The following is a 56,291-nucleotide window of genomic DNA, read 5'->3' as shown; positions in this document are numbered from 1 at the left end:
GGCCGCGCCGAGGTGTGTCGGCACTTCATATTGCACAGCCGAGGCATGATTTAGGCCATCAATAGGCTTGATGCTTGTGGTGATCGTGAGCTTCGGATCGGTGACTCCGGGATAGCCGATATCCTCAAGTTCCTTCAGGGCCGATGAGAAGCAGGACTCGAGGCGCTTCCCGAACGCGGCCTGCGCTTCGTGCAGTGCCTGAAGGGCCTCCAGATCCTTCGGCTCGGGCTGATCAAACGGGTCCAGATGCTGCGTGTAATAGTTTCTGAGCTGCGTGGACAGCTTCTTTCCGCCTTTCGACTTGTTCTCGTCGCTTGCGTCGTCTGCATTCGCAGAGGTAGTAGCGAAGCCGAAGCCCCGCTGAGCGCTGATTTCGTCGATCCGGATGATCTTTTTGAGAGGATCGCCCTCAATTGGCTCACTGCCACTTGGCAAAGCCTGTGGCAACGCAATACCGTTCTTTGGCAGTACAAGCTTGTCTGGGTCAAGGAGGTATGCCCTGACCTCGAAAAGCGCTCTCAATTTCAGCGACAGAAAGTCCATCATGGACCTCGGCCACAAAGCAAATCCCTCTACCAACTTCGCACCATCCGCGTCGTCGCCTTCACTCGATACGGCACTCATGACGCTGGCTGCCGCAAGCTTGGCTGTCAGGTACTCTTGTCGGAGGGCCTGCACATCTTTCGGCTCATATCGGAGCCGAACGCCGATATGCGCACCGGCCCAATCCAGCGTCGGGAGTATCTTTTGGACATAGTGAAGCTCCTTCATGGGAACGTTCAGCCATATATCGAGATGCGGCAGGACGGTGTCCCAATCGAAAGCCGGTGCATCCTCATCAGGAATAACTTTCGCCCACGCTCCACCGAGGTTGTCGAGCTTCGCCCAATTTGACAGGGTGAAGTCGTTGATCGAAAAATCTGTCCGGTCGACAAGAAATCGGCGCAGGGCGACCATCGCTGAGGTCTTGCCGCTATTGTTCGCCCCAACGAAAACTGTCGTCTCAGCAAAGTCCACCCGCACACTTTGCAGTTTGCGGAAATTTCCGATTTCTACGTGTTCAATGTGCATCTGCCCCTCCTGCGCTGCTGACTTAGCACCGCATTGGCCTTGCCGCTCCGTCATAGCAGGCCAATCTGGTGCTTTGTGTTTCTGATCACTACTTTGGGCGTGCGCACTGATTGATTGGCGACGTTACCCAGCCGCGTTGGCTCTACCGAATTCTCACTTTATGAGAAAGCGAGACTAAGGGTCCCAGCAAGAACTATAACTCGATCGCCAAACTCGACTGCCCGTTTCTCAGCTTGAAGCCGAAGCCTGCCTGTCAATGCCGAGGACTGCCTCTGCTAAGGGTTGTCGGATACCTGCCCTCACACACAAGGCTGTCAGGATACAACAGAACGCTGTGGGCAGGTATCCGACAACCCTTAGCAATAGCCGCCATTCGGCTGGTTTGGAGTCACGGTGTTAGGACCCTGATTATTCCCCCGGCCAAATCCCACAATAATCCGCGCGGTAATCGGTGTTCTTCAGGATACTTGTCGCTTCACTTTCTGAGTTTTTATTCTACTTCCAGAGAGCATCCCCCTGCAAATAATGTGGATGAAATGACCTGACTTGCCCACCGCCGTTCGCGTTCGTCGCCTGCGCTCGACCAATTCATGATCACAATCGATGAGCCTGAAACCCGCATGAATCCTGGAGGTGGCCTCTTGAGCGCTCAAGAGGCCAACAGAGAACAAAGAGAGGAAAACGGGGAAAGTGGCACCGGAAACTGGGTCAGGGGCAGGGTGACGCTCAAGAGAAAAACTGCCGGAACCGCGCCAACAGGGGCGTTGCGGGAAAAAAATCCCAACCGATAAGGGTTGGGATTTAAGGTGATGGTGGCAATTCCGAATATGAATCGGCGTCCGCAAGCGCTCAATCAAGCGCGCGGGATCAAGCCGTTGCGCGAGTTTTTCGACCAGAAGTTGTTTCCACCCCAAGGTGCTCAATAACCATCTGCGGCCGGTTCGGGAACTGGGCCACGAGTTCAAACTTGCCGCCCATGCCGGGGGATTTCCCTTGTTAATTAACCCTATGGTTCTCTTTCGTGGTATTTTACAGAAAAATGAGTCAACTTGAGGGTCAGGAGATGAAACAGTGAGTACTCCTTTCGGCAGTCGGCTACGACGATTGCGCCAAGAACGAAAATTGACAATGGAACAACTGGCAGAGGCCGTGGGCGTTTCAAAAAGTTACATCTGGGCCCTGGAAAACAACCCTGAACAGCGTACCCAGCGTACCTCGGTCACTGTGATGAACAATCTTGCCAAGGCCCTGGGTATTACCCTTCAGGACTTGCTGGGTGAAGCACCATCCGAAGCGTTGGGCGGAGAGGCTAATCCGGAGGATGTAATTTTTTTCCGGAATTACATGAGCATGGATGCAGATGATCGCGAGACCTACCGGCAGATGCTGGAGTTTTTCAGGAAGCAAAAAGACAAGTGTGTAAATTAGCGCGCAATTTTTTCCAGGAAACAGCGCATGCTGTTACCAGCAGTATCGATGTAATGCCTTATTTTATGCAGCTTGCGCGGTCTTTGCCAGTTTTCTGGTATTCATAAAAACTGGCAAATCAAGCACGCTGATTTACACCACTGGCTCTACGTTTGGCAGAATTGTTCAAAAATTTAGCGCAGAGATAGTCGTTCCGCCAACTTCGACCAGCGCCGGTCAGTTTGTTTGCTCTTTATCGCGATGGCCAGTGCGCGCATCTGGCCCACCAGCACAACTAATTTTCTGCCACGCGTAATGCCAGTGTAGATCAGGTTGCGCTTGAGCATGGGGTAGTGCTGCGTGGATACCGGAATCACCACGACCGGAAACTCCGACCCTTGGGATTTGTGGATGGTGGTGGCATAGCACAGCGCCAGTTCGTCCAGTTCTCCGAAGGCATAGACGACTTCTCGTCCGTCGAAATTCACGCTGAGTTCCTGCTCTTCCAGATCGATCTTGCCGACATACCCGATGTCGCCGTTGTAGACATCCTTGTCATAATCATTCTCGGTCTGCATGACCTTGTCGCCGTGGCCGAAGCGATACCCAAACTTTTCGATGCCATGATCACCAGGGGGATTGAGCGCCTGCTGCAGCATCTGGTTCAGTCCGCGTGCGCCAGTCAGGCCACGGTTCATGGGACAAAGCACCTGGATCTCACGCACAGGATCGATCTTGTATTTTCTGGGGATCCGGGTCTTGACCAGATCGACGATAGTTTGGGCGATGGTTTCGGGTTCGTCCACCGATACCAGATAAAAATCCGATTCCTCACCTTTCTGCGGCAGACTGGGGAATTCGCCCCGGTTGATCTGGTGGGCGCTACGCACGATACGCGAAGAAGAAGCCTGCCGGAACACTTCGGTGAGTCGAATGACAGGAACCTCACCAGACTCGATCAGGTCGGCAAGAACCTGACCGGGACCGACAGAAGGCAACTGGTCGATGTCGCCGACGAAGATCACCGCTGCTGCACGGGGAATTGCCTTCAACAGTTGATTGGCCAGTAACACATCAATCATGGAGCATTCGTCGGCGACGATCAGGTCGCAATCAAGGGGATGGTCTTCGTTGAATTTGAACTGCCCATTCATTGGGTTGATTTCGAGTAGGCGGTGTAGGGTCTTGGCCTCCATCCCGGTTGTCTCGGCCAATCGCTTTGCGGCCCTGCCAGTCGGTGCGCACAGTAGCGCTCTGATGTGCTTGGCGCGCATGATCGTGAGGATGGCGTTGATCAGCGTGGTCTTCCCCACGCCGGGTCCGCCAGTGATTACCAGCAGTTTTGAAGTCAGCGCAAGTCCCAACGCTTTCTTCTGGCTCTCCGCGAGAGTGACGGAAAGTTTCTGCTCCACCCAGGGAATGGCCTTGCCGACATCAAAGTCCGGCCAGGGTGGATGACCGGTCTTGAGACGGTGGACCTGAGTGGCGATTGAGCATTCGGCATGAAATAGCGGTGCCAGAAATATGCAGTCTCGCCCTTCAATGGTGTCGAGGCAGACCGCTTCTCCGGCAATTTCCTGTATGACGGCCTGCCGGATGATTTCTGCGGGAATCTCGAGGAGTTTTTCTGCGAGGGTGACCAGTTGTTCGTAGGGCAGACCGCAATGCCCTTCAGAAGAGGCTTCGGTCAGCGCATAAGAGATTCCCGCCTGCGCACGAAGCGGAGAATCCCTGGCGATGCCAATTTTCTGTGCAATGGTATCCGCCGAAAGAAAACCGATGCCGCGAATGTCCCGTGCCAGGCGATAGGGATTCTCCTTCACGATATCGATCGCATTCTGGCCATAGGTCTTGAAAATCCGCACGGCGCGCGAGGTGGAGACGCCGTGGGCGTGCAAAAACACCATGATCTCGCGGATGATTTTCTGGTCTGACCAGCCGGATGAAATCTTTCTGGCGCGAATCTCGCCGATACCTTCTACTTCGCGCAACCGTTCCGGCATCTGATCAATGATGTCGAAAACTTCTGCGCCGAAAGCCTTGACTAGCCTGCCTGCATATACCGGACCGATGCCCTTGACCATGCCTGAACCCAGATAGCGCTCTATTCCGGACAAGGTATTGGGGGGAGAGACTTTGACGACGAGGGCGCGAAATTGCCTACCATGTTCTCGGTCTATGGCCCAGTTTCCGGATGCCGAGACATATTCTCCGGGAGAGATCATGGGGGTATGTCCGATCAGGGTGACGAGTTCGCGTTCTCCCTTGACCTTGAGGCGCAGGACGCAGAAGCCGTTTTCGGCGTTGTGGAAGGTGACGCGCTCGACCAGACCGGCCAGGCGCTCATGTTCGCTGGTCGTTTCTTGCGGAATTCTTGGATTCAGCATAGGAGGCGTAGCCGAAAAATACGAAAGGACGGCAAGCGGTGCAGAGTACCGTCTCAATCAATGGAATAACTCATCGGATCCACAGCACTTCTTGAATTTCTTGCCGGAACCGCACGGGCACGGGTCGTTGCGTCCCACTTTGGCATCGCTTCGGCGAAAGGGCTGTGTTTCATCATCGTGTGAAGTACGGATGTTCCCGATACGCGACTCAATTGCCTGCATGCGTTGGGGCTCGAAATAAGTGTGCAGGGCCTCTATGACATCTGGAATGGACTCATAAGCTTCCTGAATCGCGCGTTTCTCGTCGGCACTCTCTGAAAGAATCTCCCAACCCGGCTCGGTTCCCAGGAGCACCATGGGTGCAACCAGTTCGGTGCGATCCTTCATGATGGATCGCCACCAGGGTTCAAGAAATACCGCGGCACCGAGCATGAATCCTTCGCACCAGCCTTCAGCATCGTAAAACTCACTGTTGTCAGGTTGAGGTAGTACAAATAGCAGGGGGCCGAAGCGGTCCTCGTCGATTGTGGTTGCTACCGTGTTGTAATGGCGCATGATCAGGTTCGAGATGCGGCTCGCCTCATCCAGCGTGTCGAATTCGGGAGATTCTTCGCCATTGTCCATATCCCATACCCATGGTAACCAGCGGCTGGGAAGGATTACATCGGGATTGAGTACGACGGCTGCCAGAAAACCATCGAAAGTGGAAATATCCATACAGGATCCCGGCGATTTATCAGAAAGCAGAAAATCATCCAGTTCGTTGATTTCATCATCGGTAAGAGGCTGGTTCACATTCATCGGAGAATCCCTTATCGAATAGTGCTGACGGTTTCGAGTTTTCAGTTCAACACCTGACGGTGGCTGCCGTAGCGCACCGTTACTTCGAATAATACTTCTTCTGAATCCAAGTGCTTTTTTGAGTCTGTGGTTGAGGCGATTCACAGCCTGCCATTCCCTGTTTCGGTCGCCTACGCTCACCCAATTCGTGATCATAACCGATGAGCCGGAAACCCGCATGAATCCTGGACGCGACCTCTTGAGCGCTCAAGAGGCCAACAGAGAACAGAGAGAGGAAAACAAGGAAAGTGGTACCGGAAACTGGGTCGGTTGCAGGGTAACGCTCAAGAGAAAAACTGCCGGAACCCCGCCAACAGGGGCGTTCCGGGCAAAAAAATCCCAACCGATACGGGTTGGGATTTAAGGTAATGGTGGTGTAATCGCCACCCGTTTCAAACCGCGTCTGTAATGCAGTTGCGGAAACCTGTGGGTTGACGCGAAACACTGCGGAATCAGCATGTTACTACCAGCAGCCCTCCTGGTTTTTGCCTTCAATTGGCGCTGCCCACATATTCCGATCGGCCATCAGTTCGATTCCCATTCGCACAATCGAACCCGCGTCCGAGCAGGATAGCAAACCTTGTCGGTAAAGGGCGTCGATTCGAGGATTTGGCTGTTACCGGAACTCCTTTGCGCAGTGTGCGGCCTGAAATGCTCACATAAATAACCAAATTCAACTAAAAAAACCCTTGACTTTATGCAACAAATTGTCAAAAATAGGTTTGTTTTTTTATTGGAGGCGTAAATGCTGGTCGAATTCAAGGTGGTCAACTACCGCTCGATCCGCGAAGAACAGTGCCTCAGCTTCGTGGCGTCAGGCGACAAATGGCTGGAAGGCACCCACTGCGTTGCCACTGGTAAGACAGCTGTGCCTAAACTGTTGCGCTCTGCAGTGATCTATGGTGCCAATGCTAGCGGCAAGACCAACCTGATCTTTGCCTTGATGACCATGCAGCAGCTCGTGCTTAACTCCACGCGCCTGCTGGAGCCCCAGTTCCGCGAGCAATACACACCGTTCCTGCTGGATGTCGATTCGCGTCATCAAGCCACCCAGTTCGAGATCACCATATTGCTGGACGGCGTTCGCTATCAGTATGGGTTCGCCCATGACGCCGAGCGAGTCCGTGGTGAGTGGCTGCTGGTCTACCAGTCCAACAAGGCACAGCGCTGGTTCGAATATCACTATAACCCGGAAACCGGCAAAAACGACTGGGAGCCGTTTTCTGTTCATTTCAAAGGCGAGAAGAAAGGCCAGCGCGAGATATGGAAAGCCAACACTGGCACCCGTGCACTGTTTCTCACGCAAGCCGCTCAGTCCAACAGCCGGCAACTGCAGCCACTGTTCAACTGGTTTGCCAACGACCTGATCGTGCTGCCAGCACGATCAGAATTTAATCTGATACCTACACTGCTACGTCTGGAAGATCCTCATTACAAAGAGTGGGTGCTGCGCTTGATGAATGCTGCCGACATCCACATCAGTGACATCAAGGTGGAAAAACGCAAGAGCCAACAAATCGAATTCAAGTTTGAGCCTGGCAAGCTACCCGAGTTGCGTACCTTTGATGGCGATCTGCCGGATGTCGAGTTCTGCCACAAGACCAGCGACGGGATGGAACAGTGGTTCGACCGTCGCTACGAGTCCTATGGCACGCTGCGGCTACTCGGTTATGCGGCTCCGCTGCTGGATGCCATTGAAAATGGCAAGCTCATCGTGGTGGATGAGTTCGACACTAGTCTGCACCCCTCACTGACACGCTATGTATTGAGAATGTTGCACAAGCCGCACCTGTCCCAAAATGGGGCGCAACTGTGGATGACCACGCACGACACCTCGCTGCTGGACCCAGAACTGCTGCGCCGCGATCAGGTTTGGTTTGTCGAGAAGAAAAAAGACCAAAGCACCGAACTCTACGGCTTAACGGAATTCAGCCCGCGTAAGGACGAGGCCATCGAGCGTGGCTACCTGCAGGGGCGCTATGGCGCTATTCCCTTTCTCAGCGAATTCTTGTTCTGGGGAGGCTGAATGCGGGAGAACCATGCGAAAAACCGACAACTGGTTAAGGAGCGCGTTAAAGCCGGACGCAAGAAAGCAGAAAGGCGCGAATTGGGATCAGCCCTATTGGTCTGCGAAGGCGAGTGCACCGAGCCGTTTTATCTGCACGGCTTGCTCCAGCACCTCGGCATCAACGCGGCAAGTGTTGAGATTATCGAGGGCCAGTCGAAAAGCAATGCCGTGGCCGTGGTCAACCGCGCCAGTCGGCGTTTCGAGCAGATACCGCGTGATCGCGTGTTTGTGCTGGTCGATGCCGAACAGGCCGATTTAGCGCGGGCGCTCAAACTATGCAAGGTGCCCCTGCAGCGTGCCAACAAAAAAAAGGGGCTGCCGATGATCTGCATCGAGCCCATCATTAGTACGCCCTGCTTTGAAGTATGGCTCCTGCTGCATTTTCGTTACTGTGACCAGACATTTAGGCGGTTTGCGGATGTGCTTCCTGAATTACAGGCTAGCCTGCCTGACTACCGCAAGGCCGATCCGCGAATTTTCATGAAAGTCGGAGGGGGCGAAGGCCTAGAAAGAGCCGTGCTGCACGCCGCTCGGCTGCGCGCGGCCTTGGCACAAACCGCTTCAAAAAACCCAGTTACTGACGTGGATAGGCTAGTCGAAGCCCTGCGCGCCATCGCGCCACCCGCCCAGAACTGAGATCGCCGAGATGGATTACGGGATAATTTGCGGATCGCTGAGGATGAAATTACGGGCAGCCACTGCTGGAGATAGTCTGCGAAAATGGAATGTTGATTACTCGCTGGATCACAGCCTGCGCGGCCATGAGTACCGACTTTGGTTGAAAGACCACCTTGCCATTTACGGTGTGCGCAATGCCGTCTTGGCGCCGGGTTACCGCTCGCCAGATACGCAAAAAACCTCGAGCAAGGCTGACTGGTGCGTTGCGCCAATACAGAACAACCGAATTTGACTGGATTCCCTACATGCCCTTAACCCTGCCACAGTTAGAACGCCACCTCTTCAAAGCCGCTGACATTTTGCGCGGCAAGATGGATGCCTCCGAGTTCAAGGAATACATCTTCGGGATGCTGTTCCTCAAGCGCTGCTCCGACGTCTTTGAACAGCGCCGCGCCGAAGTGATCCAGCTCGAAATCGATGCAGGCAAGACGCCTGCCGAAGCTGAAATCTCAGCCGAGAACAAGCGTTGGTACAAGAAGGATGGATATTTCTGGGTGCCGAAGGAGTCGCGCTACAGCTACCTGGTCGGCAACTCGCGTCAGGCCAATGTCGGCAGCCTGCTGAGCAAGGCACTCGCCGGGATTGAAGGCGACAACGTCAGCCTTTACGACGTCCTGGAGCACATCGACTTCACCCGCAAGATCGGCCAGAGCAAGATCCCCGACATCAAGCTGCAGCAGCTCATCACGCATTTCAGTCTGCACCGCCTGCGCAATGAAGACTTCGAGTTCCCAGACCTGCTCGGTGCCGCCTATGAATACCTGATTGGCGAATTCGCCGATTCGGCGGGCAAGAAAGGCGGCGAGTTCTATACGCCACGCTCGGTGGTGCGGATGATGGTGCGGCTGATCAAGCCCAAGCTCCAGCACGATATCTACGACCCTTGCTGTGGCTCCGGCGGCATGCTGATCGCCGCCAAGGAGTACATCGACGAGCACGGCGAAGACGGCCGCAAGGCCAACCTGTTCGGGCAGGAGTTCAACGGCACGGTGTGGTCCATCGCCAAGATGAACATGCTGCTGCACGGCATCAGCACAGCCAACCTTCAAAACGAGGACACCCTGGCCGAGCCGCAGCACGTCGAAGGCGGCGAGTTGATGCACTTCGACCGCGTGCTCACCAATCCTCCGTTCTCCATCCACTGGGGCAATACCGAGAAGGATGCCGACGGCAATGCCGCCTATAAGCCCAAGTTCGAGGCCGAGCGCTTCCCCTACGGGCAGGTGCCGCTGGGCGCCAAGAAGGCCGACCTGATGTTCCTGCAGCACATGCTGGCCGTCACGCGCGACGGCGGCATGGTGGCCACCGTTCTGCCCCACGGTGTGCTGTTCCGGGGCGGTGAGGAAAAAACCATCCGCGCCGGCATCATTGAGGACGACCTGCTCGAAGCCGTCATTGGCGTCGCGCCCAACCTGTTCTACGGCACCGGCATTCCGGCCTGTATTCTGGTGTTGCGCCAGCGAGTGCAGAACGGTGCCAACCGCGTCAGCGGCAAGCCCGCCGAGCGCCAGGGCAAGGTGTTGTTCATCAACGCCGACCGCGAGTTTTTCGAAGGCCGCGCGCAGAACTACCTGCTGCCCGAGCACATTGAGAAGATCGTCACCACCTTCGACGAATTCCGCGCCATCGACGGCTTCTCGGCCATTGTCGATAACGCCACCATCAAGGCCAACGATTACAACCTCAACATCCGCCGCTACGCCGACAACGCCCCGCCGCCTGAGCCGCACGACGTGCGCGCCCATCTGGTAGGCGGCATCCCCAAGGTCGAGGTGGCCGATAAAGCCGCGTTGTTCAGTGCCCACGGCCTGAATGCTATGGACCTGCTGGTGGAAAGGGACGCCAAGTATTTCGACTTCGCGCCCGCCCTCGATACACGGCAGGCACTCAAGCCGACCATCGAAACCAATGCCGGTCTGGTCGCCAAGGAAGCGGCCATCCGCGCCGCCTTCGAGCAATGGTGGCAAGACCACAGCGCCCGCATCACGGCACTCTCTGGGCAGATGGACAACGCTGCCAGCCTGGTGGCCCTGCGCAACGACCTGCTGGCCAGCTTCAGCCAAAGCCTGGAAGCCATCGGCCTGCTCGACCCCTTTCAGGTGCGCGGCATCGTCGCAGGGTTCTGGTACCAGACCAAGTACGAGTTCCTCACCCTGATGGCGCGCGGCGCCAAGGGCGTGGCCGATGCTTGGCGCACCAGCATCGTCACCGCGTTGGAAGACAAGGCCAGCAAGGAAAGCCCGCTGGAGCACAAGCTGGTCAAGTTCCTGATGAGTGATTTCGTCGAGGCCATCACCGAACTGGAAGCCAAGAAGGCCGAACTGGACAGCCAGATCAAGGCCGCCAGCCCCAAGGATGCCGAGGGCGAGGACGGCGAAGCCGCTGAGGCGGTGGAAGACGAAGCCGACGAAGAAAACGTCATGGACGAAGCCCAGCTCAAGGCCTGGAAGAAGGAGCTCACCGCCGTCAAGAAGCAACTCAAGGCCAAGAACGACAGCTTCAAGCAACACATTGCCTCTGCTGTTGACGGGCTGACGCCCGAAGCCGCCGCCGAGTTGCTGCTGACCATTCTGCACAACGACATGCGATCAATAGTCGAGCGCTACATGGCCGCGCAGCGCAAGCAGATCGTGGCCGCTTTCGAGAACTGGTGGGATAAGTACCGCGTTACGCTGACCGAGATAGAAGGCAATCGGGATGACGCAGCAGCGGCGCTTCAGGGGTTCTTGAAGGGGCTCAAGTATGTCTGATCCAATGAACGTCCAACCCCGCCACCAATACGGTGCCTTCCTGAAGCAGTTGCCTGACGACTGGGAGCAGAAAGAGATCACTCAGATAGGGGCCGTTGTTGGCGGCGGCACACCGTCACGCGAGGTGCCATCCTTCTGGCGGGGATCAATCCCATGGGCAACGCCGGGCGAAGTCAGTGGTGAAGATGCCAAACTGCTCCACGATACGAACGACCACATCAGCGCCTCGGGTCTGGCTGGTAGCGGCGCGAACCTGCTGTCTGCCGGGTCACTGCTAGTAACAACGCGCGCAACGCTGGGTGCCCGCGTCATCAATGCTGTGCCCATGGCAACAAACCAAGGCTTCAAGTCTATTGTATTCAAAAGACCCGAGGAAGCCAGCTACTACTTCCACCTCCTTGAAAAGGTGAAGCCCGAACTGGTACGTCGTGCTTCGGGAACCACCTTTTTGGAAATTTCTGCCGCTGAATTTGGCTCCATCAAAGTGCCCAGCCCGTCGCCGAACGAGAAGCAGAAGATCTCCCAGATTCTCGACACCCTCGACACCGCCATCCACGAAACCGACGTGGTCATCGCCAAGCTCAAGGCCGTCAAGCAGGGCATGCTGCACGACCTGCTGACGCGCGGCATAGCCGCCAACAACGAACTGCGCCCGCCCCAGGCCGAGGCGCCGCATCTCTACAAGGAGTCGCCGCTGGGGTGGATTCCGAAGGAGTGGGGTGCGGTTACGTTGAGCGCGTGTTCTTTGAAGATTGCCGACAGAGACCACACGACTCCGCGATATATCGAGGATGGCGTTCTCATCGTTTCTCCGACTAACTTGCTGGATGACGAGGGCATTGACTTTGTGTCTAGCAAGCGAATTTCCCGCCGCGCTCACGAGATCAACTGCAAGAAAACGGACTTGGCTCCGGGAGACATTGTTCTGCATCGCATTGGTGCAGGCTTGGGGCGAGTTAGGCTTGTCACTGCTGAAATGCCGGAGTTCAGCATCCTCCATAGCATGGCGCAGATCAGGCCCAACCTGAATGCAATGACTAGCCATTTCATGCTTTGGGCAATGCGAGCCGAGTCTACGAAGAATCAGATGGGTTTGGGTACCCAAAGCATCGGAGTGCCTGATCTGGGGCTGGACAAGATCAGCAACTTCATCGTTCCTAAGCCTCCGTTGGAAGAGCAGCGGCAGATTGCTGAACGTCTAGTCGCGCTACAAACAAGGATCGATGCCGATTCAAATGACTATGCAAAGCTAGTGACATTGAAGTCCGGACTCATGGACGACCTCCTCACCGGTCGCGTCCGCGTCACACCCCTGCTGGCCGAAGCCGCACAACAACATGGGAGCGCCTGATGGGATGGGAACTTGATGACGTCGAAAAGCCTTTCGTAGCCCAATTGCAGGCGCTGGGTTGGGCACATATCGAGGGCAGTATTGACGACCCGTCGGTGACCGGCCGAACCGGCTTTGCCGAGGTCATCCAGGAGGGGCTGTTACGCGAACAACTGCGCTCGCTGAACCTTGGACCCGACGGTGCGCCCTGGCTGGACGAGGCGCGGCTGCTTGAGGCTGTATCAGCCATCACCCGGCTGGGCACGCACAAGCTAATGGAGGCCAACGAGAAGGCGACATCGCTGTTGATCCGTGGCTTGACGATGGAAGGACTGCCCGGCTGGGACGGCGGGCGCGGCCAGACGATACGCTATATTGACTGGGACACCCCGGCCAACAACCGCTTCACGGTGATCAACCAGTACCGCGTCGATTGCCCGCCCGGCTTCAACAGCGCCAAGCAATTCATCGTGCCCGATCTGGTGCTGCTGGTGAACGGTATCCCGCTGGTGGTGGTGGAGTGCAAGAGCCCGTCCGTCCCCGAGCCGCTGGCCGAGGCCGTTGACCAACTGCGGCGCTACAGCAACCAACGCAAGGCCGCGTTTGAGGTGGACGACAACGAGGGCAACGAGGCGCTGTTTGCCACCAACCAGTTGCTGGTGGCCACCAACTTCGACGAGGCGCGCGTGGGTTGTGTCGGCGCGGACTTTGAGCATTACGCCCAGTGGAAGACGGTGATCGACCCGGATGGCTCTGGAAGTGAGATCGAGGTGGCGCAGGCACTCGGCAAGCCCGCCCTCTCCGAGCAGGAGCGCTTGATCGCCGGGTTGCTCACCCCCTCGCATTTGCTGGATGTGGTGAAGAACTTCATGTTGTTCATGCAGACAGGCGGCCAGACCATCAAGACGGTGTGCCGCTACCAGCAGTACCGGGCGGTGAATCGGGCGATTGCACGCCTCAAGACCGGCCAGACGCGGCTGCAGCACGGCGAACACGACAAGCGCGGCGGCATCATCTGGCATACCCAGGGTTCGGGCAAGAGCCTGACGATGGTGTTCCTGGTGCGCAAGATGCGCGCGGATGCTGACCTAAGGCGCTTCAAGGTCATTGTCGTCACCGACCGCAAGGACTTGCAGGGTCAGTTGTCCGTGACCGCCACGCTAACCGGCGAGGTGGTGGACGTGGCCGAAAGCACGGCGGGCGTGAAAGCGCTGGCGCGGCGCAAAGGACCGGGGCTGATCTTTGCCACGATCCAGAAATACCGCGACCCGGATAGTGCCGGTGATGCGCCGTTGACGGCGGACGATTTGCCAAAAGTTAAAGAACCCAAGGCCGTCTACAAAGCCGACGAAAAGTTTGAGGTACTGAACGAGGACGACAGCATCCTCGTGCTGGTGGACGAGGCGCACCGCACCCAAGCGGGCGACCTGCATGCCAACTTGCTGGCCGGGTTGCCCAACTGCGCGCGCATTGGCTTTACCGGCACGCCGATCATCATGGGGGACAAGAAGCGCACCCACGAGATTTTTGGCGAGTTCATTGACCGCTACACCATCAAGGAAGCCGAGGCCGACGGCGCGACAGTGCCGGTGCTCTACGAGGGCCGCACCGCCAACGGAGCAATCAAGGACGGCACCAGCCTGGACGAACTATTCGAAGACCTATTCCGCCAGCACTCGCCGGAGGAGCTAGAGGCGATCAAGCAGAAGTACGCCACCAAGGGCCATATCTTTGATGCCCCGGCGCTGATCGCCGACAAGGCTCGCGACATCCTTCGTCACTACGTGACCAACATCCTGCCCAACGGCTACAAGGCGCAGGTGGTGGCGTACAGCCGGTTGGCGGCCATTCGTTATTTCGATGCGTTGCGGTCAGCTCGAGATGAGTTGCTGGCTGAGGCCAACGCGCTCTCGCCCGAGGACAAGGTGCTGGATGACGAGGCGCTGTGTCAGCGTCCTGTGAGTGTGCAGGCTGTGGTGCAGGCCTGGCGCTACCGCGACACCCTGGCGCGCATTGAATTCGCGCCCATCATTTCGGGTAGCAACAACGATGACCCGGCGTGGAAGCAGTGGACCGACGGCGCGGCGCACGAGCAGTTGATCAAGCGCTTCAAGAAGCCGCTGTTCAATGCCAAGCCCGAGAAGACCGACCCGCTGGCCTTTTTGGTCGTGAAGTCGATGCTGCTCACCGGCTTTGATGCGCCGATCGAAGGCGTGATGTATCTCGACCGCCCGATCCGCGAGGCGGAGTTGCTGCAGGCGATTGCCCGCGTCAACCGCACCGGATTCGGCAAACGCTGCGGCATCGTGGTGGACTACTACGGCGTGGCCCAGCATTTGAAGGAGGCGCTGGCAGCCTACGCCGATGAGGACGTGGAAGGAGCACTAGCCAGCCTGAAGGACGAGGTGCCGGTGCTGCGCGATCGGCACCTGCGCGTGGTAGACCTGTTCCGACAGCGAGGCATCGAGTCACTGGAGGACACCGAAGCCTGCGTCGAGGCATTGGGCAGCGAGAAGCTGCGCGCCGAGTTCACCGTTAAGCTCAAGGCTTTCTTGGGATCACTGGATACGGTGCTGCCGCGACCGGAAGGGTTGCCCTATTCGCGCGACGCCAAGCGCCTGGCCTACATCTACGCCCGCGCCCGCAACCGCTACAAGGACACGCCGGTATTGGGCAAGGACGTCGGTGCCAAGGTACGCAAGCTGATCGACGACCACGTGATCTCGCTGGGTGTCGATCCGAAGATTCCGCCGATTCAACTGACTGATGCTGCCTTTGAGAAGCACCTGCAGAAAACAGCCCGTGAAGCAGGCGTTGCAGCCAGTCGTGCAGTGGCATCCGAAATGGAACACGCAATCCGTTCGCACATCCGCAAGCACACTGATGAAGACCCGGTGCTGTACCGTAAGCTGTCGGAGCATTTGAACGACATCCTCAAAACTCTGGGTGAAAAGTGGAACGAGGTGATCTCGCAACTGCAGAAGATCATCGACGAGCTGTGCACCGGCAAGGCGGGCAGCGCCGATGCACCAAGTGACTTGCCCGAACACTGCGCGCCATTCCTGCGCACTGTCTTGGACATGGTGTGTGCTGGCCAGATGCCAACCGCAGCCGAGTTGCTGCGCCTAAAGGATGTGACCGTGGAACTGGTGGACCTGCTGGTGCAGGAGCTGCAAGGCAACCGCGATATCTGGAGCCCCCACAAACTCGCGGCACAGGAAGACCTGAACACGCAACTGTTCGTGCACTTGATGCGCCTGCGGCCCCCCTTGGTGGATACCGACAAGGCGGGTGTGCTGGCGGATAAGTTGATGGAGCAGGCGCGCGCCAACCACGACAAGCTGGTGCAGGTGTAAAGCCATGCTGGCATCCCTGAAATCTACCAACCACCACGCGGACAGCACTGCGGCCGAGGCAGAGGCTTGCATCCAGGTGGACGACTTGCAATTCACGATACGGCGCAGTGCCCGGCGCCGGACCATGCAAATCACGGTGGAACGAACTGGGGAGCTGATTCTGAGCGCGCCGCCTGAGGTGGGCATCGACCAACTCCGCGAATTTGTCAGTGACAAGCGCTTCTGGATCTACACTAAGCTGGCCGAGAAGGACCGGCTGCAACGCAAGGTACCACGCCAAGAGTTCGTTGGCGGCGAGGGCTTCCTGTATCTGGGGCGCAGCCATCGGCTGAAATTGGTCGATGACCAAGACACGCCCCTGAAGCTGGTGAATGGCCGCTTTGCGCTGCGCCACGATGCGCAGGCAGGCGCACGGGAGCACTTCATCCGCTGGTATAGCGAAAGGGCTCGCGTCTGGCTATCAGGCCGGGTAGCCGACTACCAGTCACGCATGGAGGTGGCACCTGCTGGCGTGAAGGTGCAGGACCTCGGTTATCGCTGGGGTTCTTGCGGCAAAGGTGACTGGCTGTACTTCCACTGGAAGACGATCTTGCTGCCAGCCCGTATCGCAGAATATGTGGTGGTGCACGAGATTGCCCACCTGTACGAGCCACACCACACCCCTGCTTTCTGGCTGCGCGTTGAGCGCGCAATGCCCGACTATGCGCAGCGAAGGGCCTGGCTGGCCGAACACGGAATTGATGTTGAAGGGATATAAAAAACATGGCGGACTATTTCACCAGTGACCACTTCAAACTGCTGAACAAGTGGAAGGGGCAAAAGCGCGACGAATCCAACCCCGAGCAGAACCGCGCCTACGAGGAATTGAAGAAGGCCTACGAGGTTACCGAGGCTTGGGCCGGCGATGTGAAAACCAAGTTGTTCCCGACGGGTGTGGTCAAGGTTCGCAAGCGCCCGACCAGTCAGGCAAATTCCTTCCTGCCGTACAACTGGGCGCGTATCTACCCGGCAACGGATTCACCGAAGGAGCTGGCTTATACCGTTGGGATTGGGGCGGACGATGGTTTTGTGGTCAAGATCGATACGGTCGGGCTTGATGAGGGCACGCCCGTGCATCGTGGCTACCTTGCACTGCGCGGCAACTATGACAACGCGTCACCCATCGTCGCCATGCTTCCGGCGTCAGAAGGGCTCGGCAAATCGCTGGCTGAATTGGTCGATTGGAGCGTAGAGGCCATTCGCAAATTCCGGGTCAACTATGACGAGGTGGTGAGCAAGCTGGATTTGGGTGAAAAGCTGAGTGATGAAGATTTGCTCAAGCACTTCGACGGCAAGCCCGCCTTCAAGACCTTCCGTGCTTCTTGGTCGCCGCAGGACAAGGCTACCTTTTGCCGGCTGGCCAGAGCCGTTCACGCAGCGGGGCTGGATTGGTGGCACTTGAGCAAAGGGATTCAGGTTCGCTTTGGCCGAAATAACCCTGGCAGAGAGCGTGCGATCGGCGTGCTCGGTATGATCCGTGGCACCCGCACCCGGAAGATATCCTGGACACGCGATGTCGGTGCAGTGCTCAAGTTGAACCGGGAGCCACTGACCGATGATTTGGTGGCGAAAATTGAAGCCACCTTGGTCGCCGAACGCGAAACCTTGGACGAGTGGTTGGGGTTGGAAACCGAACGCCCTGGTCTGTGGCCTGACCAACTTCGGGACGACCCGACGGAATCCGATGAGGAATCCGATGACGAGGCGCCACCAATGGACGCGACTGTCACGCAGCAAGCCTTCAATCGCATTTACTACGGGCCGCCCGGGACAGGCAAGACTTACGAAGTTTCTAAGTTGCTGCGGCGGAACTACGAACAGGCAACGACCTCGGTGTCTGCGGAGGAATGGCAGAGCCAATTTATCGCTGACAGAATTGCTCCGCTGAAATGGTGGGAAGCTGCCGTCCTGGCGTTGGTCGACTTTGGTGGCAAGGCCAACGTGAGCCAGCTATTGGAGCACCCCTTCATCGATGCGCTTGCGACGGCCAAAGGCCGCAAGAACAACCTGCGACAGACAATCTGGATGACGCTGCAGGAACGCACGGTTGATGAGTCTACGACCGTCAAGCAGAAGCTGCGCTTTAGCCCGCAGGTCTTCGACAAGAGCGAGGAGTCTGTCTGGCAGCTCGCCGGTGAATGGGAGGACGCCTGCGCTGACCTCGTTACGTTGCTCAAGGAGTACCGCCGAGCTGGCGCTCAGTCATCGGAAATCCTTCGTCACTACAACTTTGTCACGTTCCACCAATCGTATGGCTATGAGGAGTTCGTGGAAGGCTTGCGTCCGGTGTTAGATGACGATACTGAATCGGGCGCGATCAAGTACGAAATACGCCCAGGTGCATTCAAGGATCTCTGTCGAAAGGCGCGCCTCGCACCGGATCAGCGCTTTGCTATGGTCATCGACGAGATCAATCGGGGCAACATCAGCAAGATTTTCGGCGAGCTGATCACGTTGATCGAACCGGACAAGCGTGAGGGTGCGGAAAACGCCATCTCGGTCACGTTGCCGTACTCTGGCGAATCATTCTCGGTGCCACCCAACCTTGACATCATCGGCACCATGAACACAGCGGACCGGTCCCTGGCCCTGCTTGATACGGCGCTGCGTCGCAGGTTCGACTTTGTGCCTGTACTGCCGGATGCTCGTGATGAGGTGGGTGCGCCACTTTTTGGCCTGAGGGTGACCTCGGGTGAGCAGGTGATCGACATCCCGCGAATGCTATCTGTCATCAATCAGCGCGTTGAGGCACTTTACGACCGCGATCACTGCATCGGCCATGCTTACTTCACATCGCTTGCACAAGTACCTGATGGAGACGAACGGCTGGTGGCGTTGTCACAGGTATTCAGTAATCGCATCGTCCCTTTGCTCGAGGAGTACTTCTTCGAAGACTGGCAAAAAATCCGGCTTGTGCTGGCAGACAACCAGAAGCCCGAGGCGGCTCGGTTTGTGATTGAGAGCCAGGATCATGAAGAGGATCTGGCGCGCTTGTTCGGCAGCGATCACGGCTTGGACACCTATGCCACCAAGCGGCGTTACGTGGTTCAGGATGCGTCGTTCACCAACCCGGATGCCTACATTGGCATCTACCAGACGCTGCCAGCCTGATGAATGGCTTGACGATTTACGAGTTTGACGCACTGGCGGCAGCTGGGGCGGACTTCTCGGGAATCGATGGCGTGCACATGGTTCCGGCCAACGTATTCAGTTGGCTTGAGGGGCAATGCCTGCGCGCTGCAGACGTGGGAGATGCTGTCTGGCTACGATGGGCTCAACGCCGTGGTCGTCGTGTCATTCAGGTGACCAGCTTTGTCGGCGTCATTCGTTCGCCAGACGGATACCAGATAGAGGTGCTGCCGAAAGTCGGCAAGGCCATCGGTGGCGGCGCCGTCGAGGCTCGTCAGTTGCTGATTGAAATGCTGTGCTGTTTGCATGGCTTTCGGCATGTGCTGACCGATAGCGCGAAGCTTTCCGCAGTAAGGATGCCGCTACTGGAAATATTCATCAGCGAGTTTTTGCGCACTGTCGAGCATATCGTAAAACGTGGGCTCCGCAGTGACTATCGCCAGCGTCAGGACAATTTGTTTGCCTTGCGCGGCAAGCTCATGATGTCGCCACACTTGCGGCAGAACCTGTTCCGGGCAGACCGCTTCTTCACAGAGCACGATGAGTTTTCGATGGACCGGCCGGAAAACCGATTGTTACATGCAGCGTTACGCCGCGTTTTGCTTCTGACAGGAACGCAAGCCAACCAGCAACTGGCCCGAGAACTGGATTTCGTTTTTGCGGACATTCCGCCCTCCACGCAAACACGGATCGATTTCCAGCAGGTGCGACTGGATCGCGGTATGGGCCACTACGCCGATGCCCTAGCGTGGACGCGCCTCATCTTAAACGAGGAATCACCTCTGACCGGTTCTGGCCGCCACAGTGCTCCGTCATTGTTGTTTCCGATGGAAGCTGTCTTTGAAGCCTATGTGGCCAAGCATCTTCCGCGACAGCTGACTCCGCCTCTCATTCTGAAGACTCAGGCACGTAGTCATCACTTGGTTCGCCACCGCGAACAGAATTGGTTTCGATTGAAGCCGGACTTGCTGGTTCGAAATTTGGACCGCGATCTACTGGTGCTCGACACCAAGTGGAAGCTGCTTGATGGCCTGAAGGCGAACGGAACGGACAAATACTGTTTGTCACAGAGCGACTTTTACCAGCTGCAAGCCTATGGATTGAGTTATCTGGATGGCACCGGGGATGTTGTGTTGATCTACCCGAGAACGGGCGCCTTCGCCGACCCTTTGCCTGTGTTTGATTTTCCGAAGACCAGCGGAATACGTCTTTGGGTGCTACCGTTTTGTCTCAAGGAGCGCCGACTGAAGGTACCCGGCTCCCTCGGACTGCGGTCGATCTTCGTTGGGGGGAATTGCAATGAAATCCAGACCGAAGAATTCAATGCTGTGCCGATCTGAGCAATACGAACGGGAGATAAGAAAGGCTATGTCACAGTTAAATAGTGGTCTATACTATCGTCATACCAATCAATAAGATAGGTGCTGTGATGAAAGCCGAAGAATTTCATGTTTTGACGGCAGAACTCGAAAAGTTGACGCCGCATCAAAGAAGCATTTTGGTAGATCGGTTGCACAAAATTGAGCACGTTCAGGCAGTCAGCACGCTGGTCGAAAGTCGGGTGCAGGACAAACCGCTGTGCCCCAAGTGTGGTCATGATCACATTGCGCGCTGGGGTTCGGCATCGGGTTTGCAGCGTTACCGCTGCGCTGCGTGCCATGCCACCTTCAACACACTGACCGGAACACCTTTGGCCAGGCTGCGCCACAAGGATAAGTGGCTGGAATATGCGCAGCAAATGGCCGAGGGTCAAAGCCTGCGCCACAGTGCGAAAGTCTGCGAAGTACATCGCAATACCACGTTTCTCTGGCGTCATCGTTTCCTTGCGTTGCCCAATGTCAGACTTCCTGATCCCGACCGGGTTTTGAGTATTTTTTCAGGATTTGAGTTTAGCACTTTATTTTTTCATGAATTGGGAAAATCGGTATAAAATTGGCGTTGTATTTACAACCTGAAAGTTGATATGTTCAAGCAATCACTTCTTCCCGGCTTTCCTGATGGTGCAGATAAAATCGGAACTTCACTGAGCATCCTGACCAAAGAGGATCAAGTGACATATTTTGTGGGTGGTGATAATTATTTTTCACACCCGGCAGGAGATGAGCAAAGCAGACGTTTTGCACTGACGAGCCTTGTTAGGACCCTGATTATTCCACCGGTCAAATCCCACATTAATCCGCGCGGTAATGAGCCTGATTTCCCGGAATGATTCCCCAGGTGGAATAGTGTGGGCAGGTGGTGGAATGCGGGCCAGGGTGATGGCTTCTTGGGAGATGGGGGGGAACTGTGGACGCGCACCCCCCCTATACTGAGGGGGCGACTGGGTTCAGGAGGGTGGCAAGTCGGTGAAGAGGTCGAGTTGTCCTGGATCTGGGGGTGGGGGGTCGGGAATCATGGAGAGGTGGTAGCGGCGGATCTGGGCGAAGCGAGTTCCCTCGAAGATGAAGGCCAGGTTACTGAGGAATTCGGCGATGTGGGAGGCGGCTTCGTCCGAGAGGTTGCAATAAAAGAGATCTGGCAGTTCATCAATGACCATTTGCGTAAGAGACGGAGGTTTTTTTGTCTTGGAGTTGGAGGAACTCATGGCCGGATCTCCTCAAGGGCACTTTCCACATGTGCGGCGCTGACCTGGCGGGTTTTGGCCAGGGCGGCGGCAGACAGGGCATAGTGCGCGGCGCGATTAAGCCGACGCGGTAATCCCTGGGAGGCCTGATAGAGAGATTCGATGGCGGCTTCCTCAAACACAGGAAGGGTGCTGCCGGCTAGTTGCAGGCGATGGCTCAGGTAGGCGGGCAGTTCGTCTCGGGCCAGACCGGTGAGGTGATAGCGCATCACGATCCGCTGGTTGAGGGATTCGTGGACGGCCATGGCCAGGCGGCGGCGAAGTTCGGTCAAGCCTACGAACAGCAAGGTGAGGCGACGCTCGGAATCCATGGCGTAGTTGGTGAGTAGCCGAAGGTCTTCGAGGACATCGTTACGCAGGTGTTGGGCCTCATCGAGGATCAGGACGGGATGCTGGCGCGCTTCGCTGCTCAGGCGCGTTACTTCGGTATGAATCGAGCGATAGGCGGCGGCACGGTTGCGTTCGATGGGCAGTCCCAATTCCCAGGCAATGGATTTGTACATATCCAGGACATTACCGGTGGAGAGGGTGACATAGAACAGGCGGAAGAGACCCGGATGCAGGGAGGCCACGAGTTGGCGGCAGGCGGTGGTCTTGCCGCTCCCCACCTCGCCGGTGATCAGTCCGATTCCGCGCAGTTCGGTGAGATGCAGCAGGCGGGCATGGGCTTCGCGCAGAGTGATGGCTCCGAACAGTTCATCGGGATGTGGTTCGCGCTCGAAGGGATAATGGGTAAAGCCGAAGTGAGTGAGATACATCAGTGGGGCTCCTTGTTGGAATGTGGCAGATTGCGCAGGGCCAGAGGAGTGGACGGGGGGGCTGCGGTCTCTGTGGTTTTGGGGGAGTGGTTACGGCGCACGAAGCAATTGGCATGGACATCTACGGGTTTGGCAAGAGACACGAAGGCATCCTTGTGCCAGACCTCGATTCCGCGGGAGGGAGCCAGGGCGGGGTCGAAGCGCAGGAGGACAGTTTCGCCCACCAGGTGGGCATCGACCTCGAAGATGGTGCCGTTGAGGCTGAGGGTACGGTCACGCTGCACGCGGCGTTTGACCTCGAACAGGAAGGCGTCATCAAGATTGAGAGCGGCCGTGGGTAAACGGACTTGATCGCCACAGAGGGCCCAATGTTCCATAGGGGTCTGGCCCTCGAGGCCGCGATGAGGAGTCTGGTGATATTCGCCTTCCACCCAGGTCCAGAGGCGGCGGTTGAGGGCGTCGAGACTGGAGGTGTCGTCTTGGGTCAGGCGGGTCAGGAACTGGGCACGCAGGGTTCTGAACCAGCGTTCCTGCTTGCCCTTGCCAGCGGGTTGGTAAGGTCGGGCATGGATCAGGGCAATGCCGAGTTTGGCACACACCAGAGCAAGGTGCTGAGAACGGTAGTTGGCCCCATTATCTACGAATAGTCGTTCGGGCAACCCTCTGCGCAGGATGGCCTGCTTGAATACAGGAAGGAAGGCCTGGGTATTTTCGGACAGGGCAAAGGCGCAATAGGGCACCACCCGGGTCGCATCATCGATGAAGGCGATCAAGTAGGTCTTGCGCCGTAGTCCTTTTCCGACCAGTATGGTGGGGCCGTGCATGACATCACTCATCCACATTTGACCGGCGTGAGCATAGGCGAAGCGGCGGCGATCCAGATCCGTGGGGGCATCTCGGTCTTTGTGCATCAGACCGGCGCGACTGAATAGACGGTGGACCGTGGAGCGCGGCAAATCGAGTTCTGCGGGTACGGTGCCCTGCTCCTGTGCGGTCTTGATGATCAGGGGAATGGAGAGTTCGGGCCGTTGTTCCTTGAGATTGAGCAAGACCTCGGCAACAGCATGAGGGAGCGTGCGTGATTGACCCCGGTCGGTCCGGGCGTTCGGGAGCAGGGCATCGAAGCCACCCCGGCGGTAAGCCTTGAGCCAATCGCGCAGAGTTTCAGCAGCGACCCGGGTGCGCTGGCTTCCGGGAATGGTATAAGCGTGTTGGGCCTTGTCGTTCAGGCGAGCCTGAATTCCTTTGCTGCCCGGCGGCAAATGGATGAGATCGGCGATCAGGCCATAGCGAAACAGGGCCATGGTCTGTTGGGAATCGGGTTGCTTCATGAGGAACGCTCCGGTGAGGTGGGTGGAGCGTCCAAATTACCCTGCCAAGGCTGGCGGGTCAGTCCCCATCCGTTGTTGGAAGCGGATTTTGCGTCCACCGCCCTCCGCTCGTGGGGGAATAAAACCCAGTGGACGAGGTAAGTTGGGCAGAGTATCGCGGGCCAGATGACGGGCCTGGACCAGAACGGTGACACAGTCAAGACGGAGGCGGAAATCTGCCACAGTCAGCGCGCACCCCTGGAATATTCCCGGAAACATGCCCGCCAGCAGGGTGAATACGGTGCGCACCGGCATGACCCGGCGGCGGATCCAGCGAACCGCACTGATGAGCGAGGCGCAATCCGGGCGTAGGAGATCGGCGGCGGCCTCTAGGCTTTTTGCCTGATCAACGGTGGCGACCACCCGCTCAATCTCATTGAGAGTTCCAGGAAAGCGAGCAGCCAGATGATCAGGCAGGAGACTGAAGGTGCAATGCCCTTGGGGGCAGTACCAGCGCGGAATCAGGGTCCCTGCCGGCGTGACCCGCCGGTAGGTTCCATGGCGTGCGAAACCACAGCCCCCCTTGGGGTGAAGAGGGCAACACGGCAAACTTGCAGAAAGCCATGCTTGTCGTGTAATGTAGTCCTCGCTGGTGTTCCCCGACGCGAATCGAAGTTGCACCGGCAATAGGCCCGCGAGGATGGATAAACCTCGCGGGCCGTTCCTTTTGTTTTTATGACGATACGGAAAAGTTTACCGATACAGGCACGATCCGTCCAATGACCACTCCGGTCTGCACTCTCCCCGCTCGCATTCCTTCACTACCCCCTACTTCTTTACGGTGGCGTATTACGAGAAAAAATAGCCGGTGGATCGCGATTTAGTGCGGGAGACAACAAGCCTGATGGCAAACGGTCACGTTCGAGCGCGCGACCTTGAAGGATCGCCCTTGCTGATTCCACACCGCACCCTGATGAATTGGACGAAACAGTACCGGCAGGATGGTCCTTGCTCGTTTTATCGCACAATCGGTCGTGCTGCGCCACGCGTGATCACCCCGGATAAAATTGCAGAATGCGCAAGGATTCTTGCAGAGGGTATTCATCCATCGGAAGTTGCCAGACGGGCAGGGATCAATGAGTCGACCTTGCGCAAGGCGCTGAAGCGCAATGCGATTCCACAGTTGCCCTGCGTGCTGGATGAAGGTCTGACCAAGCCTGTCGTTGTCAGCAAAAGTGAGCGCAGCCGTGTCGATGCGGAGGCTGCCAGCGCAATGGGTACGGCCTGCACGCGAGCCGATGAACGTGTTGCCGCAGCCATGGGCTTGGCCGGCTCTGCAAGCGCTCGATTCGAGGTGGGTCATGATGTTCAGATGGCGGGCGGGGCTTTTGACGGCCTTGCCTGCACTGTGCGCGAACGGCTTACTCAGCGGGATAGATCGTCATCTCAAGTTGCCGAAAGGGTTTTATTGTCAAACAGCACGCAAGGTTTTCCACTTTATGACAGAATCAGCATGCTGTAAAAACTCCGATAATGCTTACGCCATAAGCAATTCTTGAAATTTATCGCTGGAAAACACACGCTGATTCATGGAAAAAATTAAACGCTGATTGACACCCTGGTACAACTGTTGAGTCTGGTGGCCGAAGAATCCTTTCCGATGACTGTCGTTGCACCATGGCGCAACGGGCAACCATTGATCGGCGGTTTGGTGGCCCAATGGCTGCGCATGGAATTTACAGGAGTTGCCTTCCGGGATGGTTTCAACCGAAAGTCCTCGATATTCGCCTTCCCAGAACAGCGCGGCGACCCAAGGTTGCGGCTGTAATGCCCCAATCAGCAGCAAACAGCAACAGTTTCAACCATTTCCACCCCAATTGTGCCACCGTCCCGGTGACGCAAGGATGGGCACTGGATGTCTAAAGTTGAGTTGATATAACATCGAACTTTGATTATGCAAACCACTATTAAAGTCAGGTTGTTGGCTGACGGACATTCCTCGCCGAGTAGCTCACTAAAGTTTCATAAAACGAAGGTTTTATAGAACTATTGCTAAGGCCGTCAATAGGGTGTATAAACACCCATGTGCATAAACACTGATTGGAAAGCGCCATGAATACCGTTCGCTGGAACATTGCCGTGTCGCCGGACGTGGATCAGTCCGTGCGCATGTTCATTGCCGCACAGGGCGGCGGCCGCAAGGGCGACCTGTCGCGTTTCATCGAGGAAGCGGTACGCGCCTACTTGCTGGAGCGGGCCGTCGATCAGGCCAAGACTGCCGCCGCCAGCATGAGCGAGACGGAATTGGCCGACCTCATCGACGAAGCCGTGCAATGGGCACGTGAGCATTGATGCGGGTCATCCTCGACACCAATGTGCTGCTCGGCGCACTGATCTCGCCGCACGGCCCGCCTGACACGATTTACCGCGCCTGGCGCGCGGCACGCTTCGAACTGGTGACATCGACGGCGCAGCTTGACGAACTGCGGCGCGTGAGCCGCTACCCCAAGCTCAAGACCATCCTGCCCGCGCACCGCATCGGCACGATGGTAAACAACATGCAGCGGGCCATCGTACTGGATGCCCTGCCGCCTTTGCCGGAGGGTATCGAGGCGAACGATTCGAACGACGCATTCCTGCTGGCGATGGCACTGGCGGGCGAAGCCGACTACCTCGTGACCGGCGACCGCCGCGCTGGGCTGCTGCAACGCGGCAGCATCGGCCGCACGCGCATCGTCAATCCGGCCACCTTCTGCGCCGAGGCGCTTTGACGCCATGCCGGTCAGTTTCCTGTCCACCACGCAACAGGAACGCTACGGCCGCTATCCAGCGACGAACTGGCGCGCTACTTTCATCTTTCATCTCGACGACGATGACCGCGAGTGGATCGCCACCAAGCGGTGCGACAGCACCCGCCTGGGCTACGCGCTGCAACTGACGACGGTACGCTTTCTCGGCACCTTCCTGGAAGACCCGGCCGCCGTGCCCGGCGCGGTGCTGCATACGCTTTCATCGCAACTCGATATTGCAGACGCCGCCTGCGCGCACGCCTACCGCGAGAGCGAACAGCGCTGGCGGCACACAGCCGAGATTCGCGCCCGGTACGGCTATCGCGAGTTTGTCGAAAGCGGTGTGCAGTTCCGGCTTGGTCGTTGGCTGTGCGCACTGTGCTGGACGGGTACTGACCGCCCCAGCGCGCTGTTCGACTACGCCAACGGCTGGCTTTGGTCGGCCACAAGGTGCTGCTGCCCGGCGTCACCATACTCGGGCTTTTGGGCCTTGAATGAAGTCTACCGCCCAGTCAGAGTCGAAGCGGAAATGATCGACCTGCAAACCGGCCGCACGGTGTGGGCCGACAGTGCAACCGGGTTCTTCGACCGCCGCCTATCGCGCATCTATACGACCGTCACGCCCGCCGAACGCAAAGCCCAACTGAACGCCGCTTTACATGAAGCCATCGCCAAGGTTGCGCATGATTTTGAGCAGAGCGGTGGCCGTCAGGTCGGCCCGGCCGCTGCCCCCACTTCGGGCAACAGCCAGCATGTTGCTGAATAGGTGCCGTCACGCTGTCGCTGCTAAGTTGGTTCGCTGTTCCACTGCTCCCCGAACCCCAAAATCAAAAAAGTGGACAGCCGGCCGCGAACGCAGGTCGAACGATCGGTTCAGAAAGCGGTCTGAATGACCTTGTAGATGACCATGACCGTGGCTATCATGTCACCAGCAGTCTGAATTTCCCATAAAACAGCAGGATGAAATTCCCGAGGGTAAGTTTGGGGTTTTGGATCATTTTTTGATCAGGACGGTGGATTATCGGGAAAGAGTTCGAGTTGGTCTGGATCGTGAAGTGGGGAGTCTGGGGTTTTGGCTCTGTGGTCGCCTTGCGCACAATGTGAGCGGCGAATCTGGGCGAAGCGTGCGCTCTCGAAGAAGAAGGCCAGATCACTGAGGAATTCCCAGATGTGAGCGCAGGCCTCATCAGACATGGGGGCATGGAGCAGAAGAGCCAGAGGGTCGTCCGCGATCATGGGAGGAGTGACCTGACGGGTTTTTTTGGATTTAGTGGTCATGAATGTCATCCCTTGTGCGGTAACTCTTGCCATCAATGACGATGGTTTCGGCATGGTGCAAGAGACGGTCCAGAAGTGCGGAGGTCAGGGTGCTGTCGTTATTGAAGATACTGGACCAGTGTTTATATGTCCGGTTGGTGGTGATGACGATGGGGGCACGCTCATAGCGCTGGCTGATGATCTGAAACAGGAGATCAGCCCCTTGCTTGTCGATGGGCAGATACCCCAGTTCATCGATGATGAGAAGGGCCGGTTTGAGATAGCGAGCGAGTTCCTGCTTGAGGCGTCCACTGGACTGAGCAGCGGCCAAGGTATTGATGATGTCCACCGCGGTGGTAAAGAGAACGGAATGCCCACGCAGGCAAGCGGTATGTCCCAAGGCAATGGAGAGATGGGTTTTACCCAGACCCACATTGCCCACCAGAATGATATTGGAAGGTAACTCCCCAGTAAGGAAACCGAAACGGAACAGGGATTGCACTTTCTCCCGATCGATGGTTTTGGGCCAGGACCACTGGAAGTTCTCGAGGGATTTGATGACCGGGAAACGGGCTGCGGCAATACGCCGTTGAATGGAGCGGGTGTTGCGTTCTTCGATTTCACCCTGGATAAGGTTCTCGAGGTAATCGATGCAGGACCAGGAGCGCTCTCCCACCACCTTGGACAAGGCGGTGTAATGTTGGCGTGTATAAGGCAGATGCAAGCTCTCGAGATGGCTATCGAGGGGATCGGTCATGGTCAGTGCTCCTCATAGAGAGAAAGGTCTGGGGGAGAGATATCGATCTCAAGCAGATCCTGATGGCGAGTGAGGTGCAAGGGGCCAGGTTCTGGCAGAGCACGGGCGCGCATTTCCAGGATATTGGTGAGGTAATCGGCACTGAAGGCTTGGAAGGCCAGCCCGTCCTGGATGGCTCGATCCATTTCGGCACTGGGATAGATTTCCGCGAGAGCCAGAATGAGACGCAGGTGGTGACGGGTATTGAGTTGTTTGTGCTGTAATCCTTCGTAGAAGGCAGGGGCATGGGGCGAAAGGGCCAGGAAGTTCATGACCAGGCGCTGTTCACGGGCATGCTGACGCTGGTTCAGCAGGACCTTGGCGTGATCTGGTTGTTCGATGTCCTGATGCCGGTCATAGCAGCGGACATGACGGGCGATGAGTTGTCCGTCGTAATAGGCACACAGGCGATCAGGATGGGCCTTGATGGTCAGACGGCGGTGTGCATAATCAGCGGGAACGGAGTAGTGGTTGGTGTCGACGGTAAAGCGGAACTGACTGTTGGCCACCAAACTGAGGGTGCGGGCATAGTCGTAAGGATTGGAATTGAGCGGGCGTAGGTGTGGTTTCTCTTCAATGAACAGATCACAGGGGCGTTGTCGTGTCTCGCCATGACAACGGACATTGGCGATGGTATCGAGCCAGAGTTTGGCGGCCGGGTTGATGAGTTGGAAATCCTTGAGTTCACGGCCATTGAGGAAATTCTTCTTGACATAGCCAACGCCGGACTCGACGCGGCCCTTTTCATTTCCCTTTGCTACATTACAGGCCGTGATATCGAAGCCGTAGTGGCGGGAGAAATCGAGGTACTTGGGGTTGAGGACAGGGGCCTCGCCGACGAGGCGACTGAGGACGGCTGACTTGAGGTTATCCACCATGATTCTGGTAGGGACCCCACCAAAGGCCTGGAAAGCGTGTTCGTGGCAGGCGAGGAAATGCTCCATGGTTTGGGAGACAGTGAATTCGATGTAGGTCATGCGACTGTAGGCCAGGACCATGACGAAGAAGGAGAGGCGACGGCGGGTATTACCGACGGCGATGGTGGAGAATTCACCCCAGTCGACCTGGGCACATTCACCGGGGCTGAAATGGAGTTTGAGGTAGACCGGACGCTGGACGGGGCGGGTTTGGCGGACATGGTCACGCACCAGGGTCAGGCTACCGGTATAACCTTCCTCGAGCAGTCGTTGATAGATTTGCTGGGCACTGTAGGGGTGGGCGTTGAGCAGATGGGCAACGGTGCCTTTGAAGGGTTCCAGCAGGCTATTGCGTTTGGCGGCGGCACGGGAGATGAAGTGGGGCCGAGCCAACCAGGTGGCTACCGTTTTGTGATCCAGATTCAAGACGCGGGAAATCTGAGCCGCATTCAACGCCTGGCGTTGATGCAGGTCGTGGATCTGACAGAACTGTTCGTAGGAAATCACGGGCAAAACCCTCCATGGGGGCTCCCACCGGCGGGGTGGGAAGCCAGGATGTCACGCCCCAGTTGTATCAGTTGTCGGGCAGAAAAGGCTATGTCATCTTGTAACGGTGATGCGGCGAAATGGGCGATAAGTCCAATCAGAACAGCGGGTTGCGCGTTTATGATCTCTTGTAACGGGTGGTTGGCGAATTTGGCTATTTCGTTATTATTATCAGTCGGTTGCGTGATTGAGAGATCTTGTAACGCAGAACTCTTGGAAGGGCGGGATTGCCCGTGGCCGGGATGGGCGGCACGCCACTGTTGGACCCGGTTCACATGGACCGGGCCTTTAAAGTACGAAACATTCTCGGGTTTGGCGAGCCAACGCTGCTGACTGGCCGCTTTACTGGCCGCTCGACATTCCGGTTGTGAGCAGTACTTCTGGTGTCGACGATTGCGTGGATCAGGACGGAATAACTTGTGGCAATTTAGGCACTTGAAGCGATAGCCCGTAGCCATGACCATGCCCTCCCAGAGGAAAAGCAGTTCGCAGGGATGGGGCAAAGCCCCACCTCGCAAAACATGATCATAAAGTTACGGCGACGATATCACTGAAAGAATCGGGAAGTTGAGGGTTCGGTGAATCTGGATTATGTGACAGTCACAATAAATATCACCCCCCCTTAGCCGACTTGACTTCCAATTTCAAACTGCTGCTTTTGGCCCAATTTCAAGTTGCTGATGACACTATCACGAGATACGTGCGCAACACACCCATCCAGGTGCGTTTCGTGGCCGAGAGTTGCGCCGGTTTCAGCGCATCCAGCGCAGGCATGCGCCAATTGATGACTTCCTCAGCGGTATAAACCCGCGCGCAATCGGGTTCGATGTCGTGTTGTCCAGCGCCTTTCCAGACGTGCCACACCCCCATTCCTGCCGCTGTCAGCACACCCGCAATGCCGCCGCCGACCAGTATCATGATGATCGAATTGCCGGAGAGACTCGGAAACACCACCGAAGCCGTCAGAACCAGGGACAAAACGATCAGTATCCCGCACACAAAAGCCGTGAAGATGTTAAGCATCTTGCCGTTGACCCACGGACCGAGCACTTCCCTGTCGTTGCACAACAACAGCAGAAACACAGTAGCGCTGGGCAATAAAATTCCTGCGAGCGTTTGCACGGCATTCGTCAACAAGCCCAGAGGTATGCCGGGGATGACTGTTGTCAGGGGTGAGGAGCCGCGTAAATATGAGGGGTATTACGCGGTTTTGTGAGGGTTGATCAAGGATTGGGTTTGGTTTTTGGTTTCTTCCTGCGCCGGGTTGCGCGTTCGGCAGCTTCTTTGGCGCGGTAAGATTGGCCTTCGAGGTGGACGATTTCAGCACGATGAAGGATGCGATCCACCATGGAGACCACACAACCTGAACTGGAGAAGACTTCCGGCCATTCCGCGAAGGGTCGGTTGGTGGTAAACAAGGTACTTTTGGATTCGTAGCGCTGGTTGATGAGTTGGAAGAGCATATCCCCCATGCGGGTGCTATAGGAGAGGTAGCCGACCTCATCAATGCAGAGCAGGTCAGGACTGGCATAGAGGCGCAGGCGACGGCGCAGGGCCGAATCACTGTCGAGGGCGGAGAGTTCGCCCAAGAGTTGACTTGCAGTGGTCATCAAGACGGTGTGGCCCTGAAGGATGGCCTGCTGTGCGATGTTTTTTGCCAGTGTGGTTTTGCCCACGCCATTGGAACCAATGAAGACCACATTTTCGTGTTTCTTCATGAATTCCAGGGTCATGAGTTCCTCCAGAAGTTCGCGGTCACACTGGGTGGGCCAACTCCAGTCGAAGTCGCAGAGGGGCTTGAAGGCACCGATACGGGCGGCATTCAGGCGCCGGGCGAGACTACGTTCCGTGCGTGCCTGTTCCTCCCACCCCAACAAGGTCGAGACCCACGGGAACTGGACCACTTCCTGCCAATGCTGACACAACCCGTGTAACTTGAGAGATTGGGCTCTGCGGTACAGATCATCACTCATGGGAGAGTCCTCCCAGATAGAGTTGGTCATAAGCATCCAGACTGGGAGAGCGAACGATGACATCCCGTTGCTTGATATGATCGGGCAGATCCAGAGGGGGAGGACGGTGCTGTTCCTGGCGCTTGCGTTCCAGAGATAAACGCACCGCATTGGGGTGTGGAACACCCCGTGAGCGGAAGCAAGATAAATGAGGTGTTGATTTGCACGCTCTGTGAGGATTGAGGGATTGCGATGGGATGGTGAATGACCGCAGTGCTTATGCGGTGCTGAGTGGTGCAAATTGTTTGTGGGTTTTCCCGTGAGCCAGGGATTTTGTTCCCATCTTCAGGAAGGGGGGGGCCGGGCTGACCCAGAGGGGCTGCCCGGCTGAGAGTGGCGAAGTTCAGAACAGTTCTTCGGTTACATTGGGACGATAGCCGAAAGCGGCGTTTTGCGAGGTGGCGCTACGCGCCATCTCTGCGAACGGTTTTTCCGGAGGAATGAGCTTCTTCCAGCAGCATGGCTGGTGGATTATCGGTGAGGGCCGCCTCTGTCTGCTGGACCACTTGCGCGTTTGCCTTGAGTGGGCGTTTGCCGGGATTACCACGCAACAGTTTCAGTTCAATCGGGGTTGGTTTGCGGCCTCGGGTCGCCATGGTTTGGTTCCTGATTCATTTGCCCAGACAGCATTGCCGTCAGGTCGTCTTCGCTGAGACGCAACTGCCTCAGGTTCTCTTCAGTGATCGCCATTCTGGCAAGGTCTTCTGCCGTCACTGCGAGGTTTTTCAAATCCTCATCGCATATGGGCTGCAGCATGAAATTATTCGGTCGTGTTCCAAAAAATACCCTTATCTATCAAGCTCGCCGATAGGGGGTAATGAATTTCGCGGAAACAAAAATTTGGGCAGGCGCGCGGTCTGGCACCGGGCGGCCCGAAGGAAATGACCCCCCTACCGGTTGGTTTTTTGCGCCGAGGTTGTGCCTGGCGGCGGCGAACGGCCAAAACCTCCGTCCTCCTTGACGGTTTTTATGTCGTGGCAAGGTTTGCACAGGCTTTGCCAGTTGTTCGTGTCCCAAAACGATTCCTGATTGCCTCGGTGCGGCTGGATGTGATCCACCACGGAGGCCGGTGTGACCCGACCCTGACGATTGCACTCGGCACAAAGCGGGTGGTAAGACAAAAATACCGCACGAGCCCTTTGCCACCGCGAGCCATAACCGCGCGCCGAGGCGTTGCCTCGACGGTCATCCCATTGTTTACGAACCTGTCGCAGGTGTTGCTCGCAATAGCCCGGTTTCACAACCAGTTTACGGCAGTTTGGGTAACGACAAGGAGTCGGAGCGCGCTGTGCCATGAGTGTTCAGAAAGAACGAAAAATGATGCTGATTGTGCTTGGCTTTGATGTGGAACAGAGCGTAAATGTCATTACCGTCAATCAACACAGGAAGCCACGAAAATGAAAACCCAACCCGACGCCCTCGCCACCTACATCACCAAATCGACCGCCATCCAGGCCAAGATCGAACAACTCAAGCAAATGGCAGACGACCATTTTGGCAACGACCCCGATGCCATCCATTGGGGTCATGTGGGCGACCTGGATCGGGTGCAAACACTTTTAGACGAACTGCTCACCACATTTGGCAGCAACGAATAACCGATAACTCTCACACAGGAGATCATCATGAAAACCGAATTCACCGCCGCTCAACATGCCATCCTGGCCCATGCCATTCACAACACTGATGGCAAGATCGCCTGGTTTCCCGACAACATCAAGGGCGGCGCGCGCAAAAAGGTGCTTGAAGGATTGTTCAACCGCGTCCTCATCACTCCGCTGGGCAGTGACTGGTTCGTGGCCGCAGAAGGCTACGATGCCCTCGGAGTTCCGCGTCCAGGGCCAATTGCGGTCGAAGTCCTCGATGAAATCATCAAATCTGCTGAGGTGACGGATGAATCTCAAACACCGGTTCGTCGTACCCGCGACAACAGCAAGCAGGCCACTGTAATCGGCATGCTCAAGCGGCCCGAGGGTGCGACCATTCCGCAGATCTGCGAGGTTACTGGCTGGCTTGCACACACGGTGCGCGGTACCTTTACTGGGGCCCTCAAGAAGAAACTTGGGCTGATCATCGTTTCAGATAAGATTCAAGGTAGGACACGGGTCTATCGGATTGACTGAACAAGGCTGGAGAAGGCGGCACGCTTGGCCAACCGATCAATTTGGTAGGAGATGGGGGTTCCGTCACCACAAAGATTTCGTTGTAGAGAGCGTTGGCGGCAGTTTTGTGAACACTATTGACGCTGTCATCCGGCAGTAGATCCTCAAGTTCGATCTTCTGTTGCCTTTGTGGTAGTAAGCCGCGCTTGTAATTCTGAGCAGGCATTAATCGGCATGCCATGGATTCCGCAGGGCCAGGACGCAAGCCATCGCTCAAGATTTTCGACATCGTCATGTCGCCGATTTTTATAGACTGTATGGCCTCTACAATATGGAATGAGATGAATGAGTTCTGGCGGTAGTGTTGGACTGGTGGAGCCAAAATACCAAAAGCGCGATCCTATCAGCACATTATGTCCGCTGATGTCCCTTGGTTTTTCGTTACAGTCGTGAACATTGTTCTGAACCCATTCAAGCCCACCGTTTCCATCTGGTCGGTAAATATTGTCCGGTACTGGTGAAGTAGCATCGGGCCGACGATCATGGAAACGCATATCGCTCCAATACTCGCCGAGAGGTAGGCTTTCTCTCACTTGCATTACATACACGACTTTTGTGTGACTGCGACTTCTAAATCCAATAATCCAGTCGTCGATTTCGGCAACCGCACGAATTCTTGGCTTGCATATGGCGAGTGTGCAGAAGCCGCCATACGGTCGAGGGGCAGAACCGCCATCATGGCTAATGACATAACGATAGATGTGTGGCATAAGGAAATATCCCGAATTTAATTACGGGGAGGAATGGTCGGACAATCGAGTTATTCAAAAAACCGAACTGGCCTATGAAGGGCTAGAAACGTCAATTTCAATGTACAAAAAATAACCACATAGCAACAAGAGAAGCACCGCCAATACCTTCGATCTGTTTTTTGACATCGTCAATAGTGCCAATTTTTGAACCATGTGGATCTCGGATATCTCTTCCGTCAAACTCCGCTAATTTGTTTCCCCGTTCATCTCTAAAATACTTGCCATCTATCTCACCCAACTTATTTCCCCGTTCATTGCGGATGTATTTGCCATCAAGGGCTCCGATTTTGTTTCTTCTTCCATCGAAAAGTTTGCTGTCCTCAAACTTATAATCTGCCATGGTATGTTGTTTCCTATACGGGTTGAAATTCTTTGCTTCTTTGAGGGCTTACGACTTTTTGATACTACTGGTTAAAATCGATTCGGTCAATAATGTGACCATCCACTCCGTGGCCTCTGGGTAATAATCGCAATCAAGGACAAACTCTTGCCCTTTGGCGACCGTTTGCAACAACACAGAATCGCTATCTGCTACCCAACGAGACCTATTCCCATGGTATGACAGTGCGTGCCGGCCATCAACAGGCATAAACCACGCTGGCAGTCTCCAGCACGAACGTTTTCGGCCATCTGCCGTCAGCCGCAATGACGGAATAAATCGCTCGAATATGCCGCCACCAGGGTGGCCCGTGTTCGTGCCCCCTAAGCATAATGACTCTGCAGCCACGTAGATTGTATTGTTCGTGCTGCTAAAGCGGTCGGCGGCTGCTATGTGAGGGTGTTCCCGCAGCCAAGAGTGGCAGTTTAAGACTTCGTCCACGCGACCCGTCACCGGAAGCACCTCGCCGACTTGTAACCAGCCGAACAGGGTGTGCATGTCCGGGCTTCCGGGAACGTAGCGCCAGACTCCGTCGATTCGCTCTACTTTTCTGAACCAACCGAAGAATAGAAACAAGTCTCCTGGACCGACGCCTTGCTTCTGCAAATGGCCTTGTGCTGCAGCGATTTGTCCGAATGCCGGACGCCATGCCGATGCGCGCGCAAGTGCCGGGCCATGAAGGTCCGGATCGACATGAACTGCAGTCTGTGCGTCGATGCGATTGTGTGTGAGATCGGCGGTAAGTACGCCGAGGTCAATCCCCTCAGCCCTTAGCACACCAAGGCGCTGCAGGTCACCGGATGAGGGGATCGGCAAAGAAACCACCCGCCCGTCTGGCAGGATCGGACTGGGTACGCCTCCGTATTGAGAGTCGAAACCTTTTCGGCTAAAAATCAGGCGCATGTTTGTGGTTACTTCAGCATTTCATGCTGTGATTATGACCTGGAATCGCCAGAAATGCGAGGTATACATCGCATGATATATGGCGAAATTGGCGGCTAATCCCGGCATGCCTCCGCGGTTTCGCTGCCGAGCGCGTCGAACATCAGGCCATCGGCCTCGCGGGCGGCGTGTTTACCGGTGAACTCCTGCCAGCGCCGAACGATCACATCGACGTACTTGGGATCCATCTCGATCAAGCGTGCACGTCGCCCTGATTTCTCACAGGCAATCAGGGTAGAACCTGAACCGCCAAAGGGGTCCAGCACCAAATCTCGAGTCTTGCTGCTATTCCGAATGGCCCGTTCCACCAGTTCGACGGGTTTCATGGTGGGGTGCAGGTCGTTCTTCTGGGGTTTCTTGATCTGCCACACATCGCCCTGATCGCGGGCACCACACCAGTAGTGATCAGCACCCTCCTTCCAGCCATACAGAATCGGCTCATATTGGCGTTGATAATCGGCGCGCCCCAGAGTGAAGGTATTTTTGGCCCAGATCACGAAGGTGGACCATTTGCCACCGGATGCACGAAATGCCGATTGCAGGGTATCCAGTTCCGAGGAGCTCATGGCGATGTAGACCGCGCCTTTGGTGACATTCAGGATGTTCTGGCAGGCAGACTCCAGAAAGCCCCGGAAATTCTCGCCCAGATTATCGTTCAAGATGGGACGGTTCTTGCCGCGCATCTTGTCCTTGGCGGTATTCGCGTAATTGACATTGTATGGAGGGTCGGTAAAGGTCATGTCCACCAGTTCGTCACCGAGCAATGCCTTGTAGTCCTCAGCCTTGGTGGCATCGCCACAGAGTACCTTGTGCTCGCCCAGAATCCAGATATCTCCGGTTTTGGAGATTGGGTTTTCCGTGACTTCGGGAACCGTATCTTCGTCAGTCAGTCCTTCTTTGGTGGATTCTTCCCCATTGATGAGCGCATCCCATTCCTCGGCCGAGAATCCGGTGAGATCGAGATCGAATCCGGCTTCCTGCAATTCGGCCAATTCCAGAGCCAGCAGTTCATCATCCCATTCGGCCCAGGTAGCCGAGCGGTTGGCCAGAAGCCGAAATGCCTTGATTTGTGCCGGGGTCAGATCGTCGGCCAAAACCACCGGGACAGTGGCAAGCCCCAGTTTACGGGCCGCTTTGAGACGCAGGTGGCCATCTACCAATTCCCCGGTGCTTTTGGCGACCACGGGAATACGGAAACCAAACTCGGTGATGACAGAGGCCATCTGATCTACCGCATGGTCGTTTTTACGGGGATTTCTCGCATAGTCGATCAATTTCCCGGTGGGCCAGTGCTGTACCTGCAATTCAGACATGGGTCACCTCGCAGGTTTCACGCTCGACCCGAACTTCATCAAATGACTGCCCGGTTGCCGCCAGGGTGATGGCAACCTCCGGATAATTCTGCTGGAAGCGGCGAATCGCCACATCCACATATTCGGGGGCGATTTCCACGCTGTAGCATTTCCGGCCAGCACGCTGTGCGGCGAGAAGCGAGGTACCGGAACCATTGAAAGGCTCGAACACCACATCGCCTTTCTGCGAATAGGCTTGCAAGATGAATTCAGGCAGTGCCACCGGAAAAACCGCCGGGTGATCGATGTCCTGTCCGATTTTGCCCTTGTGGCGCATGATGCGGATCACACTGTCCGGGATCCGGGTGTCCTGGGTGGGCGTTCCCGCATGGGACCAGCCATCCACTTCCCCATTTTTCTTGCGCATCGAGGTGGATGAACCGTTGGCACGCAGATGGGATTCCTGACCGGCGAGTTTGCATTCCACGATTTTATTGGGACGAACCGATTTGCGGTTGAAGTGGAAGATGAATTCAAAACTCGGGGCCAGACGCCCACTCCAGTCTCCCGGCATTCCCGGACCCTGATCCCAGACATACCAGGCAAAGCGCCGCCAGTTCTGGGCTTGCATCCAGGAGAGCCAGCCGTCCCAATAGGGGAGGACTTCGTTGTCGCGGTGGATCAGGCCGAGATTCACCAGCACCTGACCATCGGCCGCCATCGGCAGTTGGGCAAAGACACCACGCATCAAACTGGCCCAATCCTTGATACCCTCGGTGTAATCGCGCTGGTTGCCATAGGGAGGGCTGGTAAAACACAGGACAGCATGTTCATCGCCCATCAGAGCCTTGATCACGGTAGGATCAGCCGCATCCCCACAAATCATGCGATGCTCCCCGATGACCCAGATGTCCCCGATTTTGCTGACTGGTTTGACCGGTGCCTCAGGCACTTCATCGACGGTGTCATCTGGTTCGGATTCGGTCTCGTCCTGAGTGTCGAGCAACGAGCGGATTTCGCTGTCATCGAATCCGGTGAGTTCCAGATCAAAACCAGCCGATTCCAGATCAGCCAGTTCCAGGGATAAGAGTTCCTGATCCCACCCGGCCCGTTCCGCCAGTTTGTTCTCGGCCAGGATGAAGGCGCGTTTCTGAATTTCGGTCAGGTGAGAGAGTTCGATCACCGGCAGGGTTTCAATTTCCAGTTTGCGCGCTGCCAGAATCCGTCCATGCCCAGAAATGACCCCGTGTTTTCCATCCACCAGAATCGGGCTGTTGAACCCGAATTCCCGAATGCTGGAGGCAATTTGCACGATCTGCTCATCCGAGTGAGTCCGCGCATTTCGGGCAAACGGGATCAACGACGCCAGTGGCCGGTATTCAATCTGCAGAGAGGTCATGGAATTCCAGATATAAAAAAACCCGCCGAAGCTCAAGTCTTGGGCGGGTGTTTGCATTGAAGGTGTTGCGAGTCGTAACTCTCGCAACCATAGCCAGAATCATATCAAATTTTCAGGAAAACGCGACACCCCCCAAAAGCCCTCCTTCCCTCATCCTTCCGCACCTCTGCGAATGAGTTTTCAGTTCCCCGCAACTTCGGTTAATTCCCCCTCGCACAATTTCTCAGTAATGGTGCCCATGGCTCTTGCCCAACGCCGCTGCGCAGTTCTCTCCGCACACCCGAACCGTTTGGCAATCTCACGCCACTGATAGCGTTCGGCCCGCATCCAGAGCAGTTTTCGTTCCTCCACTTCGAGCCACTGCACCCAGCCCATGACCTCCAACATCCGGTCGATCTCTGTTGGAGATGGCGTAAACCGCACCATCGGCACCTCCTCACAGGCCATGCGCTCAAACTCAGTGCGCACGAACTGCGGCCAGACATTGAAATATCCCTGGACTCGCACGGGAGGTAGTCGATGGGCCGTGCGCGCGGCTTCAACAAACCGACCAGTCACCGCTTCGGTATTCCAATCACTCATGGCGTTTCCCTCCATAGAGCCGATTGCCAAGGCGGCGGATGAACTCCCGTTCCACGAAGTCCAAGCGCGAGTCATCGCCGGACACCACCAGAATGTGCTGTTCCTGCCAGCCATCGCGTTTGGTGGTTTCCACATCCATGATTTCCGGCTGGCAACGACCCAGCGGGGACGGATAACGGTGAGGCGGGATCTTCATCTCACACCTCCTGGTCCATGGCCCAATGCAGCAACGCCAGGGCATCGGCTTCGTTGTCGTCAGTGACCGGATGCCCCTTGACCTGCATGGCGGCAATCACCTCGTCTTTGCCAGCATTGCCTTTTCCCGTGGCATGTTTCTTGATCGTGCCCACCGGCACCCCCTGGTAGGGGATGTCGTGGTGCTCGCACCAGGCCGTGAGCGTGGCCATCAATCCGCCATAGATGTGCGCGGCATCGACCCCGGCGTGCCTGCGCACCTCCTCGAAGTACACGGCATGAATGTCGCCAGTGATGGCCTTGATTTCGGTCAGCCAGCGCTTGAACCGGAGAAACCGCATTCCACCGCCTTCAAACCGATTCGGACGAAACGAGGTGTACCCGTGGGAGATTTGTCTTTCACGGTCACGCAGGGCCCAACCGGTGGTGGTACCCAGATCCAGAGCAAGCATGACCCTGCCATCTGACTCATCCAAAAACTCGGCGCAAACCTCCCTACGTAACGGAGAGGGTACTTCTGTTCCCTCTCCTACGTAGTAGGAGGGGTAATCTCTGCAAACTGCAAACTGGTCATAACACATTGATTCATAGATATTTTCAACCAGATTGCAGAGGGGTTTGCAAACTGTTTTTCTGCAAACTGCAAACTGGCCTAACTCATTGATTTGACTGAAAAGCAGTTTGCAACCAGTTTGCAGATTGCAGAAAACTGGAGCAGATTGCAGAACTTTTGCAAACTGGTTTTGTGGCGTATTCATGCGATATCACTCCCCTGGTTAATGTCCTCTTGATAGACCCACACCTTAGGGTTTTCCACCGGCATAGCGGTGCCTGATTGTGGGCATTTATAGTGGGTGGGCTGCACACTCAACTCGCGCATGGGGATCTCGCCAGTGTTCGGATTGGGGTCGCCACACCGGATGTGAAACACCATACCCTCGACGCAGAGATAGCCGAACTTGGTGCGCTCGCAAGGCGGCAGGTAGTTTGCAAGCAGATTGCAGAGGGTTTTCTGCAAACTGCAAACTGGCCTAACTCATTGATTTGAATGAAAAGCAGTTTGCAACCAGTTTGCAGATTGCAGAAAACTGGAGCAGATTGCAGAACTTTTGCAAACTGGTTTTGTGGCGTATTCATGCGATATCACTCCCCTGGTTAATGTCCTCTTGATAGACCCACACCTCAGGGTTTTCCACCGGCATAGCGGTGCCTGATTGTGGGCATTTATAGTGGGTGGGCTGCACACTCAACTCGCGCATGGGGATCTCGCCAGTATTTGGGTCGGAATCGCCATGACGAATGTGAAACACCATGCCCTCGACGCAGAGATAGCCGAACTTGGTGCGCTCGCAAGGCGGTAGGTAGTTTGCAAGCAGATTGCAGAGGGTTTTCTGCAATCTGCAAACTGGCCTAACTCATTGATTTGACTGAAAAGCAGTTTGCAACCAGTTTGCAGATTGCAGAAAACTGGAGCAGATTGCAGAACTTTTGCAAACTGGTTTTGTGGCGTATTCATGCGATATCACTCCCCTGGTTAATGTCCTCTTGATAGACCCACACCTTAGGGTTTTCCACCGGCATAGCGGTGCCTGATTGTGGGCATTTATAGTGGGTGGGCTGCACACTCAACTCGCGCATGGGGATCTCGCCAGTGTTCGGATTGGGGTCGCCACACCGGATGTGAAACACCATACCCTCGACGCAGAGATAGCCGAACTTGGTGCGCTCGCAAGGCGGCAGGTAGTTTGCAAGCAGATTGCAGAGGGTTTTCTGCAAACTGCAAACTGGCCTAACTCATTGATTTGAATGAAAAGCAGTTTGCAACCAGTTTGCAGATTGCAGAAAACTGGAGCAGATTGCAGAACTTTTGCAAACTGGTTTTGTGGCGTATTCATGCGATATCACTCCCCTGGTTAATGTCCTCTTGATAGACCCACACCTCAGGGTTTTCCACCGGCATAGCGGTGCCTGATTGTGGGCATTTATAGTGGGTGGGCTGCACACTCAACTCGCGCATGGGGATCTCGCCAGTGTTCGGATTGGGGTCGCCACACCGGATGTGAAACACCATACCCTCGACGCAGAGATAGCCGAACTTGGTGCGCTCGCAAGGAGGCAAGCCGTAGTCCTCGCCGTTGCGGAAATATTTGACATACCCATTGGTGGCCAGCACTGAGAGCCGATCATTAATGGTGCGGTTGGCTCCCAATCCGGCTTTGCCTTCAAATGCTTCAGCGAACTGGTTAGTGGTGTAACAGCGACCCTGGGCTGCTTCATCAAAGAGGATCTGCAGAATCACATCGCGCTTGCGCCGCCGCTCAGCATCAAGCCGTTCGCCATAATCCTTCCTGATCAAGCGTTCACTTGAGTTCACCTCCCGCCATTCCCCATTGATCTTATCCACAGCCTTGACTGGAAGACCGGGGCCATTGCGCAACTCGAACAGGAGTTGGCGGGTCGTTCGCGCTTCATCAGGTCGATATAGAAGCATTCCGCTGGAGTAGTAACCACGCAGGCTTCCTGCCCCGGCCAGCGCCTGGAACGGGTCTTCCTCAAATTGCTTCTTTCCGAGTTTGCGGGTGTGATGGGCCAGAATCACTCCTGCCTGCGGGTTGATGGAATCACGCAAACGCTCCACCCGCTGCGACAGGAAGAAAAGCATTGCCCCATTGTCATTTTCTCCACCAGCATCCCCTCCGTCGAAAACGTTGCGGATCGGATCGATGGCGATGATGTCCGGTAGCCCATCCATGAACGCGTTATTTACCGCCGGAATGATTTGTGCCAATCCCGCTTCGTCAAGGATCAATCGCAATTGGGGGGTTGCCACAAAGTTGGCGCGCGCCTCAAACAGACGGCTGGCAGGGAGAACAACTGATTTCGCGCGTTCTCTCAAATAGTGGTACTGCACCTCGGCTTGCAGATAAAACACTCGCAAAGGGCGAGGAGGGCACCGAGAGCCAACCTGACTTCGCTGTCGCTGCAGGGCTTGCGTCGCTGCGTTGGCTTGCACGCGGTCACGGCTATGACATCACCGGCCTTGATGTGCTCGATGCTTACTCGGCGGTAATGCTTGCTGCCGAAAAAGCCGGACTGGATGCACAACAGGTCAAGGCGCAGATCGTTGATTTGCTGTCCAGCGCCCCGACTGGCAAACAGTTTCTGAAAACCGTCTTGGCCCATCACTTGATGCACTGATTTGTTCATGGATTTTGTGCTGACGGCACCACGTTTTTGCAGTAGACCGCACCAAACCGCACTAACCCGAAATTCCCTCATGGTGTCGGTGACCATCTTTCAGGACAATGACGTTTCAAGCGAGTTGCTCTGAAAGGACTGGTCACCAATGAATGAAATAAACTATCATCCCCCTGAACTCATGTCTCCCGATCAGCGTCTGGCAGAACTCGCGTTCCTACTGGCCAAGGGGCTGGTACGGTTGCGGATGGCACCTGTTGCGAAGACTGCAAAGATCATCGGAGAGGGCAAGTTTTTACTTGGCTTTAGTGGCCACCAGAGCGTTCATACAGATACCGTCAACAACGAAGAAACGGAGTCATGATGAATGCAACCCCCAACCATTACACTACTCCCGCATCTGTGACCGCCCAGATTGCCGGGTTGCCAGATTTGCAAATGGCCGAGATCAGATCTCTCTGGAAGGAATTGTTCCGATCAGATACGCCTATCTATAACCGCCAGTATCTGGAACGGCGCATTGCCTACCGGCTGCAGGAGATCGAGTTCCGGAAAGTTGATCGTAACCTGATGGACCGGAATGACCGCCGCATCAAAACCATCCTGGAAACCGGCCAGAACAAAAAGCGCGATCGCGATCACAGACCGGTCGCTGGTACGATGTTGACTCGAGAATATAAGGGGATTATTCACAGAATCGTGGTAACCCCCGATGGCCAATATGATTTTCAGGGGCGTATGTACCCAAGCCTCTCCATGATTGCCCGGGAGATCACTGGGACACGGTGGTCTGGTCCATTGTTCTTTGGGCTCAAACCGCCAGCCACATCCAAGGCCACCTCTAAGAAAGGAGGTCGTCTATGAGCGAAGTTCTGAAGCGCCGTATCCGCTGTGCGGTCTATACGCGCAAATCTACTGATGAGGGGCTCGACCAGGAATACAATTCGATTGATGCCCAGAGGGACGCCGGTCATGCGTACATCGCCAGCCAACGTGCAGAGGGCTGGATTTCGGTGGCAGACGATTACGATGATCCGGCATTTTCCGGCGGTAATATGGAACGGCCTGCGCTCAAGCGTCTGATGGCGGATATCGAGGCTGGAAAGATCGATGTGATCGTGATCTACAAGATCGACCGCCTGACGCGCAGTTTGGCTGACTTTTCCAAGATGGTCGAGGTGTTCGAACGCTATGACGTGTCTTTCGTTTCAGTCACTCAGCAATTCAACACCACCACCTCAATGGGTCGGTTGATGCTGAATATCCTGCTCTCCTTCGCCCAGTTCGAGCGAGAGGTGACGGGCGAGCGTATCCGCGACAAGATCGCGGCCAGCAAGCGCAAGGGCATGTGGATGGGTGGCGTGCCGCCGATCGGCTACGATGTCGAGAACCGGCGACTGGTGCCCAACGAACGCGAGGGCAAAATTGTCCGCCATATTTTCCAACGCTTCGTCGAACTCGGTTCCTCGACCTTGCTGGTGAAGGAATTGCGTCTTGACGGGGTGACCTCAAAGGCCTGGACCACGCAGGACGGCAAGGTCAGGGAAGGCAAGCCGATCGATAAGAGCCTGATCTACAAGATGCTCGGCAATCGAACCTACCTTGGGGAACTGCGCCACAAGGAGCAGTGGTACCCAGCCGAGCATCCGCCCATCATTGACCGCGAACTGTGGGACAACGTCCACGCAATCCTGGCTACCAATGGCAGGGTGCGCGGCAATGCCACGCGGGCGACCGTGCCATATCTGCTCAAGGGCATCGTTTTCGGCAACGATGGCCGCGCGCTGTCACCCTGGTACACCACGAAAAAGAATGGCCGTCGGTATCGATACTATGTGCCGCAACGGGATGCCAAGGAGCACGCTGGTGCGTCAGGTCTGCCGCGCCTGCCAGCCGCAGAACTCGAATCGGCGGTACTGGAGCAGTTGCGGACGGTCCTGCGCGCCCCGGAACTCTTGCGTGAGATGTTGCCGCAGGCGATAAAACTCGACCCCACCCTGGACGAAGCCAAAATTACCGTGGCCATGACCAGACTCGACGTGATTTGGGACCAGCTTTTCCCGGCTGAACAATCCAGGATCGTCAGACTTTTGGTGGAGAAAGTCATCGTATCGCCCAGTGACCTCGAGGTGCGGCTGCGCGCCAATGGCATCGAGCGTCTGGTGCTTGAACTGCAACCGGCGGACATTCCCCGGCCCGAAGAGGCATTGGCATGAGCGAGACCCGCATCCAGAAGACGGGCAAACCTGGAGTCATTGAGGCCAGTGATGGCCGATTGACGTTGTCGGTGCCAATCCAGATCAAGCGACGTAGCGGGCGCAAACTGGTCACGCTGCCCAATGGCGAGACAGTCAAGGTGAGGCCATGGGACACTGCAACAACGCCGCTGCAACTGGCGCTGGCCAGAGGTCATCGCTGGCAGTCCATGCTCGAATCCGGCGAAGTAAAAACTATGCGGGAATTGGCTATCCGTGAGGGCGTGGATAACAGTTACGTCAGCCGGATGATCAATTTGACGCTGTTGCCGCCGTGGACAGTTGCGGCCATCCTGGACGATGCCTTGCCGGGCCACATTACGCTGTTTGATCTGGCGGTCGATCCGCCGGTGCTGTGGGAGGAGCAGCGAATTCAGGTGGACTCATTTTGATGGCTATCCAGATGGTTACGCTGCCAAGTTGGGTACGACAAAGAAATAGGTGTTGAGCAGGTACAAACCGGACAAAATCAACAGAATCCCACCGATGATTTCAAAGGCCTGATGGAATCGGCGCAGTGCCGACAGGTTTTCCAGCCAACCAACGGTCATTGCCCCAAGCAGGATCGGAATCGACCTGCCCACTGAGAACGCCAGCAACAGCATCGCGCCGAAACCGGGGGAGCCGATGCCAGCCACAACGCCAAGCAGGACGACTAATGCTGGCGTGCAAACCGGGCATATCGCCACCGAAAATGGCACACCCAGCGCAAAAGCGCCCCAGGCCCCCGTCGCTGGCCGCGCACGAAATTTCAATGCAGGAAGCGGCAGACGCAACCAGCCCGGCCAGATCAGGCCCAGCGCGATCAGCAGTGGGCCCAGTACCAACCCCCATGTACGCCCAAACAGGCGTTGGCCCCAGCTGCCGCCCATGCTGGCGGCAAGTCCCAAGACAACGTGGGTGACGATCATACCAAGGACAAAAAGGCTGCCGTAGAACTTTGCCTGGCGTGGCGAGCGTGATGTCGTCACATAGGCAAGCGAAACGGGAATCGCCGCCAGCGCCACTGGGTTAAAGCTGAAAACCAGGCCTGTCAGGAAACCAACCCAGAGGGCGCCAGGCCCGACCTCTGCCACCATCTGGCGGAGTACTTCGGCATCCATCAGCAAGTTACCAGGCGGCTGAGCTCCGTCTTGAACTGTTTGGGGGTCGGTAAAGACGAAAACTTCAACCGGCCGTTGATGGCGATGGCCGGTATGCTCAGCACCCCCAGCGACACTGCATAGTCAAGCGCCTCGAGCACATTGATTTCGCGCCAGGCGATGTTGTTTTCGCCAAGCAAGGAAACCGCGATGGCGCGCAGATCGACCTGGGCGTCTGCACGCTTCCTGCACCCCGGCGCGGCAATGATTTCGATGGTGACGATCACCCCGACACCTCATGCAAACTGTTCTCCAGCGCAGACAGGATGGGGCAGTCATCAATCGCGGTCTTGCCTCCCGCACAGTCCTGTATCAGCACATCAAGGACGCGCGACATGGCCTGCAGGGCACGAAGTTTGTGTTCGATGACCAACTTCTTCTCAATGGCCAGACTGCGCACATCCTCGCAGCAGGCGTTGGCGCTGTGCTTGAGCGTCAGCAGTTCGTGAATGTCGGACAGCGTAAACCCGCACCATTGGGCCTGTTTGATGAAGCTGATGCGGCGCACGGCTTCATCGTTGTACAGCCGGTAGCCTGCAGCGGTTTTCGATGCCGGCGCGATGAGATGTTCTTTTTCGTAGTAGCGCAGCGTGTCAGGGCTGACCCCTGCCAGCGTGGCTACCTTGCCGATGGTATACATGAAGGTATCCTCCAAGTCTCAGGCACCAGTGTAAACCTTTGAGCCGACACCAAGGTCAAGCGTTCATTCAAAGAACTTGATGGAACGACATCCAGCAAGAAGCCGTAACCCCTCGCCGGGTGTAGAGACTAGGCCTGACCAAGGCCAGCGGCACGCAGCGACTGTTCTTCGACACCTCCCCCCGAACAGCAGGAAACCAGCCGACCGTCTATGACCACCGCAGGGGCCGAGCGAACGCCCAGATCATGGGCGCGTTTTGCCACTATGATGTCATTCATGTCGAGGATCGAGACCTCGCAGGAACCGCAGGCGAGGCGATTGACGAGTTCGATGGCCGTTTGGCAGGCGGGGCAGCCTGCGCTGAAGATTTCGACTTTGCGTTGGGACGTCATGGTATTTCTCCAAAAGAGTTGGGTTAAGGTGCGCAAAATCAGATGGCCCGAAAAGGCCATCCTCTCTCACACAACCTTACGGTAGCCCCTGGACCTGACTCCAGAGTCAAGGATTATTTGAGAGTCTCTATCCGGCGCAGCAGGATAGTTGCTTCACGTCCTTGTTGAAGGTCTGTGCTGCAAGTTTCAATCCCTCCACCATCGTCAGGTACGGGAACAACTGGTCGGCCAATTCCTGCACCGTCATGCGGTTGCGAATCGCCAGCGCGGCCGTCTGGATCAGTTCGCCCGCTTCCGGGGCGACTGCCTGTACACCAATGAGCCGCCGACTGCCTTCCTCAATGACCAACTTTATAAAGCCATGTGTGTCGAAGTTGGCGAGCGCCCGCGGCACGTTGTCGAGCGTGAGCATGCGGCTGTCGGTTTCGATGCCCTTCAAGTGTGCCTCCGTTTCGCTGTAACCCACGGTCGCCACTTGCGGATCGGTGAACACCACCGCTGGCATTGCGGTCAAGTCCAGGGCCGCGTTGCCGCCGGTCATATTGATGGCGGCACGGGTGCCGCCCGCTGCCGCCACATAGACGAACTGCGGCTGGTCGGTGCAGTCACCAGCGGCATAGATGTTCGGAGCGTTGGTGCGCATGCATTTGTCAATGACGATGGCACCCTGTTTGTTGACGGCGATTCCTGCCGCATCAAGTCTGATATCGCGTGTATTCGGTGTCCGGCCGGTAGCGATCAGCAGTTTGTCGGCACGCAGTTCCCCTTGCGCTGTGGTCAGCACGAATTCGCCGTCCACATGGGCGACCTGGCTTGCTTGCGTGTGTTCCAGTACCTTGATGCCTTCGGCACGGAAAGCGGTTGTGACCGCCTCGCCGATGGCCGGGTCCTCGCGGAAGAACAGCGTGCTGCGCGCCAGGATCGTCACTTGGCTGCCCAGCCGGGCGAAGGCTTGCGCCAGTTCGACTGCCACCACTGAGGAACCGATCACGGACAGTCGTTCGGGAATGGTGTCGCTGACCAACGCTTCGGTGGAAGTCCAATACGGCGTGTCCTTCAAGCCGGGAATCGGCGGCACGGCCGGGCTCGCGCCAGTGGCGATCAGGCAGCGGTCGAACGCCACCCTGCGCTCGCTGCCATCGTTGAGTTGTACGACCAAGTTGCGATTGTCTTTGAAGCGGGCTGCGCCGTGCAGCACGGTGATACTGGGATTGCTCTCCAAAATGCCTTCGTACTTGGCGTGGCGCAGTTCATCGACGCGGGCCTGCTGTTGGGCCAGCAGCCGCTCGCGCAAGATCATCGGCGGTGCCGGCGGCATGCCGCCATCGAACGGGCTTTCGCGGCGCAGATGTGCCACGTGAGCGGCGCGGATCATAATCTTGGACGGCACGCAGCCGATATTGACGCAGGTGCCGCCGATGGTGCCACGCTCAATCAGCGTGACGCGCGCACCGCGCTCGACCGCCTTCAGCGCTGCCGCCATCGCCGCGCCACCGCTGCCGATCACGGCGATGTGGAGCCTGCCTCCATCCTCGCCAAGCAATCTGCTACCTGCCGGAGCCACGTGCGCATCGACGAGCGTGGCCAGATATCCGAGCCCAGCCACGGCGGCGGTCAACGCGTCCAGCGACGTGCTGGCCTCGGTGGTGAGCCTGGCGCTGCCCTTGGCATAGGACACTTCCGCCGAGTGCACGCCGGGGACTTTCTCCAGTGCTGCCTTGACGTGAACGGCGCATGAGTCGCAGGTCATGCCAGTGATTTTCAGTACGTGGCTACTCATTTGATATTCCCTTCTTCTGGCTCTGTTTGGCTTCAACGGCGCAGCAGACAGCTTCCGCCCGCCGGTGATACAACGCGTAGATCGTGATGCCAACGAAAACGACAAGGGCAGGCATCAGCACATAATCCAGCCACCCAGCCCAAGCGGACAAGCCCAGGGCACCGAGCAGGATCACGAGAATTGGTGTCGAGCAGCACAATACGGCAATCACAGAACCTGCAACGCCAGTCTTGATCAATGTCCGGTTATCCATGGGTCACCTCTTGATGTCGGATGGATACCCCGCATCGGCAGTCGCCTTGGTCAGGGACTGGACGGTGGTTTTTGCATCATCGAAGGTGACAACGGCCTCACGCTTCTCGAGACTCACGTCGATCTTGCTCACACCATCGATTCTGGAGAGCGCCTTCTTGACCGTAATTGGGCATGTGGCGCAATGCATGCTGGGGACAGCCAGCGTGACGGTCTGGAGGGCAGCCCAGGTGGGTGCACTGACGCTCAGGGCTAAGGCAAGGGCGGTAATAAATTTTTTCATGGTCAAACCTCCATATAGTGAATTAGTAGAACAACGGCGCAACATAGGGAAAGGCCAACGCAATCAGCGCCAACATCGCAACAACCCAGAAAACGAGCTTGTAGGTAGCGCGCACCTGCGGAATCGCGCAGACCTCGCCCGGTTTGCAATTTCGTACTGGACGAAAAATGCGTCGCCAGGCAAAGAACAGGGCCATTATCGCCACGCCGATGAAAAGCGGGCGGTAAGGTTCCAGTACCTTTAAGTTACCGATCCAGGCACCAGAAAAGCCCACGGTGACCAAGACCAGAGGTCCCAAGCAGCAGGTGGAAGCCAGGATTGCGGCAAGTCCACCGGCGAAGAGGGCACCGCGCCCGTTTCGTGGTTGTGACATAGTCTTGTCCTTTCAAATCTGAACTGGATGGTGTAACTTTACTTCCGTAGTCGTGTACGGAGTCAAGTGATATGGAAAACAATTTGAAGAATCTGACTATCGGTGCTTTCGCCCGCGCCGCCGGGGTCAACGTGGAGACGATCCGCTTCTATCAGCGCAAGGGCTTACTGCCTGAGCCGGACAAGCCTTACGGCAGCATTCGCCGCTATGGCGGCCCGGATGTAGTTCGGGTGAAATTCGTGAAGTCGGCGCAGCGTCTGGGTTTTAGCCTGGACGAGGTTATGGAATTGCTCAAGCTCGAGGATGGGGCGCACTGCGATGATGTGCGCGAGCAAGCGGAAAGGAAACTGGCGGATGTGCGAATCAAGCTTGCCGACTTGCGCCGGATCGAGCAGGTACTCGCAGAGCTTGTCGAGCGTTGTTGCGCAGCGACAGGTCAGGTTCGCTGCCCACTGATCGATGCCCTGCGCGACTCATCGGAGGTGCCCAGCGTCCAGCGTCCAGCATCCAGCCTGATCGATGCCCTGCGCGACTCATCGGAGGTGCCCAGCGTCCAGCGTCCAGCATCCAGCCTGATCGATGCCCTGCGCGACTCATCGGCTTGACTTCGTCGATGATCTGAACAGATAACGCGGCAGCCACCACAGGTAGAACACCATTCCGAATAACTCGACCAGCGACTGGAACACGATCACCACGACGGTCGTCTCCCAGCCTGCAGGTAGCGCGAGCGCGAACGGCAGCACGACGAATGAGTTGCGGGTGCCGAGACTGAAGGCCAGCGTGCGCCCGCCATCCACCGGCAGTCGCAGCCAGCGTGCAAGGCCGCGTGCCAGCAGTGCCACCACCAGCAGGAACCCAACGAACACCGGCAGCACCGTCAGCAGCACGGACCCCGCATCAAGCACCGTGCCGACCTGCGCGCCGGCGATCAGGAAGACCACCACGGCCAGCAAGGGCACCGGCCACCAGCCAAGGCGCTCGCGCCAGACGGTTCGTTCTGGTCGGGCCTCGATCCAACGCTCGGTGAGTGCGGCAGTCACAAGTGGCAATCCGATCAGCACCAGCGCGGCGGGCAGCATTTCTTCAGTCTTGAGTGCGGCACTGAAATCAGCCGCCGGCAGCATCAGCCACAAGTAGGCCGGCAAGAGCAGCAGTTGCAGCAGCAGGTTGATCGGCGTCACGGCGATCGCGCGTGCAGTGCTGCCGCGCCCGAGCTGGGTGAAGGTGATGAACCAGTCGGTGCAGGGCGCCAGCAACACCAGCAGCACGCCCAGTCGCAGGGCCGGATCGTCAGGTAGCCACTGAAGCGCCAGCCACACAAGCAGCGGGATAAGGACGAAGTTGCCGAGCAGGACCGCGAGGACGAAGCGGCCATCGCGGAAGGCATCGCGCACATGCAGCAGCGGCACCTGCACGAAGGTGGCGTAAAGCAGCGCCGCCAGCACCGGCCACAACAGGGCCTCGAAGCGCGGCCCGAGTCCGGGCGCAAGGGTACCCAGCCACAGACCGCTCATGATGGCGGCCAGGTAGATCCAGACCTGGCGGCGCTCCAGGCTCAGGCGCTCCATCAGGCGCGCACCCGCGGCAGGGCGAATGTGCCCGCCAGCATGAATCCTGCGGTCAGCGCAAATGCCAGCACCGGCGAGACCGCTGTCCACACCACGCCGATGCTGGCGGTGGAAAGGAATTTGGCCACGCCGTTGATCGTACCCAGTGCGCCGATGCTCATAATCATCGTTTCGGTGGGCACCATGTTGGCGGAGACAGTGGATTCCAGCGCCTCCTGCACCGCCACATACAGCCCGGCGATGAAGAAAATTCCGGCCAGCAGCGCGACACGGTCCACCTCCCACCAGAATGCCGGCGCGGTCAGCGCCTGTCCCAGCGAGGTAAGACCGTAGCCGACCAGCACCAAAAGCTTGCGATGGCCGAGCTTGTCGGCGACGTAGCCCGATGCCATCTTGGTGAAGCTCGCCACCGCATCGGCGATGCCCTTGATGAGCCCGAGTGCAGCGGCCGGAATACCCAGCACGGCCAGAAAACCAGGCAGGATCACGGTGGTGGTTTCGTAGCAGAAGTCACCGAGCGCGCCGGTGATCCCAGCACCGGCGACGGTGCGGTTCATCCATCCGCGGGGCTGGGCCGAGAAGTCATTCGCGGTGATTTCTGACCGATCCTTCGCTGTCATCGCAGTGCTTCATCGCCTCTTTTTTCGATCATTTTCGCACATTCTCCACTCTCCGAATCGGGGCGGGTTCCTCCGCCTACCGATTCTGCAATAAAACCCGCTTGATTCGTCCGCGCGTAACTTCAGACTTCCTGATCTAGCAGGATGTGAGTTTGGCACCTCATGCCAATTTGTAAATCATTCTTGCACCTGATTCGGGATGACAAAAAGCGAGCCGCGTTAATTCTTCAAGGAGGCTCGCAATCGCCTTGTCATGAGCAGGATTTGCCATCCGATGAATTTTGATGGTCAGTGTCTGTGCGGCATCATCAGGCTCAATGTCACCAGAAGACACGAATAACTCCCGCACCAGCGCTCGCGCTTCGTCTTCCTTTTTCAAGTGACGTCGCAATATCGCCACCAAGGCGGTCTCAGCGCGGTAGGCGATCATCTTTACCACATCGGTCAGCATTTTATTCAACGGCAACAACTGAGTTACTCTCAACTCCTCGGGCAAACTGTCCAGCGTTACTTTTCGGGGCATATCCCGTCGCTCGGCACGAAATCGTGCCAGTTCAATCTGCACGGTCTGAAGTGCTTCGACGGATTCGGCTTTTTTCTGAATATCCACGCTGTCCATCAGGGTGTGTCTGGTCAGTTCTGCCTGAAGTTTCCTCTCGGCTTGATGTGCTTTTTTGACCTGTTTGTCGAGTTCGCGCCATGTGGGGTTGATAGTCAATAAGGTGCCAGGAAGACTTTCCGCGCCATACTCAACAAGTCCATCAATATCATAGTGTTCCATCATGTAGCCGAAGAAGTTTTCCTGGCACCACCGGGAGAACATACGGCCCGCAATGACCCCATTTCCCAGATGCTGCGCGCTGGTGATGATGGCCGTCTGATGCCCCGTCAAGGTCAGACGACGCACTTCGGTGACCGGCATTGAGTCCTTGCCTGAAACCAGCCGGGTTTCCCGCATGGCCAGTTTCATTCGCGTACTGCCACCGCCAGGCTGAGGAACCTCCTGTTCAATAAATTCATCTTCCGGCCACACCTCTTTGACATTCTTGCGATAACTCAGCGCGCCAATGCGCTGCTTCCAGAGTTCAGAGAACAGACTGTACGTAGCACCTTCCCGATCAAACACCATGACGAAACGGTGCAAACGCAGATCCTGACTCAACGCCTCCATGGTTGGTTGTCCGGGAACGCTGATTAACAGTTCGGGTACGATGTCTTTAATCAGGCAATCCGCCATCCCCTCATTGAGGACCTTCGATACGACAAAGAAGGGGCGACCCAACGCATCGTTTACCCAGTAATCGCTGGTGCCACGCAGGCACAGTTTCTCGCGTGAGACGAATCGGCGCGGTAGATTAGCCAGATCACCGTGGTATACCCGCACATGACCATCGACATAAAGGTAGCCCGCTTCATCAGGATCGTTCTCCATCCAACTCTTGCTCAGTTCCTTCATCCAGGCTTGCGGATTACCTGTGCGAGCCATCGTGGCAATCTTTTTCACGCAGGGTACGCACTTCCGGCACACGATCCAGTCCGATGACTTTACCAAACTCCCCCGGTGGAATGTGACGCAATCCTTCCGGACGGCGTATCCGGGCAAGCGCCATGAAGCCCAGTGTCAGCAGAATATGCAAAACACTATAAAACCCTTTCGGCAACTTGAGATGACGATCTATCCCGCTGAGTAAGCCGTTCGCGCACAGTGCAGGCAAGGCCGTCAAAAGCCCCGCCATCTGAACATCATGACCCACCTCGAATCGAGCGCTTGCAGAGCCGGCCAAGCCCATGGCTGCGGCAACACGTTCATCGGCTCGCGTGCAGGCCGTACCCATTGCGCTGGCAGCCTCCGCATCGATACGGCTGCGCTCACTTTTGCTGACAACTACAGGCTTGGTCAGACCTTCATCCAGCACGCAGGGCAACTGTGGAATCGCATTGCGCTTCAGCGCCTTGCGCAAGGTCGACTCATTGATCCCTGCCCGTCTGGCAACTTCCGATGGATGAATACCGTCTGCAAGAATCCTTGCGCATTCTGCAATTTTATCCGGGGTGATCACGCGTGGCGCAGCACGACCGATTGTGCGATAAAACGAGCAAGGACCGTCCTGCCGGTACTGTTTCGTCCAATTCATCAGGGTGCGGTGTGGAATCAGCAAGGGCGATCCTTCAAGGTCGCGCGCTCGAACGTGACCGTTTGCCATCAGGCTCGTCAGTGCAAAACGTCTGCTTTGCTCATCTCCTGCCGGGTGTGAAAAATAATTATCACCACCCACAAAATATGTCACTTGATCCTCTTTGGTCAGGATGCTCAGTGAAGTTCCGATTTTATCTGCACCATCAGGAAAGCCGGGAAGAAGTGATTGCTTGAACATATCAACTTTCAGGTTGTAAATACAACGCCAATTTTATACCGATTTTCCAATTCATGAAAAAATAAAGTGCTAAACTCAAATCCTGAAAAAATACTCAAAATCCGGTCGGGATCAGGAAGTCTGATATTCTGATAAAAAGCGTGAGTGTGCCTGTCGGATTTCAGGATCGCAGCCCGCTTTCCGATCACCTCCTCTTTTTCGTAACCCATCAAGTTGGTGAAAGCCTGATTGGTCGTCAGAATCGTCCCCATTGCATCGGTGATTATGATCGCTCCCCCAGCATTTTCGATCACTTTAGTCGCAAAGAAAAGTTCCTCCACGACCTGTTTGCGCCAAGTAATGTCCCTGACTATGACAAGTCTCACCCTATGACCATAATATTCGATGAGCGAACAGGAAACTTCGATCGGTAAAATCTCACCGCTCTTTCTTCGCAGTAATAATTCTACGCAATTCTCGCCACTTTTCTGCATGTTCGCTTTTGCCTTTTCAACCTTTTCCTGCTCCAGCATGAAATCGCAGGCTTTGAGGCCAAGCAATTCTGCTTCGGCATAACCGAACAACCTTTCAGCAGACCCATTGGCGCTCAACACCCTTCCATCAAGATCGGTCAGCAAGACCGCTTCTTCAGCCTGCTCGACCACGGCGCGATATATCGCCTCCGATTCGTGCAAAACCCGCTTATAATCCATATGAGGCAAAGGACTCTCCGGAAAACGTTAAAGGAAATTTGAAAAACAGTACTCAGCCTGCTATTGTCCGAAGTGACGGGCCCCCGCCTTCATCCCTATCCCGTAGATTATCCTTGATAATTATCATTCAATATTTGATTTGGCTTTAGGTTTTATCGTAAACATTAATCGCAGTCAGTCCGAAGGGCTGTATAAAATGGTACTTAACCGAGCGACATGTACCACACTCATTGCTGCTCAGCAAGTTATTTGAGTGACGGGTGACGGTTCTCTGAAGTACGTTCGGCCACCGAACTCTGTCGTGAACTGCCATCGACGGAATTACCACGACCCTCAAACAGCCAGCGCAATTTTTGAGGGGAGGCAACCCCGCACCTTGTCGCTTGAGTTTCTGGTGCGTAAAAGTCTGCCGCTGGACTGGGAGTTACAACGCCAGAGGGTTGCTGAAAATGGGGGCTGATGATGCTGTGTCGCCTCTGAAGGGCAAGATTCCGTTCATACTGGAAGCCGGAAACCCCCGTGGATAGGGGGGGTCGTGCGAAGGTCGCCCTTCGCAGAAACAGAGAACGGAGAGCGCAGGGGGGTAGAAAACGGTGAAATTCGGGGTGTATCGACAGTTGCCGCCCTTCGCACGAAACCGGGAAGCCGCGCCAGTATTGGCGTTCCGGCGGGGCACTAAAAAGGCCGGAGAACGTTCTGGCCTAGGTGAAGTGGTGGTGCTGAGGCGACACCACGAAACCGTGTACGGCGGTTATGGTGGTAAATCATAGTGATCGCGGTGTCAGTTCCAGTTAACGCTACCACATATTCAAATTCAAAGGTTCCCCGAAACAACGGGCATCGGCGGGGGGCGAAGTTCAGTGTCCTGACAAACGTCGGCCCATCGTAACCGTGTTTTTAATTGTCGAGCAACGGGTGGGCAGAAAATAGAGTTGCGGACCACTCCTGTATA

General features: G+C 56.4%; 61 protein-coding genes and 5 pseudogenes (1 of these 66 running past the window's edge). 26 read left to right on the top strand and 40 right to left on the bottom strand.

What is annotated here, in order from left to right; genetic code table 11:
* Positions 1-1,071: the 5' end (the start) of an AAA family ATPase gene (locus HO274_RS02485; protein WP_273121159.1), read on the bottom strand. The gene continues 1,269 nt to the left of window position 1, outside the view; 1,071 of the gene's 2,340 nt are visible here — the first part of the coding sequence; the start codon lies at positions 1,069-1,071; its stop codon lies beyond the left edge, outside the window.
* Between the two features lie 1,071 nt (positions 1,072-2,142).
* On the opposite strand from HO274_RS02485, the gene HO274_RS02480 reads away from it, so the two are divergent.
* Complete coding sequence (locus tag HO274_RS02480; protein WP_273121157.1) at positions 2,143-2,499, top strand: helix-turn-helix domain-containing protein; 357 nt, start codon at positions 2,143-2,145, stop codon at positions 2,497-2,499.
* Positions 2,500-2,672: 173 nt separating this feature from the next.
* On the opposite strand, the gene recD2 is transcribed toward HO274_RS02480, so the two are convergent.
* Together recD2 and HO274_RS02470 are read right to left on the bottom strand one after the other, a co-directional pair.
* Complete coding sequence (recD2, locus tag HO274_RS02475) at positions 2,673-4,865, bottom strand: SF1B family DNA helicase RecD2 (protein WP_273121155.1); 2,193 nt, start codon at positions 4,863-4,865, stop codon at positions 2,673-2,675.
* 57 nt (positions 4,866-4,922) lie between these two features.
* Entirely contained in the window at positions 4,923-5,666 is a 744-nt protein-coding gene (locus HO274_RS02470) for a UPF0149 family protein (RefSeq protein WP_273121152.1), read from the bottom strand.
* 784 nt (positions 5,667-6,450) lie between these two features.
* Between HO274_RS02470 and HO274_RS02465 the strand changes: the two genes are divergently transcribed.
* From HO274_RS02465 to HO274_RS02420, 11 genes and pseudogenes are all read left to right on the top strand, one after another.
* Positions 6,451-7,731, top strand: coding sequence for an AAA family ATPase (locus HO274_RS02465; protein WP_273121149.1), 1,281 nt, complete (start codon positions 6,451-6,453; stop codon positions 7,729-7,731).
* Positions 7,732-8,409 (top strand): RloB family protein, encoded by a 678-nt coding sequence (locus tag HO274_RS02460; RefSeq protein WP_273121147.1) that lies wholly within the window; start codon positions 7,732-7,734, stop codon positions 8,407-8,409.
* Positions 8,393-8,683 (top strand): annotated as a pseudogene (locus tag HO274_RS13485) (BrxR family transcriptional regulator); the annotation flags it as partial. The gene HO274_RS02460 and the pseudogene HO274_RS13485, both read left to right, overlap by 17 nt.
* 13 nt (positions 8,684-8,696) lie before the next feature.
* Positions 8,697-11,201 (top strand): type I restriction-modification system subunit M, encoded by a 2,505-nt coding sequence (locus HO274_RS02455; RefSeq protein ID WP_273121145.1) that lies wholly within the window; start codon positions 8,697-8,699, stop codon positions 11,199-11,201.
* Positions 11,194-12,552 carry a restriction endonuclease subunit S gene (locus HO274_RS02450; protein ID WP_273121143.1) on the top strand — a complete coding sequence of 453 codons (1,359 nt, stop codon included), beginning with the start codon at positions 11,194-11,196 and terminating at the stop codon, positions 12,550-12,552. Before HO274_RS02455 ends, HO274_RS02450 begins: the two co-directional genes overlap by 8 nt.
* Positions 12,552-15,887, top strand: a complete 3,336-nt coding sequence (locus HO274_RS02445) for a type I restriction endonuclease subunit R (protein WP_273121141.1) — start codon at positions 12,552-12,554, stop codon at positions 15,885-15,887. The genes HO274_RS02450 and HO274_RS02445 overlap by 1 nt, the downstream gene beginning before the upstream one ends.
* A 124-nt stretch (positions 15,888-16,011) precedes the next feature.
* Entirely contained in the window at positions 16,012-16,644 is a 633-nt protein-coding gene (locus tag HO274_RS02440) for a M48 family metallopeptidase (RefSeq protein ID WP_420537382.1), read from the top strand.
* Between the two features lie 5 nt (positions 16,645-16,649).
* Positions 16,650-19,037 (top strand): McrB family protein, encoded by a 2,388-nt coding sequence (locus tag HO274_RS02435; protein ID WP_273121135.1) that lies wholly within the window; start codon positions 16,650-16,652, stop codon positions 19,035-19,037.
* Positions 19,037-20,395 (top strand): McrC family protein, encoded by a 1,359-nt coding sequence (locus HO274_RS02430; protein ID WP_273121132.1) that lies wholly within the window; start codon positions 19,037-19,039, stop codon positions 20,393-20,395. The genes HO274_RS02435 and HO274_RS02430 overlap by 1 nt, the downstream gene beginning before the upstream one ends.
* Before the next feature lie 89 nt (positions 20,396-20,484).
* A pseudogene (locus HO274_RS02425) lies at positions 20,485-20,892 on the top strand (transposase); the annotation flags it as partial.
* A gap of 126 nt (positions 20,893-21,018) precedes the next feature.
* A complete protein-coding gene (locus tag HO274_RS02420) occupies positions 21,019-21,264 on the top strand; it encodes a hypothetical protein (RefSeq protein ID WP_273121129.1) in 246 nt (81 codons plus the stop codon).
* Positions 21,265-21,381: 117 nt separating this feature from the next.
* Here the strand turns inward: HO274_RS02420 and HO274_RS02415 are convergent, their stop codons facing one another.
* Genes HO274_RS02415 through HO274_RS02400 form a run of 4 tightly spaced genes read right to left on the bottom strand, consistent with a single transcriptional unit; the run spans position 21,382 to position 24,427 of the window.
* On the bottom strand, positions 21,382-21,639 hold the full coding sequence (locus HO274_RS02415; protein ID WP_273121126.1) for a hypothetical protein: 258 nt from the start codon (positions 21,637-21,639) through the stop codon (positions 21,382-21,384).
* Positions 21,636-22,436: an ExeA family protein gene (locus HO274_RS02410; RefSeq protein WP_273121122.1), complete on the bottom strand. Its 801-nt coding sequence runs from the start codon at positions 22,434-22,436 to the stop codon at positions 21,636-21,638. The genes HO274_RS02415 and HO274_RS02410 overlap by 4 nt, the downstream gene beginning before the upstream one ends.
* Positions 22,436-23,767 (bottom strand): DDE-type integrase/transposase/recombinase, encoded by a 1,332-nt coding sequence (locus HO274_RS02405; RefSeq protein ID WP_273121119.1) that lies wholly within the window; start codon positions 23,765-23,767, stop codon positions 22,436-22,438. Before HO274_RS02405 ends, HO274_RS02410 begins: the two co-directional genes overlap by 1 nt.
* Before the next feature lie 36 nt (positions 23,768-23,803).
* Positions 23,804-24,427 carry a hypothetical protein gene (locus HO274_RS02400; RefSeq protein ID WP_273121114.1) on the bottom strand — a complete coding sequence of 208 codons (624 nt, stop codon included), beginning with the start codon at positions 24,425-24,427 and terminating at the stop codon, positions 23,804-23,806.
* 223 nt (positions 24,428-24,650) lie between these two features.
* Between HO274_RS02400 and HO274_RS02395 the strand changes: the two genes are divergently transcribed.
* The 6 genes and pseudogenes from HO274_RS02395 (at position 24,651) to HO274_RS02370 (ending at position 27,301) form a co-directional block, all read left to right on the top strand.
* Positions 24,651-25,268 (top strand): helix-turn-helix domain-containing protein, encoded by a 618-nt coding sequence (locus tag HO274_RS02395; RefSeq protein WP_273121111.1) that lies wholly within the window; start codon positions 24,651-24,653, stop codon positions 25,266-25,268.
* A 93-nt stretch (positions 25,269-25,361) separates the two neighbouring features.
* A pseudogene (locus HO274_RS13680) lies at positions 25,362-25,574 on the top strand (IS701 family transposase); the annotation flags it as partial.
* Between the two features lie 284 nt (positions 25,575-25,858).
* Positions 25,859-26,098, top strand: a complete 240-nt coding sequence (locus tag HO274_RS02385; RefSeq protein ID WP_273121106.1) for a ribbon-helix-helix domain-containing protein — start codon at positions 25,859-25,861, stop codon at positions 26,096-26,098.
* A complete protein-coding gene (locus HO274_RS02380; protein WP_273121101.1) occupies positions 26,098-26,517 on the top strand; it encodes a putative toxin-antitoxin system toxin component, PIN family in 420 nt (139 codons plus the stop codon). Before HO274_RS02385 ends, HO274_RS02380 begins: the two co-directional genes overlap by 1 nt.
* A gap of 4 nt (positions 26,518-26,521) precedes the next feature.
* Positions 26,522-27,012: pseudogene (locus HO274_RS02375) on the top strand (DUF4158 domain-containing protein); the annotation flags it as partial.
* Positions 27,013-27,064: 52 nt separating this feature from the next.
* Positions 27,065-27,301: a hypothetical protein gene (locus HO274_RS02370; RefSeq protein ID WP_273121098.1), complete on the top strand. Its 237-nt coding sequence runs from the start codon at positions 27,065-27,067 to the stop codon at positions 27,299-27,301.
* A gap of 239 nt (positions 27,302-27,540) precedes the next feature.
* On the opposite strand, the gene HO274_RS02365 is transcribed toward HO274_RS02370, so the two are convergent.
* From HO274_RS02365 to HO274_RS02330, 8 genes are all read right to left on the bottom strand, one after another.
* Entirely contained in the window at positions 27,541-27,813 is a 273-nt protein-coding gene (locus HO274_RS02365) for a hypothetical protein (protein WP_062188606.1), read from the bottom strand.
* Positions 27,803-28,549: an IS21-like element helper ATPase IstB gene (istB, locus tag HO274_RS02360; protein ID WP_062188605.1), complete on the bottom strand. Its 747-nt coding sequence runs from the start codon at positions 28,547-28,549 to the stop codon at positions 27,803-27,805. The genes HO274_RS02365 and istB overlap by 11 nt, the downstream gene beginning before the upstream one ends.
* Before the next feature lie 2 nt (positions 28,550-28,551).
* Positions 28,552-30,012: an IS21 family transposase gene (gene istA, locus HO274_RS02355; RefSeq protein ID WP_273121094.1), complete on the bottom strand. Its 1,461-nt coding sequence runs from the start codon at positions 30,010-30,012 to the stop codon at positions 28,552-28,554.
* Positions 30,013-30,720: 708 nt separating this feature from the next.
* Positions 30,721-31,173, bottom strand: a complete 453-nt coding sequence (locus tag HO274_RS02350; protein WP_273121091.1) for a hypothetical protein — start codon at positions 31,171-31,173, stop codon at positions 30,721-30,723.
* 101 nt (positions 31,174-31,274) lie between these two features.
* Positions 31,275-32,024, bottom strand: a complete 750-nt coding sequence (locus tag HO274_RS02345; protein WP_273121088.1) for an ATP-binding protein — start codon at positions 32,022-32,024, stop codon at positions 31,275-31,277.
* Positions 32,017-32,169: a hypothetical protein gene (locus HO274_RS02340; RefSeq protein WP_273121085.1), complete on the bottom strand. Its 153-nt coding sequence runs from the start codon at positions 32,167-32,169 to the stop codon at positions 32,017-32,019. Before HO274_RS02340 ends, HO274_RS02345 begins: the two co-directional genes overlap by 8 nt.
* Positions 32,170-32,467: 298 nt before the next feature.
* Positions 32,468-32,659, bottom strand: coding sequence for a hypothetical protein (locus HO274_RS02335; RefSeq protein WP_273121083.1), 192 nt, complete (start codon positions 32,657-32,659; stop codon positions 32,468-32,470).
* Positions 32,660-32,953: 294 nt separating this feature from the next.
* Positions 32,954-33,358, bottom strand: coding sequence for an HNH endonuclease (locus HO274_RS02330; protein ID WP_273121081.1), 405 nt, complete (start codon positions 33,356-33,358; stop codon positions 32,954-32,956).
* 102 nt (positions 33,359-33,460) lie between these two features.
* On the opposite strand from HO274_RS02330, the gene HO274_RS02325 reads away from it, so the two are divergent.
* Both HO274_RS02325 and HO274_RS02320 read left to right on the top strand, forming a co-directional pair.
* On the top strand, positions 33,461-33,661 hold the full coding sequence (locus HO274_RS02325; RefSeq protein ID WP_031597621.1) for a hypothetical protein: 201 nt from the start codon (positions 33,461-33,463) through the stop codon (positions 33,659-33,661).
* A gap of 27 nt (positions 33,662-33,688) precedes the next feature.
* On the top strand, positions 33,689-34,186 hold the full coding sequence (locus HO274_RS02320; RefSeq protein ID WP_273121077.1) for a DUF3489 domain-containing protein: 498 nt from the start codon (positions 33,689-33,691) through the stop codon (positions 34,184-34,186).
* A gap of 143 nt (positions 34,187-34,329) precedes the next feature.
* Here the strand turns inward: HO274_RS02320 and HO274_RS02315 are convergent, their stop codons facing one another.
* From HO274_RS02315 to HO274_RS02260, 12 genes are all read right to left on the bottom strand, one after another.
* Positions 34,330-34,935 carry an Nmad2 family putative nucleotide modification protein gene (locus HO274_RS02315; protein ID WP_273121075.1) on the bottom strand — a complete coding sequence of 202 codons (606 nt, stop codon included), beginning with the start codon at positions 34,933-34,935 and terminating at the stop codon, positions 34,330-34,332.
* A 97-nt stretch (positions 34,936-35,032) separates the two neighbouring features.
* Positions 35,033-35,317 carry a hypothetical protein gene (locus HO274_RS02310; protein WP_273121072.1) on the bottom strand — a complete coding sequence of 95 codons (285 nt, stop codon included), beginning with the start codon at positions 35,315-35,317 and terminating at the stop codon, positions 35,033-35,035.
* A gap of 48 nt (positions 35,318-35,365) precedes the next feature.
* Positions 35,366-36,259, bottom strand: coding sequence for an Nmad3 family putative nucleotide modification protein (locus HO274_RS02305; RefSeq protein ID WP_273121071.1), 894 nt, complete (start codon positions 36,257-36,259; stop codon positions 35,366-35,368).
* 95 nt (positions 36,260-36,354) lie between these two features.
* A complete protein-coding gene (locus HO274_RS02300) occupies positions 36,355-37,611 on the bottom strand; it encodes a DNA modification methylase (RefSeq protein WP_273121068.1) in 1,257 nt (418 codons plus the stop codon).
* Positions 37,604-38,989 carry a site-specific DNA-methyltransferase gene (locus tag HO274_RS02295; RefSeq protein ID WP_273121066.1) on the bottom strand — a complete coding sequence of 462 codons (1,386 nt, stop codon included), beginning with the start codon at positions 38,987-38,989 and terminating at the stop codon, positions 37,604-37,606. The genes HO274_RS02300 and HO274_RS02295 overlap by 8 nt, the downstream gene beginning before the upstream one ends.
* Positions 38,990-39,169: 180 nt before the next feature.
* Positions 39,170-39,571, bottom strand: a complete 402-nt coding sequence (locus HO274_RS02290) for a DUF6362 family protein (RefSeq protein ID WP_273121063.1) — start codon at positions 39,569-39,571, stop codon at positions 39,170-39,172.
* Positions 39,564-39,767 carry a hypothetical protein gene (locus HO274_RS02285; protein ID WP_273121061.1) on the bottom strand — a complete coding sequence of 68 codons (204 nt, stop codon included), beginning with the start codon at positions 39,765-39,767 and terminating at the stop codon, positions 39,564-39,566. Before HO274_RS02285 ends, HO274_RS02290 begins: the two co-directional genes overlap by 8 nt.
* A 1-nt stretch (position 39,768) precedes the next feature.
* Positions 39,769-40,218 (bottom strand): crossover junction endodeoxyribonuclease RuvC, encoded by a 450-nt coding sequence (locus HO274_RS02280; protein WP_031597632.1) that lies wholly within the window; start codon positions 40,216-40,218, stop codon positions 39,769-39,771.
* Between the two features lie 302 nt (positions 40,219-40,520).
* Positions 40,521-40,784 carry a hypothetical protein gene (locus HO274_RS02275; RefSeq protein WP_273121055.1) on the bottom strand — a complete coding sequence of 88 codons (264 nt, stop codon included), beginning with the start codon at positions 40,782-40,784 and terminating at the stop codon, positions 40,521-40,523.
* A 115-nt stretch (positions 40,785-40,899) separates the two neighbouring features.
* Positions 40,900-41,163, bottom strand: a complete 264-nt coding sequence (locus HO274_RS02270) for a hypothetical protein (RefSeq protein ID WP_273121057.1) — start codon at positions 41,161-41,163, stop codon at positions 40,900-40,902.
* A 115-nt stretch (positions 41,164-41,278) separates the two neighbouring features.
* On the bottom strand, positions 41,279-41,542 hold the full coding sequence (locus HO274_RS02265) for a hypothetical protein (protein WP_273121055.1): 264 nt from the start codon (positions 41,540-41,542) through the stop codon (positions 41,279-41,281).
* Positions 41,543-41,657: 115 nt separating this feature from the next.
* Positions 41,658-42,677 carry a P-loop NTPase family protein gene (locus HO274_RS02260; RefSeq protein ID WP_273122250.1) on the bottom strand — a complete coding sequence of 340 codons (1,020 nt, stop codon included), beginning with the start codon at positions 42,675-42,677 and terminating at the stop codon, positions 41,658-41,660.
* Here HO274_RS02260 and HO274_RS02255 point away from each other — a divergent pair.
* From HO274_RS02255 to HO274_RS02235, 5 genes are all read left to right on the top strand, one after another.
* Positions 42,590-42,964: a hypothetical protein gene (locus HO274_RS02255; protein WP_273122337.1), complete on the top strand. Its 375-nt coding sequence runs from the start codon at positions 42,590-42,592 to the stop codon at positions 42,962-42,964. The two genes, HO274_RS02260 and HO274_RS02255, sit on opposite strands and share 88 nt — an antisense overlap.
* A 148-nt stretch (positions 42,965-43,112) precedes the next feature.
* The gene (locus HO274_RS02250) at positions 43,113-43,328 is read left to right on the top strand and encodes a hypothetical protein (RefSeq protein WP_273121052.1); all 216 of its coding nucleotides are present in this window, start codon (positions 43,113-43,115) and stop codon (positions 43,326-43,328) included.
* Positions 43,325-43,828: a DUF2924 domain-containing protein gene (locus tag HO274_RS02245; RefSeq protein ID WP_273121049.1), complete on the top strand. Its 504-nt coding sequence runs from the start codon at positions 43,325-43,327 to the stop codon at positions 43,826-43,828. The genes HO274_RS02250 and HO274_RS02245 overlap by 4 nt, the downstream gene beginning before the upstream one ends.
* Complete coding sequence (locus tag HO274_RS02240) at positions 43,825-45,180, top strand: recombinase family protein (protein ID WP_273121046.1); 1,356 nt, start codon at positions 43,825-43,827, stop codon at positions 45,178-45,180. The genes HO274_RS02245 and HO274_RS02240 overlap by 4 nt, the downstream gene beginning before the upstream one ends.
* Entirely contained in the window at positions 45,177-45,611 is a 435-nt protein-coding gene (locus HO274_RS02235) for a LacI family transcriptional regulator (RefSeq protein ID WP_273121043.1), read from the top strand. The genes HO274_RS02240 and HO274_RS02235 overlap by 4 nt, the downstream gene beginning before the upstream one ends.
* Positions 45,612-45,626: 15 nt before the next feature.
* Here HO274_RS02235 and HO274_RS02230 read toward each other — a convergent pair whose 3' ends face one another.
* The 8 genes from HO274_RS02230 to merT form a co-directional block, all read right to left on the bottom strand.
* The gene (locus HO274_RS02230; RefSeq protein WP_273121040.1) at positions 45,627-46,322 is read right to left on the bottom strand and encodes a cytochrome c biogenesis CcdA family protein; all 696 of its coding nucleotides are present in this window, start codon (positions 46,320-46,322) and stop codon (positions 45,627-45,629) included.
* Positions 46,322-46,588 (bottom strand): thioredoxin family protein, encoded by a 267-nt coding sequence (locus HO274_RS02225; protein ID WP_273121037.1) that lies wholly within the window; start codon positions 46,586-46,588, stop codon positions 46,322-46,324. The genes HO274_RS02230 and HO274_RS02225 overlap by 1 nt, the downstream gene beginning before the upstream one ends.
* On the bottom strand, positions 46,585-47,001 hold the full coding sequence (locus HO274_RS02220; protein WP_273121034.1) for a heavy metal-responsive transcriptional regulator: 417 nt from the start codon (positions 46,999-47,001) through the stop codon (positions 46,585-46,587). Before HO274_RS02220 ends, HO274_RS02225 begins: the two co-directional genes overlap by 4 nt.
* 128 nt (positions 47,002-47,129) lie before the next feature.
* Positions 47,130-47,393, bottom strand: a complete 264-nt coding sequence (locus HO274_RS02215; protein WP_273121031.1) for a thioredoxin family protein — start codon at positions 47,391-47,393, stop codon at positions 47,130-47,132.
* A 127-nt stretch (positions 47,394-47,520) separates the two neighbouring features.
* Positions 47,521-49,173 (bottom strand): mercury(II) reductase, encoded by a 1,653-nt coding sequence (gene merA, locus HO274_RS02210; protein WP_273121028.1) that lies wholly within the window; start codon positions 49,171-49,173, stop codon positions 47,521-47,523.
* Positions 49,166-49,426, bottom strand: a complete 261-nt coding sequence (gene merF / locus HO274_RS02205) for a mercury resistance system transport protein MerF (protein WP_273121025.1) — start codon at positions 49,424-49,426, stop codon at positions 49,166-49,168. Before merF ends, merA begins: the two co-directional genes overlap by 8 nt.
* Before the next feature lie 3 nt (positions 49,427-49,429).
* Positions 49,430-49,708, bottom strand: a complete 279-nt coding sequence (gene merP / locus HO274_RS02200; protein WP_273121022.1) for a mercury resistance system periplasmic binding protein MerP — start codon at positions 49,706-49,708, stop codon at positions 49,430-49,432.
* A gap of 22 nt (positions 49,709-49,730) precedes the next feature.
* Entirely contained in the window at positions 49,731-50,081 is a 351-nt protein-coding gene (gene merT, locus HO274_RS02195; protein WP_273121020.1) for a mercuric ion transporter MerT, read from the bottom strand.
* Between the two features lie 71 nt (positions 50,082-50,152).
* Between merT and merR the strand changes: the two are divergent.
* Positions 50,153-50,563: pseudogene (merR, locus tag HO274_RS02190) on the top strand (Hg(II)-responsive transcriptional regulator); the annotation flags it as partial.
* Between the two features lie 111 nt (positions 50,564-50,674).
* Here merR and HO274_RS02185 read toward each other — a convergent pair.
* The 5 genes from HO274_RS02185 to HO274_RS02165 form a co-directional block, all read right to left on the bottom strand.
* Positions 50,675-51,652, bottom strand: coding sequence for an arsenic resistance protein (locus HO274_RS02185; RefSeq protein WP_273121017.1), 978 nt, complete (start codon positions 51,650-51,652; stop codon positions 50,675-50,677).
* Positions 51,652-52,272, bottom strand: a complete 621-nt coding sequence (locus HO274_RS02180; protein WP_273121014.1) for an MFS transporter — start codon at positions 52,270-52,272, stop codon at positions 51,652-51,654. Before HO274_RS02180 ends, HO274_RS02185 begins: the two co-directional genes overlap by 1 nt.
* Positions 52,273-52,432: 160 nt before the next feature.
* A complete protein-coding gene (locus tag HO274_RS02175) occupies positions 52,433-53,776 on the bottom strand; it encodes a putative transposase (protein ID WP_273121011.1) in 1,344 nt (447 codons plus the stop codon).
* The gene (locus tag HO274_RS02170) at positions 53,742-54,647 is read right to left on the bottom strand and encodes a putative transposase (protein ID WP_273121007.1); all 906 of its coding nucleotides are present in this window, start codon (positions 54,645-54,647) and stop codon (positions 53,742-53,744) included. The genes HO274_RS02175 and HO274_RS02170 overlap by 35 nt, the downstream gene beginning before the upstream one ends.
* Positions 54,648-54,655: 8 nt before the next feature.
* A complete protein-coding gene (locus tag HO274_RS02165) occupies positions 54,656-55,339 on the bottom strand; it encodes a PAS domain-containing protein (protein WP_273121006.1) in 684 nt (227 codons plus the stop codon).
* Between the last annotated feature and the right edge of the window lie 952 nt (positions 55,340-56,291).

It is taken from the genome of Ferrovum myxofaciens, assembly GCF_013181415.1.
In the GTDB taxonomy this organism is placed as follows: domain Bacteria; phylum Pseudomonadota; class Gammaproteobacteria; order Burkholderiales; family Ferrovaceae; genus Ferrovum; species Ferrovum myxofaciens.
The sequence above is the reverse complement of the archived record's forward strand: the minus strand, read 5'-3'. Positions and strand labels throughout refer to the sequence as shown.

Coding starts and splice junctions, on each gene's coding strand:
- HO274_RS02380 (WP_273121101.1), top strand. CDS start 26,098: ATGCGGGTCATCCTCGACACCAATGTGCTGCTCGGCGCACTGATCTCG.
- HO274_RS02245 (WP_273121049.1), top strand. CDS start 43,325: ATGATGAATGCAACCCCCAACCATTACACTACTCCCGCATCTGTGACC.
- HO274_RS02170 (WP_273121007.1), bottom strand. CDS start 54,647: ATGTTCAAGCAATCACTTCTTCCCGGCTTTCCTGATGGTGCAGATAAA.
- merT (WP_273121020.1), bottom strand. CDS start 50,081: ATGTCACAACCACGAAACGGGCGCGGTGCCCTCTTCGCCGGTGGACTT.
- HO274_RS02315 (WP_273121075.1), bottom strand. CDS start 34,935: ATGCCACACATCTATCGTTATGTCATTAGCCATGATGGCGGTTCTGCC.
- HO274_RS02335 (WP_273121083.1), bottom strand. CDS start 32,659: ATGGCGACCCGAGGCCGCAAACCAACCCCGATTGAACTGAAACTGTTG.
- merP (WP_273121022.1), bottom strand. CDS start 49,708: ATGAAAAAATTTATTACCGCCCTTGCCTTAGCCCTGAGCGTCAGTGCA.
- HO274_RS02320 (WP_273121077.1), top strand. CDS start 33,689: ATGAAAACCGAATTCACCGCCGCTCAACATGCCATCCTGGCCCATGCC.
- HO274_RS02470 (WP_273121152.1), bottom strand. CDS start 5,666: ATGAATGTGAACCAGCCTCTTACCGATGATGAAATCAACGAACTGGAT.
- HO274_RS02410 (WP_273121122.1), bottom strand. CDS start 22,436: ATGTATCTCACTCACTTCGGCTTTACCCATTATCCCTTCGAGCGCGAA.
- HO274_RS02415 (WP_273121126.1), bottom strand. CDS start 21,639: ATGAGTTCCTCCAACTCCAAGACAAAAAAACCTCCGTCTCTTACGCAA.
- HO274_RS02290 (WP_273121063.1), bottom strand. CDS start 39,571: ATGAGTGATTGGAATACCGAAGCGGTGACTGGTCGGTTTGTTGAAGCC.
- HO274_RS02445 (WP_273121141.1), top strand. CDS start 12,552: ATGGGATGGGAACTTGATGACGTCGAAAAGCCTTTCGTAGCCCAATTG.
- HO274_RS02455 (WP_273121145.1), top strand. CDS start 8,697: ATGCCCTTAACCCTGCCACAGTTAGAACGCCACCTCTTCAAAGCCGCT.
- HO274_RS02460 (WP_273121147.1), top strand. CDS start 7,732: ATGCGGGAGAACCATGCGAAAAACCGACAACTGGTTAAGGAGCGCGTT.
- recD2 (WP_273121155.1), bottom strand. CDS start 4,865: ATGCTGAATCCAAGAATTCCGCAAGAAACGACCAGCGAACATGAGCGC.
- HO274_RS02215 (WP_273121031.1), bottom strand. CDS start 47,393: ATGACGTCCCAACGCAAAGTCGAAATCTTCAGCGCAGGCTGCCCCGCC.
- HO274_RS02180 (WP_273121014.1), bottom strand. CDS start 52,272: ATGACAGCGAAGGATCGGTCAGAAATCACCGCGAATGACTTCTCGGCC.
- merF (WP_273121025.1), bottom strand. CDS start 49,426: ATGGATAACCGGACATTGATCAAGACTGGCGTTGCAGGTTCTGTGATT.
- HO274_RS02405 (WP_273121119.1), bottom strand. CDS start 23,767: ATGAAGCAACCCGATTCCCAACAGACCATGGCCCTGTTTCGCTATGGC.
- HO274_RS02165 (WP_273121006.1), bottom strand. CDS start 55,339: ATGGATTATAAGCGGGTTTTGCACGAATCGGAGGCGATATATCGCGCC.
- HO274_RS02395 (WP_273121111.1), top strand. CDS start 24,651: ATGGCAAACGGTCACGTTCGAGCGCGCGACCTTGAAGGATCGCCCTTG.
- HO274_RS02235 (WP_273121043.1), top strand. CDS start 45,177: ATGAGCGAGACCCGCATCCAGAAGACGGGCAAACCTGGAGTCATTGAG.
- istB (WP_062188605.1), bottom strand. CDS start 28,549: ATGACCGATCCCCTCGATAGCCATCTCGAGAGCTTGCATCTGCCTTAT.
- HO274_RS02220 (WP_273121034.1), bottom strand. CDS start 47,001: ATGTATACCATCGGCAAGGTAGCCACGCTGGCAGGGGTCAGCCCTGAC.
- HO274_RS02280 (WP_031597632.1), bottom strand. CDS start 40,218: ATGCTTGCTCTGGATCTGGGTACCACCACCGGTTGGGCCCTGCGTGAC.
- HO274_RS02440 (WP_420537382.1), top strand. CDS start 16,012: ATGCAAATCACGGTGGAACGAACTGGGGAGCTGATTCTGAGCGCGCCG.
- HO274_RS02385 (WP_273121106.1), top strand. CDS start 25,859: ATGAATACCGTTCGCTGGAACATTGCCGTGTCGCCGGACGTGGATCAG.
- HO274_RS02240 (WP_273121046.1), top strand. CDS start 43,825: ATGAGCGAAGTTCTGAAGCGCCGTATCCGCTGTGCGGTCTATACGCGC.
- HO274_RS02325 (WP_031597621.1), top strand. CDS start 33,461: ATGAAAACCCAACCCGACGCCCTCGCCACCTACATCACCAAATCGACC.
- HO274_RS02300 (WP_273121068.1), bottom strand. CDS start 37,611: ATGTCTGAATTGCAGGTACAGCACTGGCCCACCGGGAAATTGATCGAC.
- HO274_RS02305 (WP_273121071.1), bottom strand. CDS start 36,259: ATGCGCCTGATTTTTAGCCGAAAAGGTTTCGACTCTCAATACGGAGGC.
- HO274_RS02465 (WP_273121149.1), top strand. CDS start 6,451: ATGCTGGTCGAATTCAAGGTGGTCAACTACCGCTCGATCCGCGAAGAA.
- merA (WP_273121028.1), bottom strand. CDS start 49,173: ATGAGTAGCCACGTACTGAAAATCACTGGCATGACCTGCGACTCATGC.
- HO274_RS02345 (WP_273121088.1), bottom strand. CDS start 32,024: ATGAGTGATGATCTGTACCGCAGAGCCCAATCTCTCAAGTTACACGGG.
- HO274_RS02230 (WP_273121040.1), bottom strand. CDS start 46,322: ATGGATGCCGAAGTACTCCGCCAGATGGTGGCAGAGGTCGGGCCTGGC.
- HO274_RS02295 (WP_273121066.1), bottom strand. CDS start 38,989: ATGACCTCTCTGCAGATTGAATACCGGCCACTGGCGTCGTTGATCCCG.
- HO274_RS02185 (WP_273121017.1), bottom strand. CDS start 51,652: ATGGAGCGCCTGAGCCTGGAGCGCCGCCAGGTCTGGATCTACCTGGCC.
- HO274_RS02450 (WP_273121143.1), top strand. CDS start 11,194: ATGTCTGATCCAATGAACGTCCAACCCCGCCACCAATACGGTGCCTTC.
- HO274_RS02285 (WP_273121061.1), bottom strand. CDS start 39,767: ATGAAGATCCCGCCTCACCGTTATCCGTCCCCGCTGGGTCGTTGCCAG.
- HO274_RS02365 (WP_062188606.1), bottom strand. CDS start 27,813: ATGACCACTAAATCCAAAAAAACCCGTCAGGTCACTCCTCCCATGATC.
- HO274_RS02430 (WP_273121132.1), top strand. CDS start 19,037: ATGAATGGCTTGACGATTTACGAGTTTGACGCACTGGCGGCAGCTGGG.
- HO274_RS02250 (WP_273121052.1), top strand. CDS start 43,113: ATGAATGAAATAAACTATCATCCCCCTGAACTCATGTCTCCCGATCAG.
- HO274_RS02435 (WP_273121135.1), top strand. CDS start 16,650: ATGGCGGACTATTTCACCAGTGACCACTTCAAACTGCTGAACAAGTGG.
- HO274_RS02370 (WP_273121098.1), top strand. CDS start 27,065: ATGATCGACCTGCAAACCGGCCGCACGGTGTGGGCCGACAGTGCAACC.
- HO274_RS02310 (WP_273121072.1), bottom strand. CDS start 35,317: ATGGCAGATTATAAGTTTGAGGACAGCAAACTTTTCGATGGAAGAAGA.
- HO274_RS02330 (WP_273121081.1), bottom strand. CDS start 33,358: ATGGCACAGCGCGCTCCGACTCCTTGTCGTTACCCAAACTGCCGTAAA.
- HO274_RS02420 (WP_273121129.1), top strand. CDS start 21,019: ATGTTCAAGCAATCACTTCTTCCCGGCTTTCCTGATGGTGCAGATAAA.